49 protein-coding genes (2 of these 49 only partly in view) are annotated in these 57,194 nt (G+C 75.1%); 29 read left to right on the top strand and 20 right to left on the bottom strand.

Features of this window, described 5'->3' with window-relative positions; all coding sequences use genetic code 11:
- Together ACZ5GH_RS22290 and ACZ5GH_RS22295 are read left to right on the top strand one after the other, a co-directional pair.
- On the top strand, positions 1-181 hold the 3' end of the coding sequence (locus ACZ5GH_RS22290) for a DivIVA domain-containing protein (protein ID WP_387749892.1). It extends 254 nt beyond the left edge of the window; only the last 181 of its 435 coding nucleotides appear in the window; its start codon lies off the left edge, out of view; it ends in the stop codon at positions 179-181.
- Complete coding sequence (locus ACZ5GH_RS22295; protein ID WP_387749895.1) at positions 178-768, top strand: DNA-3-methyladenine glycosylase I; 591 nt, start codon at positions 178-180, stop codon at positions 766-768. Before ACZ5GH_RS22290 ends, ACZ5GH_RS22295 begins: the two co-directional genes overlap by 4 nt.
- A 41-nt stretch (positions 769-809) precedes the next feature.
- Here ACZ5GH_RS22295 and ACZ5GH_RS22300 read toward each other — a convergent pair whose 3' ends face one another.
- Positions 810-1,610 (bottom strand): enoyl-CoA hydratase-related protein, encoded by an 801-nt coding sequence (locus ACZ5GH_RS22300; RefSeq protein WP_387749898.1) that lies wholly within the window; start codon positions 1,608-1,610, stop codon positions 810-812.
- Between the two features lie 297 nt (positions 1,611-1,907).
- Here ACZ5GH_RS22300 and ACZ5GH_RS22305 point away from each other — a divergent pair, with 297 nt between their 5' ends.
- A complete protein-coding gene (locus ACZ5GH_RS22305) occupies positions 1,908-2,075 on the top strand; it encodes a DUF3117 domain-containing protein (RefSeq protein ID WP_014137929.1) in 168 nt (55 codons plus the stop codon).
- A 133-nt stretch (positions 2,076-2,208) separates the two neighbouring features.
- Here ACZ5GH_RS22305 and ACZ5GH_RS22310 read toward each other — a convergent pair whose 3' ends face one another.
- The gene (locus ACZ5GH_RS22310; protein ID WP_045700929.1) at positions 2,209-2,841 is read right to left on the bottom strand and encodes an O-methyltransferase; all 633 of its coding nucleotides are present in this window, start codon (positions 2,839-2,841) and stop codon (positions 2,209-2,211) included.
- 288 nt (positions 2,842-3,129) lie between these two features.
- Here ACZ5GH_RS22310 and sigE point away from each other — a divergent pair, with 288 nt between their 5' ends.
- From sigE to ACZ5GH_RS22330, 4 genes are all read left to right on the top strand, one after another.
- Positions 3,130-3,861, top strand: a complete 732-nt coding sequence (sigE, locus tag ACZ5GH_RS22315; RefSeq protein ID WP_387750584.1) for an RNA polymerase sigma factor SigE — start codon at positions 3,130-3,132, stop codon at positions 3,859-3,861.
- Complete coding sequence (locus ACZ5GH_RS22320; RefSeq protein ID WP_387749901.1) at positions 3,858-4,868, top strand: zf-HC2 domain-containing protein; 1,011 nt, start codon at positions 3,858-3,860, stop codon at positions 4,866-4,868. Before sigE ends, ACZ5GH_RS22320 begins: the two co-directional genes overlap by 4 nt.
- A gap of 158 nt (positions 4,869-5,026) precedes the next feature.
- Complete coding sequence (locus ACZ5GH_RS22325) at positions 5,027-5,461, top strand: sec-independent translocase (protein WP_387749904.1); 435 nt, start codon at positions 5,027-5,029, stop codon at positions 5,459-5,461.
- A gap of 232 nt (positions 5,462-5,693) precedes the next feature.
- On the top strand, positions 5,694-6,362 hold the full coding sequence (locus ACZ5GH_RS22330) for a hypothetical protein (RefSeq protein WP_387749907.1): 669 nt from the start codon (positions 5,694-5,696) through the stop codon (positions 6,360-6,362).
- A gap of 63 nt (positions 6,363-6,425) precedes the next feature.
- Here the strand turns inward: ACZ5GH_RS22330 and ACZ5GH_RS22335 are convergent, their stop codons facing one another.
- The 4 genes from ACZ5GH_RS22335 to ACZ5GH_RS22350 form a co-directional block, all read right to left on the bottom strand.
- On the bottom strand, positions 6,426-7,586 hold the full coding sequence (locus ACZ5GH_RS22335) for an Mrp/NBP35 family ATP-binding protein (RefSeq protein ID WP_387749910.1): 1,161 nt from the start codon (positions 7,584-7,586) through the stop codon (positions 6,426-6,428).
- A gap of 56 nt (positions 7,587-7,642) precedes the next feature.
- Positions 7,643-8,191: a DUF1003 domain-containing protein gene (locus ACZ5GH_RS22340; protein WP_387750587.1), complete on the bottom strand. Its 549-nt coding sequence runs from the start codon at positions 8,189-8,191 to the stop codon at positions 7,643-7,645.
- Positions 8,192-8,267: 76 nt separating this feature from the next.
- Positions 8,268-9,566 carry a magnesium transporter MgtE N-terminal domain-containing protein gene (locus ACZ5GH_RS22345; protein WP_464335104.1) on the bottom strand — a complete coding sequence of 433 codons (1,299 nt, stop codon included), beginning with the start codon at positions 9,564-9,566 and terminating at the stop codon, positions 8,268-8,270.
- A gap of 128 nt (positions 9,567-9,694) precedes the next feature.
- Positions 9,695-10,234 carry a pyridoxamine 5'-phosphate oxidase family protein gene (locus ACZ5GH_RS22350; RefSeq protein WP_464335105.1) on the bottom strand — a complete coding sequence of 180 codons (540 nt, stop codon included), beginning with the start codon at positions 10,232-10,234 and terminating at the stop codon, positions 9,695-9,697.
- 182 nt (positions 10,235-10,416) lie between these two features.
- Between ACZ5GH_RS22350 and ACZ5GH_RS22355 the strand changes: the two genes are divergently transcribed.
- A complete protein-coding gene (locus ACZ5GH_RS22355) occupies positions 10,417-11,358 on the top strand; it encodes a DMT family transporter (protein ID WP_464335106.1) in 942 nt (313 codons plus the stop codon).
- A 19-nt stretch (positions 11,359-11,377) separates the two neighbouring features.
- Here the strand turns inward: ACZ5GH_RS22355 and corA are convergent, their stop codons facing one another.
- Complete coding sequence (gene corA / locus ACZ5GH_RS22360) at positions 11,378-12,499, bottom strand: magnesium/cobalt transporter CorA (protein WP_387749922.1); 1,122 nt, start codon at positions 12,497-12,499, stop codon at positions 11,378-11,380.
- A 463-nt stretch (positions 12,500-12,962) separates the two neighbouring features.
- Here corA and ACZ5GH_RS22365 point away from each other — a divergent pair, with 463 nt between their 5' ends.
- Positions 12,963-13,604 carry a suppressor of fused domain protein gene (locus ACZ5GH_RS22365; protein ID WP_387749925.1) on the top strand — a complete coding sequence of 214 codons (642 nt, stop codon included), beginning with the start codon at positions 12,963-12,965 and terminating at the stop codon, positions 13,602-13,604.
- A 139-nt stretch (positions 13,605-13,743) separates the two neighbouring features.
- On the opposite strand, the gene ACZ5GH_RS22370 is transcribed toward ACZ5GH_RS22365, so the two are convergent.
- From ACZ5GH_RS22370 to ACZ5GH_RS22390, 5 genes are all read right to left on the bottom strand, one after another.
- Positions 13,744-14,604, bottom strand: a complete 861-nt coding sequence (locus ACZ5GH_RS22370; protein ID WP_387749928.1) for a PHP domain-containing protein — start codon at positions 14,602-14,604, stop codon at positions 13,744-13,746.
- 103 nt (positions 14,605-14,707) lie between these two features.
- A complete protein-coding gene (locus ACZ5GH_RS22375) occupies positions 14,708-15,346 on the bottom strand; it encodes a DUF6758 family protein (protein ID WP_387749931.1) in 639 nt (212 codons plus the stop codon).
- A gap of 306 nt (positions 15,347-15,652) precedes the next feature.
- Positions 15,653-15,811 (bottom strand): hypothetical protein, encoded by a 159-nt coding sequence (locus ACZ5GH_RS22380; protein ID WP_387750627.1) that lies wholly within the window; start codon positions 15,809-15,811, stop codon positions 15,653-15,655.
- A 423-nt stretch (positions 15,812-16,234) separates the two neighbouring features.
- Positions 16,235-17,110, bottom strand: coding sequence for an alpha/beta fold hydrolase (locus ACZ5GH_RS22385; protein WP_387749934.1), 876 nt, complete (start codon positions 17,108-17,110; stop codon positions 16,235-16,237).
- A gap of 164 nt (positions 17,111-17,274) precedes the next feature.
- On the bottom strand, positions 17,275-19,368 hold the full coding sequence (locus ACZ5GH_RS22390) for a DEAD/DEAH box helicase (protein ID WP_464335107.1): 2,094 nt from the start codon (positions 19,366-19,368) through the stop codon (positions 17,275-17,277).
- Between the two features lie 691 nt (positions 19,369-20,059).
- Here ACZ5GH_RS22390 and ACZ5GH_RS22395 point away from each other — a divergent pair.
- Complete coding sequence (locus ACZ5GH_RS22395) at positions 20,060-20,788, top strand: ferritin-like fold-containing protein (protein WP_387749940.1); 729 nt, start codon at positions 20,060-20,062, stop codon at positions 20,786-20,788.
- A gap of 42 nt (positions 20,789-20,830) precedes the next feature.
- Here the strand turns inward: ACZ5GH_RS22395 and ACZ5GH_RS22400 are convergent, their stop codons facing one another.
- From ACZ5GH_RS22400 to ACZ5GH_RS22410, 3 genes are all read right to left on the bottom strand, one after another.
- Positions 20,831-21,163: a hypothetical protein gene (locus ACZ5GH_RS22400; RefSeq protein ID WP_387749943.1), complete on the bottom strand. Its 333-nt coding sequence runs from the start codon at positions 21,161-21,163 to the stop codon at positions 20,831-20,833.
- A gap of 136 nt (positions 21,164-21,299) precedes the next feature.
- Positions 21,300-21,527 (bottom strand): DUF3107 domain-containing protein, encoded by a 228-nt coding sequence (locus ACZ5GH_RS22405; RefSeq protein WP_387749946.1) that lies wholly within the window; start codon positions 21,525-21,527, stop codon positions 21,300-21,302.
- 131 nt (positions 21,528-21,658) lie between these two features.
- On the bottom strand, positions 21,659-22,321 hold the full coding sequence (locus ACZ5GH_RS22410) for a TetR/AcrR family transcriptional regulator (RefSeq protein WP_387749949.1): 663 nt from the start codon (positions 22,319-22,321) through the stop codon (positions 21,659-21,661).
- A gap of 222 nt (positions 22,322-22,543) precedes the next feature.
- Here ACZ5GH_RS22410 and ACZ5GH_RS22415 point away from each other — a divergent pair, with 222 nt between their 5' ends.
- The 5 genes from ACZ5GH_RS22415 to moeZ all read left to right on the top strand — a co-directional run bounded on the left by ACZ5GH_RS22415 (position 22,544) and on the right by moeZ (position 29,407).
- Positions 22,544-23,446 carry an alpha/beta fold hydrolase gene (locus tag ACZ5GH_RS22415; protein WP_387749952.1) on the top strand — a complete coding sequence of 301 codons (903 nt, stop codon included), beginning with the start codon at positions 22,544-22,546 and terminating at the stop codon, positions 23,444-23,446.
- A gap of 546 nt (positions 23,447-23,992) precedes the next feature.
- A complete protein-coding gene (locus ACZ5GH_RS22420; RefSeq protein ID WP_464335108.1) occupies positions 23,993-25,765 on the top strand; it encodes a glycosyltransferase in 1,773 nt (590 codons plus the stop codon).
- Positions 25,765-26,859, top strand: a complete 1,095-nt coding sequence (locus tag ACZ5GH_RS22425; protein WP_464335109.1) for a hypothetical protein — start codon at positions 25,765-25,767, stop codon at positions 26,857-26,859. Before ACZ5GH_RS22420 ends, ACZ5GH_RS22425 begins: the two co-directional genes overlap by 1 nt.
- Before the next feature lie 151 nt (positions 26,860-27,010).
- The gene (locus ACZ5GH_RS22430) at positions 27,011-28,000 is read left to right on the top strand and encodes an NAD-dependent epimerase/dehydratase family protein (RefSeq protein ID WP_387749959.1); all 990 of its coding nucleotides are present in this window, start codon (positions 27,011-27,013) and stop codon (positions 27,998-28,000) included.
- A 228-nt stretch (positions 28,001-28,228) separates the two neighbouring features.
- A complete protein-coding gene (gene moeZ / locus ACZ5GH_RS22435; protein ID WP_387749962.1) occupies positions 28,229-29,407 on the top strand; it encodes an adenylyltransferase/sulfurtransferase MoeZ in 1,179 nt (392 codons plus the stop codon).
- 90 nt (positions 29,408-29,497) lie between these two features.
- Here the strand turns inward: moeZ and ACZ5GH_RS22440 are convergent, their stop codons facing one another.
- Positions 29,498-32,191 carry a flippase-like domain-containing protein gene (locus ACZ5GH_RS22440; protein WP_464335110.1) on the bottom strand — a complete coding sequence of 898 codons (2,694 nt, stop codon included), beginning with the start codon at positions 32,189-32,191 and terminating at the stop codon, positions 29,498-29,500.
- 135 nt (positions 32,192-32,326) lie between these two features.
- Between ACZ5GH_RS22440 and ACZ5GH_RS22445 the strand changes: the two genes are divergently transcribed.
- The 4 genes from ACZ5GH_RS22445 to ACZ5GH_RS22460 all read left to right on the top strand — a co-directional run bounded on the left by ACZ5GH_RS22445 (position 32,327) and on the right by ACZ5GH_RS22460 (position 41,026).
- A complete protein-coding gene (locus ACZ5GH_RS22445) occupies positions 32,327-32,680 on the top strand; it encodes an MGMT family protein (protein ID WP_401110570.1) in 354 nt (117 codons plus the stop codon).
- Between the two features lie 187 nt (positions 32,681-32,867).
- Positions 32,868-36,188: an ATP-dependent helicase gene (locus tag ACZ5GH_RS22450; protein WP_464335111.1), complete on the top strand. Its 3,321-nt coding sequence runs from the start codon at positions 32,868-32,870 to the stop codon at positions 36,186-36,188.
- A gap of 78 nt (positions 36,189-36,266) precedes the next feature.
- Positions 36,267-39,629 (top strand): UvrD-helicase domain-containing protein, encoded by a 3,363-nt coding sequence (locus ACZ5GH_RS22455; RefSeq protein WP_464335112.1) that lies wholly within the window; start codon positions 36,267-36,269, stop codon positions 39,627-39,629.
- Between the two features lie 191 nt (positions 39,630-39,820).
- Positions 39,821-41,026, top strand: coding sequence for a PP2C family protein-serine/threonine phosphatase (locus tag ACZ5GH_RS22460; protein WP_464335113.1), 1,206 nt, complete (start codon positions 39,821-39,823; stop codon positions 41,024-41,026).
- A 6-nt stretch (positions 41,027-41,032) separates the two neighbouring features.
- Here ACZ5GH_RS22460 and ACZ5GH_RS22465 read toward each other — a convergent pair whose 3' ends face one another.
- Positions 41,033-42,010 (bottom strand): endonuclease/exonuclease/phosphatase family protein, encoded by a 978-nt coding sequence (locus ACZ5GH_RS22465; protein WP_387749980.1) that lies wholly within the window; start codon positions 42,008-42,010, stop codon positions 41,033-41,035.
- Positions 42,011-42,117: 107 nt separating this feature from the next.
- Here ACZ5GH_RS22465 and ACZ5GH_RS22470 point away from each other — a divergent pair, with 107 nt between their 5' ends.
- The 6 genes from ACZ5GH_RS22470 (at position 42,118) to ACZ5GH_RS22495 (ending at position 50,107) form a co-directional block, all read left to right on the top strand.
- On the top strand, positions 42,118-42,744 hold the full coding sequence (locus ACZ5GH_RS22470) for a PadR family transcriptional regulator (protein ID WP_464335114.1): 627 nt from the start codon (positions 42,118-42,120) through the stop codon (positions 42,742-42,744).
- A gap of 70 nt (positions 42,745-42,814) precedes the next feature.
- Positions 42,815-43,579 carry an ABC transporter ATP-binding protein gene (locus tag ACZ5GH_RS22475; protein ID WP_464335115.1) on the top strand — a complete coding sequence of 255 codons (765 nt, stop codon included), beginning with the start codon at positions 42,815-42,817 and terminating at the stop codon, positions 43,577-43,579.
- Positions 43,576-46,443, top strand: a complete 2,868-nt coding sequence (locus tag ACZ5GH_RS22480) for an FtsX-like permease family protein (RefSeq protein ID WP_464335116.1) — start codon at positions 43,576-43,578, stop codon at positions 46,441-46,443. The genes ACZ5GH_RS22475 and ACZ5GH_RS22480 overlap by 4 nt, the downstream gene beginning before the upstream one ends.
- 132 nt (positions 46,444-46,575) lie before the next feature.
- Positions 46,576-47,979: a dipeptidase gene (locus ACZ5GH_RS22485; RefSeq protein ID WP_387749990.1), complete on the top strand. Its 1,404-nt coding sequence runs from the start codon at positions 46,576-46,578 to the stop codon at positions 47,977-47,979.
- A 70-nt stretch (positions 47,980-48,049) separates the two neighbouring features.
- Positions 48,050-48,991 carry an NAD(+) diphosphatase gene (nudC, locus tag ACZ5GH_RS22490; RefSeq protein ID WP_387749992.1) on the top strand — a complete coding sequence of 314 codons (942 nt, stop codon included), beginning with the start codon at positions 48,050-48,052 and terminating at the stop codon, positions 48,989-48,991.
- A gap of 276 nt (positions 48,992-49,267) precedes the next feature.
- Positions 49,268-50,107, top strand: a complete 840-nt coding sequence (locus ACZ5GH_RS22495) for a GntR family transcriptional regulator (protein WP_387749995.1) — start codon at positions 49,268-49,270, stop codon at positions 50,105-50,107.
- Between the two features lie 167 nt (positions 50,108-50,274).
- On the opposite strand, the gene ACZ5GH_RS22500 is transcribed toward ACZ5GH_RS22495, so the two are convergent.
- Positions 50,275-50,532: a mycoredoxin gene (locus ACZ5GH_RS22500; RefSeq protein ID WP_387749999.1), complete on the bottom strand. Its 258-nt coding sequence runs from the start codon at positions 50,530-50,532 to the stop codon at positions 50,275-50,277.
- 164 nt (positions 50,533-50,696) lie between these two features.
- On the opposite strand from ACZ5GH_RS22500, the gene ACZ5GH_RS22505 reads away from it, so the two are divergent.
- The 4 genes from ACZ5GH_RS22505 (at position 50,697) to ACZ5GH_RS22520 (ending at position 54,617) form a co-directional block, all read left to right on the top strand.
- Positions 50,697-52,964: an ATP-dependent DNA helicase UvrD2 gene (locus ACZ5GH_RS22505; protein ID WP_387750001.1), complete on the top strand. Its 2,268-nt coding sequence runs from the start codon at positions 50,697-50,699 to the stop codon at positions 52,962-52,964.
- Between the two features lie 272 nt (positions 52,965-53,236).
- A complete protein-coding gene (locus ACZ5GH_RS22510) occupies positions 53,237-53,683 on the top strand; it encodes a hypothetical protein (RefSeq protein WP_387750004.1) in 447 nt (148 codons plus the stop codon).
- Between the two features lie 170 nt (positions 53,684-53,853).
- Entirely contained in the window at positions 53,854-54,222 is a 369-nt protein-coding gene (locus ACZ5GH_RS22515) for a WhiB family transcriptional regulator (protein ID WP_374120130.1), read from the top strand.
- Positions 54,219-54,617 carry a hypothetical protein gene (locus ACZ5GH_RS22520; protein ID WP_387750007.1) on the top strand — a complete coding sequence of 133 codons (399 nt, stop codon included), beginning with the start codon at positions 54,219-54,221 and terminating at the stop codon, positions 54,615-54,617. Before ACZ5GH_RS22515 ends, ACZ5GH_RS22520 begins: the two co-directional genes overlap by 4 nt.
- Before the next feature lie 121 nt (positions 54,618-54,738).
- Here ACZ5GH_RS22520 and ACZ5GH_RS22525 read toward each other — a convergent pair whose 3' ends face one another.
- Both ACZ5GH_RS22525 and ACZ5GH_RS22530 read right to left on the bottom strand, forming a co-directional pair.
- The gene (locus tag ACZ5GH_RS22525; RefSeq protein WP_464335117.1) at positions 54,739-56,121 is read right to left on the bottom strand and encodes an ABC1 kinase family protein; all 1,383 of its coding nucleotides are present in this window, start codon (positions 56,119-56,121) and stop codon (positions 54,739-54,741) included.
- 620 nt (positions 56,122-56,741) lie between these two features.
- Positions 56,742-57,194 carry the final stretch of a ThiF family adenylyltransferase gene (locus tag ACZ5GH_RS22530; protein ID WP_387750013.1) on the bottom strand. 636 nt of this gene lie beyond the right edge of the window, so only the last 453 of its 1,089 coding nucleotides appear in the window; its start codon lies beyond the right edge, outside the window — the gene reads right to left on this strand; it ends in the stop codon at positions 56,742-56,744.

A 57,194-nucleotide genomic window follows, 5' to 3' on the forward strand; every position in this document is an offset into this window, starting at 1 on the left:
CGCCGAGCTGGAGGCCGCCGCCCACCTGCGCGGCGCGGTCGAGGCGACCAGCGCCCCCGACCCGGCGGCCGAACCGCTGCCCGGCCTGGAGCAGTTCGCCCAGGTGGTCGAGCCGGCCGCGGTGCCCGCCGCCCAGCCGGCCGCGGCCCCGGAGGACGCCAGGCCGGGGACGGAGAAGTGACGGACGCCGTCGAGGGCGCGGTGCTCGGCGCGGACGGCCTGCGCCGCTGCGGCTGGGGCGACTCCACCGACGACTACCGGGTCTACCACGACACCGAGTGGGGCCGGCCGGTGCACGGCGACGACGCGCTGTTCGAGCGGGTCTGCCTGGAGGCCTTCCAGTCCGGTCTGTCCTGGCTGACCATCCTGCGCCGCCGCGAGGGCTTCCGGGCCGCGTTCGCGGGCTTCGAGATCGCCAGGGTCGCCGAGTTCGGCGAGGCGGACCGGGAGCGCCTGCTCGCCGACACCGGCATCATCCGCAACCGGGCCAAGATCGAGGCGGCGATCGCCAACGCCCGGGTCGCCCGCGACCTGGAGGGCGGCCTGGACGCGCTGATCTGGCGCTTCGCCGCCGAGCCGGGCCGGCCGGCCCCCCGCGCGCTGAGCGAGGTGCCGGCCGTCACGCCGGAGTCGACGGCGCTGGCGAAGGCGCTGAAGAAGGCGGGCTTCCGCTTCGTCGGCCCGACCACCGCCTACGCCCTGATGCAGGCCTGCGGACTGGTCGACGACCACCTGGCGGACTGCCACGTCCGCACCGCCGGGGGCTGACCGCCCGGGGCCCGGGCGGTCGCCATGCCAGGTCAACTGGTCTAGCGGCCCAGGTACTTCGGCTTCTCCTTGGCGATGAAGGCGCGCACCGCGATCCGGTGGTCCTCGCTCTCGCCCGCCAGGGTCTGCAACTCGTCCTCCTTGTCGAGGAGTTCGTCCAGCGAGTGGGAGGCGCCGTACGCCAGCGACTCCTTGATCGCGCCGTAGGCGACGGTCGGGCCCTCCGCCAGCTCGCGGGCGAAGACCCGTGCGGTGGCGGCGAGTTCCTCGGCCGGGACCACCTTGGTGGCCAGGCCCAGCTCCATCGCCTCGGCGGCCTTCACCGTCCGGGGCAGCATCAGCAGCTCGGTCGCCTTGGCGTGCCCGACCAGCCGGGGCAGCGTCCAGGAGGCGCCCGAGTCGGCGGTCAGCCCGATCCCGGCGAAGGCGGTGTTGAAGCCGGCCCGGTCGGACAGGACGCGGAAGTCGCAGGCGAAGGCGAGCGAGGCGCCGGCGCCGGCCGCCACCCCGCCGACCGCGGCGACGGTCGGCTTGCGCATCCCGGCCAGCGCCCGCACCAGCGGGTTGTAGTGCTCGGCGACGGTCCGCAGCGCGCCCTCGCCGGTCTCCTCGGCCCGCTTCAGCATGGCCAGGTGCTCGTTCAGGTCCTGCCCGACGCAGAACGCCCGCTCGCCCGCCCCGGTCAGCAGTACGGCCCGCACCGCCGGGTCCGCGGCCGCGGCGGCGACGGTGTCGCGCAGCGCGACCTTGGTGGCCACGTCGAGGGCGTTCATCGCCTCCGGGCGGTTGATGGTGATGACGGCGAGGCCGCCGTCCAGGTCGTACAGCACGGAATCGGACATGGGTGAGGGCTCCCGGGGTCGAGGCGGTGTCGGTCGTGTGTGTCAGGATGCCGGAGCACACGGGGGGCTGGGGAGTGTGAGGTATCGCACCTTCCGGTGGCGTCCGCGCTGCCGCCACGCCGGGGCTTATCACGTGAATTGCGGCGGTTGGGGGCGGTCCGGCCGTGGTTGCACCGAGAGTGATGTTGGTCATCAGCCCGTGGCATGCGGGATAATGGCTTCCGATCAATGCGTTCGATACCGGCGGTGGACGGACTGCCGGTGCGTAGCTGAGCGGTTGCAGGAAGGGGAACGAGCATGGCGGCCATGAAGCCGCGGACGGGTGACGGCCCGCTCGAAGTCACCAAAGAGGGGCGGGGCATCATCATGCGCGTTCCGCTCGAAGGCGGCGGACGCCTTGTGGTGGAGCTCACGCCTGACGAGGCCGACGCCCTCGGCGAGGCCCTGAAGAAGGCCTGCGGCTGACCGCAGCAGGTGCTCGCCATCTCCTGGAGATGCGCTGCCGGGCCCGGGTACGACGTCATGTCGGCCCGGGTCCGCACGTTTTCCCGGCCCGGGTCCGCGGGCCGGCGGCCCGGGGCCCCGAGGGGCGCCGGGTTCAGCGCTTGACGGCGCAGAGCAGCCCGTCCGACACCGGCAGCAGCGCCGGCAGCAGGGCGTCGCTCTCCCGCACGTCCCGGACCAGGTCCCGGACCGCTCCGGTCTGCGGGTCCTGGAGCTCCGGCTCGGCCAGCCGGCCCTCCTGGAAGACCCCCTCGAAGCAGACCATCCCGCCGGGCCGCAGCAGCCGCAGCGCCTCCAGCAGGTACTCGCGGGACTCGGCCGGGTCGCCGTCGCAGAACACCAGGTCGTACTGGCCGTCGGCGAGCCGGGGCAGCACCTCCAGCGCCCGGCCCGGTATGAACCGGGAGCGGTTGGCCGCGAATCCGGCCGCCTGGTACGCCTCGCGGGCCAGCTGCTGGCGCACCGGCTCCGAGTCCACCGTGGTGAGCACGCCGTCCGGCCGCATCCCCCGCAGCAGGTAGACCCCGGACACCCCGGTGCCGGTGCCGATCTCGGCCACCGCCTTGGCGTCCAGCGCGGCCGCCAACAGGCGCAGGCAGGCCCCGCCGCTCGGCCCGATCGCCCGTATCCCGGTCCGCGCGGACTGCGCCCGGGCGTAGGTCAGCACGGCGTCCTCGCCCACGTAGGTGTCGGCGAGGGCCGCGCGTGCGGGCCCGAACTCGCTGATGGCTGCCTCTTTCGGAGCCCCGGGCGGCGGCCCGGTGCCGAGGGATGTCGATATTTCCTGGCACAGATTACTGGCCGACCGGGAACCGCGTACGGCGGCGGGCCGTTGTCATGTCGGACCGGGTACGGAAGACCTCCCGGCCACTTTTATCCGGGCTTGACGGGTGAGGTGGATATGGTGGTGGCCCTGCTGGGCAGAAGAGCCGACCGAGGAGGTGTGGCCGAGGGCGACGTCCCTGTGCGGCGGCACTTCCGCGGCACCACGTCGGCCCGTACGCCGAAGCCCGTGATGAACCAGCCTGCGCACTCCGACCTGGACCAGCCCGGGGCCGCCACGCCGGCCGCCGGTGCCACCGAGGCCCCCGCCCTCGCGACCTTCACCGAGGGTCCCGACGCGCAGACCTGGACTCCGCCCACCTGGGAGGAGATCGTCGAGGCGCACAGCGCCCGGGTCTACCGGCTCGCCTACCGCCTGACGGGCAACCAGCACGACGCCGAGGACCTCACCCAGGAGGTCTTCGTCCGGGTGTTCCGCTCGCTGTCCACCTACACCCCCGGCACGTTCGAGGGCTGGCTGCACCGGATCACCACCAACCTCTTCCTGGACATGGTCCGCCGCCGCCAGCGCATCCGCTTCGACGCGCTCGGCGAGGACGCGGCCGAGCGGCTCGCCTCCCGCGAGCCCAGCCCGGCCCAGCACTTCAGCGACACCCACTTCGACGCCGACGTGCAGCAGGCCCTGGACACCCTCGCGCCGGAGTTCCGCGCCGCCGTGGTGCTCTGCGACATCGAGGGCCTGTCCTACGAGGAGATCGCCGCCACGCTGGGCGTCAAGCTCGGCACCGTCCGCAGCCGCATCCACCGCGGCCGCTCGCACCTGCGCGCCGCGCTCAAGCACCGCGCCCCCGGCTCGGCCCCCGGCCGTGAGCGCCGCGGCGGCTCGGAGGAGCCGGTGCCGGTGGGCGTCGGCGCGGTCGAGGCCGCGGTCGCGCCCGGTGGGCGCGGACGGAGGCGACCGTGAGCGGAACCAGCCGGTCCGGCTCGGACCGGTCGGACGCGTCCGACCGGCCTCCGAGCCGACGGGGCTGGGCCCTGCCGGGCCGGCGCGGCAGCGACGAACCCGGTGAGCCCGTGCTGCCCGCGGTGGCACTGCCCGCGGACACGGCGCTCCACGCGCTTCCCGTCCGCCCCGCCGCACCCGCCGCCGAGGAGCACCACCTCGGCGAGCGCCTCTCCGCCTTCCTGGACGGCGAACTCGGCCACGACTCGCGCGACCGGGTCCAGGCGCACCTGGCGACCTGTCCGCAGTGCCTCGCCGAGGCCGACGAGGGCCGCGCCGTCAAGCACCTGCTGACCGGCACCGGTACCCCCGGCCCGTCCGCCGCGCTGATGGCCCGGCTGATGGCCGTCGGCAACCTCCCCGACGACGCCCCCGCGGGCCGCGACTGGCCGGCCGGGCGCGGGCGCCGCGATGACGACGACGACCTGCCCGGCGGCGGGGTCGCGGCCGCCGGCACGCTCGGCGGCAGCCGGCTCGACGGCGGCTCCTTCGGCCGCGGCGCCGGCGCCTCCTTCGGCGCGGGCGCGCTCGGCGCCGACGCCCCGCTGCCCGGGGTCGACCCGCGCGCCCTCGGGCGCGGCGCCGTGCTGCGGCCGCTGATGGGCCGGCGCACCGCCCGCCCGGAGCCCGCCGTCCCGGCCCGTCCGCAGCCCTCCGCGGCCGCCCTGCGCCCCGCCCCGCGCGGGCGCCGACTGGTGTTCGCCGCCGCGGGCGCCTTCTCCGTCGCCGCGGTCACGCTCGGCGGTGTCGGCGGGTTCAGCACCCAGGGCGAGGAGCGCCACGGCACCACCGTCAGCCCGCCCGGTCCCGGCACCGGCCGGGGCGGCGGCGGCCTCGTCCCGATGAACGCCCAGGTCCCGGTGGACTTCCCGGGCCGCCCGGTCGCCGCGACCCGCGAAGCGGCCCCGTCGGGCTCCCCGGAGCGCTTCCCCGGGGGCGTCGCCGCGCTGCGCCAGCAGATCCGCTAGAGCCGCCCCCGACGGCCCGGGACGCGCGGACCAGCCTCCCTCCGGACGGTTCCGGCCACCGGCAGGTCTTTACCACGGCTTCATCCCAGCGTGGACCAGGGACTCGCCGGTGGCCATTACCCTGTAGGAACCGTCGTCCGACGAGCTAGGGAGCAAAGGTGTTCAGCGACGTAGGTGGGCTGGAGCTCCTGACCCTCGTGATCATGGCGATCATCATCTTCGGTCCGGACAAGCTGCCGAAGCTGATCCAGGACACCATGGGCTTCATCAAGAAGATCCGCTCCTTCGCCGACAACGCGAAGGAGGACATCCGCAGCGAGCTGGGCCCCGAGTTCCAGGACTTCGAGTTCGAGGACCTCAACCCCAAGACCTTCGTCCGCAAGCAGCTGATGGGCGGCCAGGACGACCCGCTGGGCCTCAAGGAGATGAAGGACTCGCTGGACATCCGCTCCGTCCTGGACGACAAGCCGGCGGCACCGGTCAACGGCCGCAGCGGCAGCGTCAGCTTCGAGAAGTCCGACTCCGCCCCCGCCTCCACCGGCGCCCCGCTGGCACCCGGCGAGCGGCCCCCGTTCGACCCCGACGCCACCTGATCCGCGTCCGATCCGTACCGCGTTCGGCGCCCCGGCGCCGCGCCACCGCCCCGCCCGGCCACCCGGCTGAGCGGGGCGGTGGCGTGTGCGCCGCTATTGTGCTGATTGCTCCCGCTGAGCCGTCCGTCACTCCGCGCCCGTCGCGGACCGGGAACGGCCCCGGGGAGCGCCGCGGTACGCCACCATGGGAGCGCGCCACGGCAGGCAAACGCGTGTTTGAGGAGGCCCGGGGATGGACGCGACGAGTCAGGCGGGAGGGGCGACGGCCACGGCCGGCGGCCCGGTGGTCGGCGGACAGGCCGGCCCGGCGGACCCGCTGGTGCCCTACCTGTCCGCCGACTTCCCCTGGTACGGGCTGGACGAGGGCTGGACCGGCCGTCGCTTCCTGGTGCAGGCCGGCGCCGGCCCGCGCACCGCGGGCAGCGTCGACTACGGCTCGCTCGGCCACGGCGAGGAGCCGGCCCAGCGGTACGAGCCGCGCGACGTGCGGAAGTTCGCCGTCGTGGTCACCGTGGCCCGCCGGGACAGCCGCCGCAGCGCCGACAACACCGGCACCCTGGAGGCGACCTCCGCGTCCTCCGCCGCCTGGCTGGCCGGCTCCGGCCTGCTCGCCGGGACCTGGCCCGGTCAGCTGGACCGGTCGCTGCGCCAGGACTGGCTGGACCAGCAGAGCAGCCTCGCCTGGGACCTCGCCGACGACCTGGCCGGCCCCGGCTGGTCCACCCTCAGCCTGCCGGTCAACGGCCTGCCGCAGCCCTTCCGCTACCGCGAGTCCGAGTACGGCTGGGTGCTGGCCGGCGAGGCCCCCGGCGTCCTGCTCGGCGCCTACGGCCGCGGCGTCAGCGCCTACGGCATCGGCTTCTCCACCGTCCCGGACCTGGCCGCCTACACCCGGCCGTAGGGCCGCGGCGGTACGACGCGGGGCCGGGTTGGTCGCCCACCCGGCCCCGCGTCGGTCACGGCGTCAGAACTTGTTCCTGGGCGTCAGGCCCAGCGACATCCCGGACAGACCGCGTTGGCGGCCGCCGAGCTTGCCGGCCACCGCGCGCAGGGCGGCGCCGGCCGGGGAGTCGGGCGCGGCGAGCACGACCGGGCGGCCGTCGTCGCCGCCCTCGCGCAGCCGCACGTCGATCGGGATCGAGCCGAGCACCGGGACGGTCGCGCCGACGGTGCGGGTGAGCGCGTCCGCGACGGTCTGGCCGCCGCCGGTGCCGAAGACGTCGATCATCTCGTCGCAGTGCGGGCACGGCATGCCGGACATGTTCTCGATCACGCCGACGATCTTCTGGTGGGTCTGCACCGCGATGGTGCCCGCCCGCTCGGCCACCTCGGCGGCGGCCATCTGCGGGGTGGTGACGATCAGGATCTCCGCGTTGGGGACCAGCTGGGCCACCGAGATCGCGATGTCGCCGGTGCCGGGCGGCAGGTCCAGCAGCAGCACGTCCAGGTCGCCCCACCAGACGTCGGCGAGGAACTGCTGGAGCGCGCGGTGCAGCATCGGGCCGCGCCACACCACCGGGGCGTTGCCCGGGGTGAACATGCCGATCGAGATGACCTTCACGCCGTTCGCCTGCGGCGGCATGATCATGTCCTGGACCTGGGTCGGCCGGCCCTCGACGCCCAGCATGCGCGGCACGCTGTGGCCGTAGATGTCGGCGTCCACCACGGCGACCTTCAGGCCGTCGGCGGCCATCGCGGCCGCCAGGTTGACGGTCACCGAGGACTTGCCGACGCCGCCCTTGCCGGAGGCGACGGCGTAGACCCGGGTCAGGGTGCCCGGCTTGGCGAACGGGATCTCCCGTTCGGGGGCGCCGCCGCGCAGCAGCTGGGACAGCTCCTTGCGCTGCTCGTCGCTCATCACGTCGAGCTCGACCTCGACGCCGGTCACGCCGGGGACCTTCCCGACCGCCTCGCGCACCCGGGTGACGATGGTGTCGCGCATCGGACAGCCGGAGACCGTCAGGTAGACCGCGACGCGCACCGCGCCGCCCTCGGCGATCCCGACCGATTTCACCATGCCGATCTCGGTGATCGGGCGGTTGATCTCCGGGTCGTTGACGGTCGCCAGCGCCTGGCGTACGGACTCCTCCGTGACGCCGGCCGCGACCTCTGTCTCGTTGGCCATGCCTTGATGGTACGGCGCCGACGGATCCCCTTAACCCGTCGGTAGCGTGCCGCCGGTCACAGCGCCTCGGGGGCGTCCCGGCGCTCGTCGATCTCCTTGAGCAGTGACTGGAGTTCGGACCGGATGAAGTCACGGGTGGCGACCTCGCCGAGCCCGTGCCGCAGGGCGGCGACCTCGCGGGTCAGGTACTCGGTGTCGGCGATGTTGCGGTCGCTGCGGGCGCGGTCCTGCTCCATGTTGACCCGGTCCCGGTTGTCCTGGCGGTTCTGCGCCAGCAGGATCAGCGGGGCCGCGTACGAGGCCTGCAGGGACAGCGCCAGGGTCAGGAAGATGAACGGGTACTCGTCGAAGCGCGCGCTCGCCGGCAGCAGGGTGTTCCACGCTATCCAGACGACGACCACCACCGTCATCCAGACGATGAACCGCCCGGTGCCGAGGAAGCGGGCGATCCGCTCGGACAGGACGCCGAAGGCCTCCGGGTCGTAGGAGGGCAGCGTGAGCAGGCCGGGCCGCGCGGTGCGCGGCTGGTCGAGCCGGGCGCGGCCGGTGCCGGTGATCGGCGCGGTCTCCGTGCGCCGGTCCCGGCCGCCCTCGCGGGTGCGCAGCTCGCGCAGCTGACGCAGTTGGCGCAGTTCGCCCTGAAGGCGCCGGCGCGCGGAGTCGTCCGGCCGTCCGTTGCGGTCACCGTCCACCGGTCGCCCCTTCCCTGTCGTCGTCCTGCTCCTCGTCGTGGGCGTGCAGCGCGGCGTCGCGCCAGTCGTCCGGCAGCAGGTGGTCGAGCACGTCGTCGACGGTCACCGCGCCGAGCAGGTGGTCCGCCTCGTCCACGACCGGCGCGGCGACCAGGTTGTAGGTCGCCAGGTAGCTGGTGATCAGCGACAGCGGGGTGTCCGGCGGCAGCGGGTCCAGGTCGTCGTCCAGCAGCGAGCCGACCAGGACGTACGGGGGCTCGCGCAGCAGCCGCTGGAAGTGCACGGTGCCCAGGTAGCGGCCGGTCGGGGTCTCGTTCGGCGGGCGGCAGACGAAGACCTGCGCGGCCAGCGCGGGCTTGTGGTCGCTGATCCGGACCCGGGCCAGCGCCTCGGCGACCGTCGCGTCCGGTTCCAGCACGATCGGCTCGGTGGTCATCAGACCGCCGGCGGTGTCCTCCTCGTACGTCAGCAGGCGGCGCACCGGCGCGGCCTCCTCCGGCTCCATGAGCTGGAGCAGCCGCTCGGCCTCGTCGCCGGGCAGCTCGGAGAGCAGGTCGGCGGCGTCGTCCGGGTCCATCGCCTCCAGGACGTCGGCGGCGCGCTCCTCCTGGAGCTTGCCGATGATCTCGACCTGGTCGTCCTCGGGCAGCTCCTCCAGGACATCGGCCAGCCGCTCGTCGTCGAGGGCGGCGGCCACCTCGGCGCGGCGCTTGGCGGACAGGTGGTGCAGCACGCTGGCGAGGTCGGCGGGGCGCAGCTGCTCGAAGGTGGCGAGCAGGTTGGCCGCGCCCTGGTCCTGCTCGGGCACCGAGAAGCCGGTGACGTCCTGCCAGTCCAGGGTGAGCCGCTCGCCCTTGCCCTTGCGCAGCCGGCCGGCCCGGCCGACCTGGACGAAGACCTTGCTGATCTCCCACTCGCGCAGCCGGCTCTGCACCATGCCGACGTCCAGCACGGTGACCTCCTCACCGGTCTTGGACCAGGTGACGGTGCGGTCCAGCAGCTCGGCGAGCACCAGGGTCTCGGACGGGCGCTGTTCGAAGCGGCGCAGGTTGATCACGCCGGTGGTGAGCACCTGGCCGGACTCTAGGCTGGTCACCCGGGTCATCGGCAGGAAGATCCGGCGCCGGCCGACCACCTCGACCACCAGGCCGAGCACGCGCGGCGGGCGGCCGCCGAGCCGCAGCGAGACGACCACGTCCCGGACCCGGCCGACCTGGTCGCCGTTCGGGTCGAAGACCGCGATGGCGGACAGGTGGGAGATGAAGACCCGGGTGCCTGGCCCTGCCATAAACCCTCGACTCCCTCGACGCCGTACCGGTAGCGCGCCGGGGGCGCACTCGCGGCCAAGGCTACCCGCGCGGCGGGAGCCCGGCCCGGAGGCACGGTAACCGTCGGACGAGTCCGGGGCGTGAAGCTTCAGCGGCGCTTGAACAGCAGTCTGGGCAGCCCGGCCGGGACCGGGTGGCGGGTGGTGGCCGGGGTGGGCACCGGCTGCGCGGCGTGCGAGCCGTCCGGCATCGCCCCGGGGCGCTCGGTGAGCGGGCCGGCCGGCTCCAGTCGCAGCACCCGGCACTCGCGGGCCCAGCGGGCGGTGATGGCGTCGGTGTCGGGCGCGTTCAGCCGCTTGCCCTTGAGCTCCTCGACGGCGCCCAGCCAGGCCTCGCCGTCCGGGGCCAGCTCGACCACCCGGGCGCTCCAGCCGGTCAGCCGGCCGCCCTTGTCCTTGCTGCGGACGGTGACCACGGCCCCCGCGCCGGCCTCCAGGCCGTGCAGCGGCTGCTCGCCGCCTCCGCCGACCACCACGACCGCGCCGTCGTGCCAGGCGTGCCACAGCGGCCGGGCGTGCTCCTGGCCGTCCGCGCGCACCCAGAGCAGGCCGGACTTCTTCGCGGCCTCCTCCAGCAGGGCCTGGTCGAGGAAGTCGTCGGCGGTCGCGGCGGCGGGCGTACGGTCCATGGCGGACAGCGTACGGCCACCGGGGCCCGTCCGGTGGGGCGACCGGGGCCCGCGGGACGTCTCAGCCTCCGGGCGACAGTTCCATTGCGCCGCCACGGGCCTTACCGTATGACCGCCCCACCCCTGTATGACCGCCCCACCACCGCATGACCGCCCCACCCCCGCGACCAGCAAGGAGCGCCGTGCCCGCCGCCCGGCCCGCGACCGCCCCCTCCGCCGCCCCCGCCGCCCCCGCGACCGCCGGCCCGGCCCCGGCGCACCCGCTGCCCACCCTCGACCTGCTGCTGCTCGCCGTCTCGATCGGCGGCATCTCGCTGTCCGGCCCGCTGATCAGCGCCACCGCCGCGCCCGCGCTGGCGATCGCCTTCTGGCGCAACGTCATGTCGGTCGGCGTCCTCGGCCCGTACGCGCTGCTGCGCCACCGCGCCGAACTGCGCGGGATCGGCCGGCGGGCGCTGCTGCTCGCGGTGGCCGCCGGGGCGCTGCTCGCCGTGCACTTCGCGCTCTGGATGCCCAGCCTGCGGATGACCTCGGTGGCCTCGGCCACCGCCCTGGTCACCACCACCCCGCTGTGGACCATCCTGCTGATGCGGCTGATGGGGGTCCGGGCGCCCCGGCTGGTCTGGCTCGGCACGACCGTCGCCTTCGCCGGCGTGCTGGTGCTGACCGGGGTGGACCTCTCGCTCTCCCCGCGCGCGCTGCTCGGCGACGCGCTCGCGCTCGCCGCCGGCCTGGCCGCGGCCGGGTACATGCTGCTGGGCGCCGAGGTCCGCAGGACCGTCAGCACCACCGCGTACACCCTGGTCTGCTACGCCACCACGGCGGTGGTGCTGCTGGGGATCTGCCTGGTCGCCGGGACGCCGCTGGCCGGCTGGCCGGCCGGGGTGTGGTGGCAGATCGTGCTGCTGATGGCCGCCGCCCAGCTGCTCGGCCACTCGCTGAGCAACCGCGTGGTGCGCAGCCTCGGGCCGTCGATCACCTCCACCGCGATCCTGCTGGAGACCCCGGGCGCGACCCTGATCGCCGCCCTCTGGCTGGGCCAGTGGCCCCCGGCGGCCGCCTACCCGGCAGTGGTGCTGATCCTGCTCGGCCTGGTCCTGGTCGCCCGCGGCGGGCGCCGGTAGCCGCGGGCGGCGCCGGCGCTCAGAGCCAGCCGTTGCGGCGGAAGCCCCGGTACATCCCGAAGCAGATCACCACGATCGCGCCGAGCACCGTCGGGTAGCCGTACTCGTGGTGCAGCTCCGGCATGTAGTCGAAGTTCATGCCGTAGACGCCGGTGATCATGGTGGGCACCGCGAAGATCGCCGCCCAGGCGGTGATCTTGCGCATGTCCTCGTTCTGCGCCACCGAGACCTGCGCCAGGTTCGCCTGCAGCAGCGAGTTCAGCAGCTCGTCGAAGCCGTGCACCTGCTCGGCGACCCGGGCCAGGTGGTCGGCGACGTCCCGGAAGTACTTCTGGATGTCCGGGTCGACCAGCCGCTGGAGCGGCTCGGACAGCTGCTGCATCGGGCGCAGCAGCGGCACCACGGCGCGCTTGAACTCCAGCACCTCGCGCTTGAGTTGGTAGACCCGGCCGACGTCGGCGCTGCGCCCGCCCTTGGCCGAGAAGACGCCGTACTCGATCTCGTCCACGTCGTTCTGGAGCCGCTCGGCGACCAGCAGGTAGTTGTCCACGACGTGGTCGGCGATCGCGTGCAGCACCGCCGACGGGCCCTTGGCGAGCAGCCCGGCCTCGTCGGCGTCGGCCTCCAGCCGGTGGCGCAGCTCCTGCAGCGAACCGTGGCCGCCGTGCCGGACGGTGATCACGAAGTCCGGACCGGCGAAGACCATCAGCTCGCCGGTCTCCACCACCTCGCTGGTGGGCGTCAGTTGGTCGTGCTCGACGTAGCGGATGGTCTTGAAGACGGCGAACAGCACGTCGTCGTAGCGCTCGACCTTGGGCCGCTGGTGCGCGTGCACCGCGTCCTCGACCGCGAGCGGGTGCAGGCCGAAGCGCTGGGCGATCCCCTCGAACTCCGCCTCGGTCGGCTCGTGCAGCCCGATCCAGCTGAACGAGCCCTGCTCCTCGGGGAGTTGGTGCGCGGCCTTGACCCGGCGGGCGGCCTCGCGCGGGCTGCAGGTCTCGCCCCTGCGCCTGCCGTGCTGGTAGACGGCGCAGTCCACGACCGCCGAGGCGGCGTCCTCGGGCAGGACGTCGTAGACGCCGGCCGCGACGCGGCGGCGGTTGGTGCGGACGGCGGCGCGCAGGCTGTTGATCATCGACATGGCAGGCTCCCAGAGGCAGGAACCGTCGCGCGGCGGCGCGGAAGGAAAAACGTTCGGCCGCGGTACGACGGCGGAGAACACCGGTGAAACGGGGAATGAAAGTGCTCTCCCGGCCGGTCCGTCCGTCGTGGGGCCCATGCCCGGGGCTACCGCGGCTGAGTCAGCCGGTTGGGCCTGCGGGGCGCTGGGTACGGGGAAGGCGGGGCCGGGCAGAGCTGCCGGTACTGCATGGTCGGCCGGTATCCACCGCAACCACCTCCTTCGCGCCGCCGCCCCGGAACGAAACGGTTCCGGTGGCCAGTCGCTCACCCTAACATCTGACCGGGCGTCGACGCCGACGGGTTTCCCGGAGGTTTCCGAAGCCTTTACGGGACCGGGGGCACCGCCCGTCCCACCCCGCCCGCGGCCGCCTCCGGCCCGCCCGCACGCGGCCCGCCGATCCTCGGGGGTTACGCTCACCGGCATGGCGCACGACTTCCCGCTCTTCGGCGACCCCCACGGCGGCAACTCCCCGGAGCTCTCCCGGGAGGCGGTGCTGGCCGCCGTCGAGGCCCGGCTGATCTCCACCTTCGGCGAACCGGGCGGCCGCGCCGCGGTCACCTTCCTCGGGGCCGACCGGATCGAGGTGCTGCGCTTCGGCCCGGACGCCGAGGGCCTGGTGCGGTACGCGACCCTCGGCATGTCCGCCGCGCCGATGGCCGACCCCACCTCACCCGTCGCCGACCAGGTGCGCGGCCCGCGCGTCGAACTGGTGCTCACCGTCCGGGGCGGGCGCGACAGCGTGCTGCGCACCCTGGCCACCTTCGCCGCCACCCCGCAGGTCGAGGGCCTGGTGGTGGCCCCGGGCGGCTCGCTGGACCTCGGCTCCCCGCTCTGGGACGGCGCGCCCTTCACCTCGGTGCTCGCGGCCGAACCGGGCGGCCTGGTCGAGGACCTGGAGCTGGCCGAGCCGGCCGAGCCGGTCCGCTTCCTGCCGCTGCTGCCGATGACGCCCAACGAGGCGGGCTGGAAGCGGGTGCACGGCGCGGCCGCGCTCCAGGAGCGCTGGCTCGACCAGGGCGCCGACCTGCGCGACCCGGACCGGCGCGGCGTCCGGCTGGACTGACCGACGCCCGGTCAGGCCGGGCGCGCGGGACGGTCCGTACGCCCGCTCCGCGCTCCGGTGCGCCGGGGCACGGCAGGGGCAGCGGCACCGTCGCCGGGCCGAGGGACTCATGATCCCCTGGTCCAGGGGCCGCGTCGGCTCAGCGCTCGATCGGCTTCGCCCCGGTGGCCTGCGCCAGCAGCGCGCCGTACACCTCCGGGTCGGTGGTGTGCTCGCCGAGCCGGACGGTCTTGCGGCTGCCGTGGTAGTCGCTGGAGCCGGTGACCAGCAGGCCGAGTTCGCCGGCCAGGCCGCGCAGCCGGGCCCTGGTCTCCTCGTCGTGGTCGGTGTGGTCGACCTCCAGCGCGGCCAGCCCGGCCTCCGCGAGGTCGGCGATCACCTGGTCGGAGACCGTCCGGCCGCGCTTGACCGCGCCGGGGTGGGCGAACACCGGGACTCCGCCGGCCGCCCGGACCAGCCGGACCGCCGCGACCGGGTCGGTCTCGTGCTTGCGGACGTCCGCCCGCCCGCCGTTGGCCAGCCAGTCGGCCGTGAAGGCGTCCGAGACGGTGGCCACCACGCCCGCCTCGACCAGCGCGCTGGCGATGTGCGGCCGCCCGACCGAGCCGGTCCCGGCGATCCGCTGCACCTGCTCCCAGGTGATCTCCGCGCCGAGCTCCCGGCAGCGTTCGACGACGGCCCGCCCGCGCCGGAACCGGTCGTTGCGCACCAGGTCCCGCTCGCGCGCGAACTCCGGCTCCTCGGGGTCGAACAGGTACGCCAGCAGGTGCATGCTGATGTCGTCCACCACGCAGGACAGTTCGGCGCCCGGGACGACGGTCAGCCGGCTGCCCGCGGGCAGCGCGCGCACCGCCGCGGCGGCCTCGGCGTGGCCGGCCACGGTGTCGTGGTCGGTCAGCGCCACCACGTCGAGGTCCGCGGCGACGGCCGCCGCGACCAGCTCGGCCGGAGTGTCGGTGCCGTCGGAGGCGTTGCTGTGGGCGTGCAGGTCGATGCGCACGGATCGGGCTCCTGGGGGCTCGTGGGTGCCGCCCAGGATAGGCCAGCGGTCAGGGGCGTCCGGTGGGTCCCGGCCGACCCGGCGAAGACCCGCCGGGCGCCCCTCAGCCGAGCAGCCGGGGGGACAGCGCCCCGCAGGGCAGCAGGTCCAGTTCGGCGCCGGCCTCGCGCAGGTCGGTCAGCACCAGTTCGTCGTACATCACCAGCGCGGACTGCTCGGGCCAGGCGACCGCCCAGAGCCACAGGCCCCGGGCCTCGCCGACGAACACCGCGCGGTCGGCCGGGGCGTCCGGGACGTGGAACATCGGGGTGGGCCGCCCGGCCGCCATCAGCTTGGCGTCGGCGGGCTTGTAGAGGCCGACGGAGTCGCCCGGGTCCGGCCCGGGCATGCCGGCGTAGCGGGCGCCGAGGCCGACGCCCAGCTCCTCGGCTACCAGCACCAGTTCGCCGAAGCCGCCGAGCGGGGCCGGCCCGGAGCAGGCGACGGCGGTGGCCCGGGCGCCCGAGACGTCGTCGCCGACGTGGGCGATGCCGGTGTAGAGCCAGCCGACCGGGAGCGGCCAGGGCAGCCAGACCGGGACCTGGGAGCGGGCGACGGCGACGCCGAGGGCCTCCACGCTCGGCGGCAGCACCGGCTGCATCGGGTGCACGGCTCCGTGCCGGTCGCACTGCCAGGTGTCTGAGAACAGACCGGGGGCGCGGACCCGACCGGCGCACCTCGGGCAGCTGGGCTCGCCCCTCATAGCCGTCAACGCTCCTCCCTCCGGACCGCCGCGTCAAGGACGATCACCCGTACGGAGGGCTCGGCGGCACCTGTCGGTGGCGGGCGCCCGACCGGCGCGGGGTGGGCGCGGCGCGGGCGGTTCCCGTTGGGGGATGTCCCGTCACGGGCGGCGGCAAACGTCCCGGGCACCGCCCCGGACGCACTGACGCCCCGTCATCGGCGAATGCGGTGACGGGGCGTCAGTCGGGTATCGGAACGTCCGGATCGGACGCTCCCGGCTCATCGGCGGCGGGTGAGGACTCCGGATCGGAAGCGCCGCACCGGGTCAGACGGTCGGGCACGGACGGATGAGCAGGCGTTCGCCGGTGCGGGCGGCGGCCTGGACGGCCTCGCGCACGGTGGCGGCGTCGGCGATCTCGCGGTCGGTGGCGGAGCCGTTGGCGTCGTCCAGTCGGACGATCTCGAAGCGCATGGTCTTCGTCATGGGCGTCTCCTTTCCTGGCCCCGCGGGGCGGGGCGGTCGCGGCTGAGTGGGTATCAGCCCTTTCGGGGATCGTGCGGATCCGGCGGTGAGGCCGGACCGGGCGGTTCGTGGTCGCGCGTACGGCGGTCCGCTGCGACAGGGGGTCCCCCTGCTCGCGCGGTGCGTTCCAGGGCCTCGGGTACCACGGTGAGGCGGCGGTGCTACCGGACGGTTGCCCGCCCGTGAAGTCCGGGTTTCGGAGGATCGGCGCCGGAGCGGAGGCCGGCGATGATTCCCGGACAGAATCAAAGATTACCGTAACTAACGACTTTTGTCCTGTGTTGAAGCCGATCGAAGTCGAAGAAGTGGTACAGACCACTTTCGGTCGGCCGGTGGAACCGGACCGGTGCCGGACCGGTGCCGGCCCGTAGCGGTACGGAGCGGTCAGGCCCAGAACGCGGCCAGCGCCTCGGCCGTGGCGGCCGGCTGCTCGGCGTTGGGGGAGTGGCCGGCGTCCGCGACCACCACCCGGCGGGCGCCCAGGCGCTCGGCCATCGCGGTCTGCTCCGCGACCGGCCAGGCGTAGTCCCGCACCCCGGACAGCACCAGCAGCGGCAGCCCGGCGGTGACGGCGGCCAGCTCCGCCACCCGGTCCGGCGCGGCCACCAGGTGGGCGCCGGTGACGGACAGCGCCCGCGGCACGTTGGCCAGCCAGCGCCGGTGCAGGAACTCCGCGACGGCCGGATCCAGGCTCGGCCGCGGCCGACCGCTCTGCGCCTCCAGCTGCCGCATGACCTGCCAGATCTGCTCCAGGTCCATCCCCCGCAGGGCGTCCAGCAGCAGCCCGGTGCGGGCCGCCTCGGCCGGGTCGATCGCGCCCGGACCGGTGGACACCAGGGTCAGCGAGCGCCAGGGCAGCGGTCCCTCGGCGGCCGCGGCGAGCACCGCCTCGCGCACCACCTGACCGCCGAAGGAGTGCCCCAGCAGGTGCAGGGGAACGCCGTCGGCCGCCAGCACCCCGGTGAGCGCCCGGACGTCCGCACCGAGCGCCCCGACGCCGTACGCCGCCGGGTCGTCCGGTCCGCCGGTCTGGTACTGCCCGCGCTGGTCCACGGCCGTCACCCGGTACCCGGCGGCCGCCAGCGGCTCCAGCAGCGCGATGAAGTCCTCCTTGCTGCCGGTGAACCCCGGCACCAGCAGGGCCGAGCCGCGCACCGGCCCGGCCGGCTCCGCCCGCAGCGCCGCGAACTCCCCGCGCGCGGTCACCACGCGCTCGGCCCGCGCACATCCCGGCAGCGTCAGGAACGGCGGCGTGCTCATGGGCTGCTCTCCCTGCTGTCCTACCGGTGACCCGCGGTCCTGCCGTCGGCTCCCCGACGCCCGGCACACCCGAGCCTAGGGCCTCTCGTCGGCCGTGGAACGCCCGAGGGGGCGGGCCGGGCCGGTGCGGCCTGGCCCGCCCCCTCGGGGGAGACACCGGGAGGTCAGCTCTCCGGGGTGGCCTCCACGGGCGCGGCGACCTTGCGGGCGCGGGTGCGCTTGCGGGGGGCCGGGACCTCGGCGGCCTCGGCGGCCGGGGCCTCCGGGGCGGTCTCGGCGACGGCCTTGGGCTTGCGGGCCCGGGTGGCCTTCTTGGCCGGGGCGGGGGCCTCGGCGGTCTCGGTGGCCTCGGCCGCCTCGACGGTCCCGGCCTTCGGCTTGCGGGCCCGGGTGGCCTTCTTCGCCGGGGCCGGAGCCTCGGCAGCGGCCGCGGGGGCCTCGGCGGGGGCCTCGGCGGCCTCCGCCTTGGGCTTGCGGGTCCGGGTGCGGGTGGCCTTCTTCGCCGGAGCCGGGGCCTCGGCGACCTCCTCGGCGGCCGGGGCGACCGCCTCGGCGGGGGCCTCGACGGCAGCGGCCGCGGAGGCCTCGGCGGCCTCCGCCTTGGGCTTGCGGGTCCGGGTGCGGGTGGCCTTCTTCGCCGGAGCCGGGGCCTCGGCGACCTCCTCGGCGGCCGGGGCGACCGCCTCGACGGCGGCCTCGACGACCCTTACGGCCTCGGCCACGACGGCCTCGGCGACCGGAGCCGCCTCGACCGCCACCACGACCTCGGCAGCGGCGGCACCGCCGCGCGAGCGGCGACGGCGACGGCGCGGCGCGGCCTCGCCCTCGGCACCCTCGACGGCCGGAGCCGCCACGGCGGCCTCGGTCACGGCGGCAGCGGCCTCGCCCTCGGCGCCGACCGCCGAGCCCCGACGGGTGCGGCGGCGCTCACGGGTGCGGCGCGGCTTCTGCTCCTCGGTCTCGGCTGCCGCGGCACCGGCGCCCGGACGGCCGGAGCCGCCCTGGCCGCCCTGGCCGCCGCGCCCACCGCGACCGCCGGCGCGGCCCGAACGGGCGCCGCGTCCACCGGTCTCGCCGAGGTCCTCGACCTCCTCCGCGTTGAGCCCGGCGCGGGTCCGCTCCGAGCGCGGCAGGACGCCCTTGGTGCCCGGCGCGATCTTCAGCAGCTCGTACAGGTGCGCCGAGGTGGAGTAGGTCTCCTCCGGGTCGTTGAACGTCAGGTCCAGCGCCTTGTTGATCAGCTGCCAGCGCGGGATGTCGTCCCAGTCGACCAGGGTGACGGCGGTGCCCGAGGCGCCGGCCCGGCCGGTGCGGCCGATCCGGTGCAGGTAGGTCTTCTCGTCCTCGGGGCACTGGTAGTTGATGACGTGGGTGACGCCCTCGACGTCGATGCCGCGGGCGGCCACGTCGGTGCAGACCAGCACGTCGACCTTGCCGTTGCGGAAGGCCCGCAGGGCCTGCTCGCGGGCGCCCTGGCCGAGGTCGCCGTGGACCGCGCCGGCGGCGAAGCCGCGCTGGGTCAGCTGGTCGGAGACGTCGGCGGCGGTGCGCTTGGTGCGGCAGAAGATCATCGCCAGCCCGCGGCCGTCGGCCTGCAGGATGCGCGAGACCATCTCGACCTTGTCCAGCGAGTGCGCACGGAAGATGTGCTGCTCGGTGTTGGCGACGGTCGTGCCGGTGTCGTCCGGGGCGGTGGCCCGGATGTGGGTCGGCTGGCTCATGTACCGGCGGGCGAGGTTGATGACCTGGCCCGGCATGGTGGCCGAGAACAGCAGGGTCTGCCGCTTGGCGGGCAGCATGGTGATGATCTTCTCGACGTCGGGCAGGAAGCCCAGGTCGAGCATCTCGTCGGCCTCGTCCAGGACCAGCGCGCGGACCTTGGACAGGTTCAGCTTCTTCTGCCCGGCCAGGTCGAGCAGCCGGCCCGGGGTGCCGACCACGATGTCGACGCCCTTGGTGAGCGCCTCCACCTGCGGCTCGTACGCCCGGCCGCCGTAGACGGCGAGGACGCGCACGTCGCGGACCTTGCCGGCGGTCTGCAGGTCGTTGGTGACCTGGGTGCAGAGCTCGCGGGTCGGGACGACGATCAGCGCCTGCGGGGCCTCGGAGAGCTGCTCCTCGGTGGCCCGGCCGGCGTCCACGTCGGCGCGCACGACGACCCGCTCGATCAGCGGGAGGCCGAAGCCGAGGGTCTTGCCGGTGCCGGTCTTGGCCTGGCCGATGACGTCGTGGCCGGTCAGCGCGACCGGGAGGGTCATCTCCTGGATGGGGAAGGGGTGGACGATGCCGACGGCCTCGAGTGCCTCGGCGGTCTCCGGGAGGATCCCCAGGTCCCGGAAGGTCGTCTTGATGGGTTCAGCGGTGGTGGACAGGGTGCTGCCTCTTCCGTGTGGAGGGGCCGAGAGCGAGCGGCGGGCGGGCAACCGCGCGGCTGCCTACGGGCCTGGGCGGCCCTGATACAGCTGCGCGGACGCACAACCGCGCCGGTCCCTGCGGCCGGCCGGTGCGCGCTGCCCTGGTGCGGGGCGCGTCGCCGGCGGCGTCGGGGAGAGTTCCCGTGAGGGACCTGCGCGGGACCTCCGCCTCGGGGCGTGGTCTCGGCGGCCCTCGCTCGGCCACTGATGCGGTGCCAAGGCTTGAAGTCCAAGCCATGGTCGGAGCCGATCGGCTCTCCGACCGGGCATCCGCGTACGTGAGTACCCGTGCCTCCGGTGCGGACACGTCCGGCTGGACGGTGACGCTACGGAGGGTTCGCGCGGGGTACCGAGACGGCGGTGACACCATGCGAACACGACGGGCTCCGTACCACCATACAGTCAGGCGACGACTCGAACACGTGACGCGTCTGACATTGCCCCCGGCAACCGCCACCGGACCGCCCGGTCCGGGCGGTCACCGGGCGTGCCCGGTGCTGGGGCGCAGGGGCCGGCGGGACTAAGGTTGCGGGTCATGGAGACCCATGGTGAGACGCAGGACGGGGCGGCCGGCTCGATCGGGGACTGGGCCGCGTGCTCGGCCGACCCCGGGTACCGGGCGGCGGTGCTGGACCTGCTCGGCGCGCTCGCGTACGGCGAGCTGAGCGCCTTCGAGCGGCTCGCCGAGGACGCCAAGCTGGCGCCCGACCTCGCCGACAAGGCGGCGCTGGCCCGGATGGCGTCCGCCGAGTTCCAGCACTACCAGCGGCTGCACGACCGGCTGGCCGAGATCGGCGCCGACCCGCAGGAGGCGATGCGGCCGTTCGTCGAGCCGCTGGAGCTGTTCCACCGGATGACGGCGCCCTCGGACTGGCTGGAGGGCCTGGTCAAGGCCTACGTCGGCGACGCCATCGCGACCGACTTCTACCGCGAGGTGGCCGTCCGGCTGGACGACGACACCCGCGACCTGGTGCTGAGCGTGATGTCCGACACCGGCCACGCCGAGTTCGCCGTCGACAAGGTCCGCCAGGCCATCGAGGCCGACCCCCGGGCCGGCGGCCGGCTCGCCCTGTGGGGCCGTCGGCTGATGGGCGAGGCGCTCAGCCAGGCCCAGCGGGTGGTCGCCGAGCGCGACGCGCTGTCCAACCTGCTGGTCGGCGGCGTCCGGGTGCAGGGCTTCGACCTGGTCGAGGTCGGCAAGATGTTCAACCGGATCACCGAGGCGCACACCCGGCGGATGGCCGCCCTCGGCCTGGCCTCCTGAGCTCTCGGCCCCCGGCCCTCCGGCCCGGCTGCCGGGAGGGACTCAGGCCGCCCGGTGCCGTCGGGCGCGGCGGGCGCCCGACCGGTGCGAACGGTGCGGGTGGTGCCGGTGCGCCGGGGCGCGCCCGGCGGCGAGGTCCGGCCGGGCCAGCAGCGAGGTGAGCACGCCCGCGGCCACCGCCGCGGCCGCCACCGACACCGCCGGCTGGCGCCCCTCCACGGTGAAGTGCGCGACCACCCCGCCGACCATGGCCGCCGCCAGCGCGGTGCCCAGGACCAGGGCCCGGGCGGCCCGGAAGTACGCGGGCAGGGCCAGCAGGGCGGCACCGGCCGTGACCAGGCCGACGAGGGCGAAGGCGATCGACTCGACCAGCAAGACTGCCTCCCGGGGGACGGGCGTGCGGCACCGGCGCCGCACCCCTCGCCGTACCCCGCCCCACCCGGCCCTACACGCGACGGTGCCCCGCTCCCTCGCGGGAACGGGGCACCGGACGATCCGTGCGGCGGGCGCCTCAGACGGTGCCGAAGCCGACCTTGCGGGCGGCCGGCTCGCCGATCTCCACGTACGCCAGGCGCTCGGCCGGGACGATGATGCGGCGGCCGTGCTCGTCGGACAGCGCGAAGATCTTCTCCGAGCCCTCCAGCGCCTTGGCGACCGCGCTCTGGACCTCATCGGCAGTCTGCGAGCTCTCGATCACGATCTCGCGAGGCGCGTTCTGCACGCCGATCTTGACCTCCACGGCTTCCGTCCCTCCGGGGTTGCAGCCTCCATGCACGGGCACCGGACCGCCTGGGACAAGCGTTCGCGGCGACCGTGCCGTACGGCTTCACCATAGAGCACCGGATCCCCGGCCAGGCGAAGGTCGGCGGATCAGCCCTGGTGGGCGGCGCCCTCACCGGACTGCTCGCCCGGGTGCATCGGGAAGCCCTTCAGGCCGCGCCAGGACAGGCTGGCGACCAGCCGCACCGCCTCGTCGCGGGGGATCTCCAGGCCCTGCGAGAGCCAGTACCGGGCGGTGATCTGGGCCAGGCCGCAGACCCCGGCGGCGAGCAGCTTGGACTCCGCCTCGGGCAGGTCGGTGTCCTCCTGGATCACCTTGCTGACCAGCGTCGCGCTCGCCTCGGAGGCCCGCTCGACCCGCTCGCGCACGGCCGGCTCGTTGGTCAGGTCCGACTCGAAGACCAGTCGGAAGGCGCCGGACTCGCTGGAGACGTAGTTGAAGTACGCCTCCATGGTGTTGGCCACCCGCTGCTTGTTGTCGTTGGTGGTCGACAGCGCCTCGCGGGTCGACTCGACCAGGGCGTCGCAGTGCTTGTCCAACAGCGCCAGGTAGAGCTCCAGCTTCCCGGGGAAGTGCTGGTAGAGCACCGGCTTGCTCACCCCGGCGCGGTCGGCGATGTCGTCCATGGCGGCCGCGTGGTAGCCCTGCGCGACGAACACCTCCTGGGCGGCACCGAGCAGTTGTTCACGGCGGGCGCTTCGCGGCAGGCGGGCACCGCGCGGGCGCTCCTGCGCCTCCTGGATGGCCGTCACGGCGCTCCTCACTTCGGGGTCTGTTCGCTGCTGGCAAGAGGGCCGATTCTACTTTTCGGTAACCGCGCCCGCGTTCGGCGAAGGCGAGAAAAGACGATCGGCCTGGTTGTCAGGAGCCCACAATACGGCGCTGACCTCGGCCTCGGCAGTGGTGCGACGGAGGCGGCCGACGGCCGGACCACCCCGGGGGTCTCCGGCCGGGGCTCACTACCATCGTCCACCATGAGCAGCGCTGAGCAGCAGGTACGTACGGTCGAGGTCCCCGGGGCGGTGCTCGCGGTGCACCGCCCCGCCGCCGGCGGCGCCCCCGACGGGCGCGCGCCCGGGCTCTTCGTACACGGCCTCGGCGGCTCGGCCGCCAACTGGCAGGCCCTGATGGACCGGCTCTCCGGGCAGATCGACGGCGAGGCCGTGGACCTGCCCGGCTTCGGCCGCTCGCACCCGCCCACCGACGGCAACCTCACCGTCTCCGGCCACGTCCGCGCGGTGATCGGCTACCTGGAGGCGGCCGACCGCGGCCCGGTCCACCTGTTCGGCAACTCCCTGGGCGGCGCGGTCGCCGTCCGGCTGGCGGCCCTGCGCCCGGACCTGGTGCGCAGCCTCACGCTGGTCTCGCCGGCCCTGCCCGAGCTGCCCCCGCAGCGCTCGGCCTGGCCGACCGGCCTGCTCGCGGTGCCCGGGGTGCCCGCGGTGCTGCGCCGCCTGTCGGCGGGCGGGCGCGACGCCGAGGCGGCCACCGAGGACCTGCTGCGGCTGGTCTACGGCGACCCGGGCGCCCTGAGCCCGGCGGCCCGGGCCCAGGCGGTGGCCGACTACCGGCACCGGCTGGAGGTGCCGCACGCGATGCAGGCGCTGGTCGGCTCGGCCCGCGGCATCGTCTCCGCGTACACCGAGCGCGGCGACCAGGCGCTGTGGCGGCAGGCCGAGCAGGTCGCGGCGCCGGTGCTGCTGGTGTACGGGCTGCGCGACAGGCTGGTCTCCTACCGTTCGGCCCGCCGCGCCTGCGCGGCCTTCGCGGACGCCCGGCTGCTGGTGCTGCCGGAGTCCGGGCACGTGGCGATGATGGAGCACCCCGACCAGGTCGCCCGGGCGGTGCGGGAGCTGATCGCGCGCGCCACGGGTTGAGCACGCACCGCGGGCCGAGTGCGCGCCGTCGCCTGGAACCGGGCCGCGGGGGCGGGGGCTCAAGGCGCGCCGGGGCCGGACCGACCGCGCGCCCGGGCGGGCCGCGCGGGCGGCCGCGCATACCGCCCGGTAACGCCCCGGCCGGGGCCGAGGTCACGGCGGTTCACTCGATCAGGTGGCAGGCAGGCATGTGACCGATGGATCGGCCCGGGCCGGTCCTACCTTTCTGCTGTCGGACCGAACAGGTGTGGGGGAGTCGCGGCCGCCGGAGGAACCGGAGGGCGGCCGCGGCCGAGCGGTCCCGGCGGGTCGGGCCCGACCGCCGGAGCGGGCGGGTGCCCGGGGGAACGGAGCGCGGCGCGTCCGCGACCGGGCCGCCGGCGGGCCGCCCGCAGGCACCGCGGCGCCGGCCCGGCCGACCGGCCCCCTCCCCGACCGTCCCCGCCGCCGTGCGGGCCGCACCGGGCGACCGCCCGGGCCGCCCGGAAACCCGCCGATCCGTCCGCGATCCCGCCCAGCGAAACCGCTCTGCCCTGGAGGTCTCCCGTGCGCGTTGCCCTGCTCACCGAGGGTGCCCGTCCGCATCCCCAGCGTGGCACCGGAGGCTGGTGCGAGCGGCTGGCCGCGGGCCTGCCGGAGCACGCGTTCGAGCGGTACCTGCTGACCGGCCGGGAAGCCCCGGACGGCGCCGCGGACCGGCCGTCGCCCCTCTGGCACGGCACCCACGAGCTGGCGCTGCGGGGGCGCCGACCGGGCGGCCGGGCCCCGGGCGCGGTGCGCAGACGCCGGTACGCCGGGGCGTACGAACGACTGTTGCGGGCGCTGGTGCTGCCCGGGGAGAGAGCCGGCTTCGGACCCGCGCTGTACCGGCTGGCGGCGCTCGCCCGGGAGGACGGCGCGCTGCCCGCCTTCCTGGCCTCCGCGCACGCCCGCCGACTGCTGGAACGGACCTGGCGGCTGCCCGGCGCGGACACCTCCGCCGGGCAGCCGCTGGTTCGCGACGTGCTGGTCGCGGCGGACCTGCTGGAGCAGTGCCTGCGCCCGCTGTCCGCGCCCTGGTACGGCACCGGCCCCGGCGGCCTGGGCGCGGCCGACCTGTGCCACGTGGTCGGCGGCGGCCCGGCCGCACTGCCCGCCCTGGTGGCCCGGCAGCTGCACGGGGTGCCGTTCGTGGTCACCGAGCACGGCCCGCACCTGCGCGAGCAGTACCTCGGCCGGCCGACCGGGGCCGAAGGGCGCGCCGGTGCCGAGGGGGTGGGCCCCTCCTGCCCGGTGGCGGGAAAGGAGGGCGAGCGACACGTGAGGGACGAACGACGGAGCGGCGACCGTCGGCGCCGGGTCCGAACGCCCGGAGGCGAGGGGGCAAGTCACGGGACGCCGTACCGCTGGCCGGTGCGCGCCCTGCTGCTGTCCTTCCACCGGGCGCTCACCGCGGAGGCCTACCGGCAGGCCGCGGTCCTCACCCCCGGCAGCGCCCACGACCAGCAGTGGCAGCACCGCTGCGGCGCCGACCCCGCCCGCACCCGGGTGGTGCCCGAGGGCACGCCGGAGGTGGACCGCCCGGCCGCCGGGCCCGAGCCCGCGGCACCGACCCTGGTGTGGGCGGGCGCACTGGAGCCGGGCCGGGACCCGGAACTCGCGCTGCACGCCCTCGCCCGGGTCCGCGCCGACCTGCCCGACGCTCGGCTGGTGGTGTACGGCGAGGAGACGGCGCCCGGTTACCGGGCGCACTGCGCGGCGGTGGCCGAACGGCTGGGGGTGGCCCCGGCGGTGGAGTTCGCCGGGCGGCCCGGCTCGCTCGCCGAGGCCTGGGAGACGGGCACCGTGGCGGTCTTCTCGGGGCGCTCCCAGCGCAGCCCCCGGCTGCTCGTGGACGCCATGCTCAGCGGCCGGGCGGTGGTCTCCACCGACGTCGGGGTGGCCCGCGAGGCGGTCGGGCCGACCGGACTGCTGGTGCCCGCCCGCGATCCGCGCGCCCTGGCCGGCGCCTGCCTGGCGCTGCTGCGCGACGAGGAACGGCGGGCCCGGCTCGGGCTGGCCGGGCGGCTGCGCGCGCAGGAACGCTTCGCCGTGGAGCCGGTGATCGACGCCTTCCGGGAGATCTACCTGGAGCTGGTCGCGCGGTACCCGGCGTTCCCCGGCGCCGAGGACGGCCCCGCGCCGCGTCCGTTCGCCCGCCCCGCCGAGTACTGGCTGGCCGACGGCCCGCGCGGCGGCGGCACCCCGCGGGACGGGAACGCGGAGCACGACGACATGCGGGAGCACGACGGCGTGCGGGAGCCGGCCGCGCGGCCGGCCGAACTCGCGGAGGCCGTCTGATGTCCGGCGACACCCTGCTCGGCGCCGGCGCGGACCCGGTGCGCGAGGTGATGGCGGAGCACCGCGAGCTGTGCGAGCGCGCCGTCGACCCGCTGGAGGTCGCCGCCGGACTGGAGGAGGCCGGGCTCGGCCCGGACGCCGCCGCCCGCTGCCGGCACGCCGACCTGTTCGCGCTGGCCGAGGAGCTGTACGCCCGGGTGCCCCGCCGCCCGCCGCCGCCCGGGCCCGCGGAGCCGCCGCCGCGCGGGGCCGCCGCCCGGGCCGCCCTGACCGCCGCCGCGCTGGCCGTGCTGCCCTGCACCGGGGTGGCCGCGCTCGGCCCGCGCTGGCCGGTGCTGCTGTCCGCCGCCGTCCCGCTGGTGCTGCTGCCCGCGCTGACCGCGCCGCCTCCGCCATCGCCGTGCGCCGGGCCGGTCCGCCCGCCGGCCGCGCCGGGGCCCGCCCTGGGGCCGCCGCCCGAGCCCGCGCCGCGCCCCGGCTCCCGGCTGCGGCCGGCGGCGCTGGGACACGGGCTGGGCCTGGCCGCGCTGCTGCTGCTCCCGTCGGCCGCGCCGGGCGGGGACCGCCCGCCGGCCGTCGCGCTGGTGCTGGCGGCGGCGGTGTCGGCCGGGTCGGCCGAGCGGGCGGCCCGCTGGTACCGGCAGGTCGGCCGCGGCCACCTGGGCGTGGCCGGCACCCTGGCCGAGTTCCGGGCCCGGATGCGGCCGGTGCTCCCGGTCGCGCTGGCCCTGCACCTGGCGGTGCTCGGGGCGCTGAGCTTCGCCGCGCTGGCCGTACTGGCCGTGGTCGCGCCGCGCCCGGGGCCGGGCCACGGCGGCGGGCTGCTGCACCTGGCGGCCGAGCGGGCCGGCCCCGCCCAGTGGGCGGCGCAGGGCGTGCTGGGCCTGCTGCTGGTCCTGCCGGTGCTGCTGGCGCGGTGCGGCCGGACGGCGGCCGCCGCGGCGGGGGCGTCGGCCGGGGCCGCCGCGGTGCTCGGACCGCTCGCCCTGGGGCGCTCCGCCCCGGAGGCCTGGCTTCTCGGCGGCGGCACCGTCGCGGTGGCGCTGCTGGCGTACGCCGGGGCGGTGCTCGGCCGGGCCGGCTCGCACCGCTGAGCGCCGCCTGCCGAGCCGCCCCCGAGACGGCTCGGCCCGTCCACCCCGTCGAACCACCCCGGGATCCGCCGTGTGATCCCCGCTTTCGTCCCGTTCGTTGAACTCAGTCCGCCAGGTCGTCCCGAGCTGGCTTCGTGGAAGGACACCCCCGATGAGGGTGCTGCTGCTGGGCGCCGACGGCTTCATCGGCCGCCGGGTCACCGATCGTCTGCTGATGGACCAGGAGTTGCAGGTGACGGTGCTCGGCCGGCGCGACTCGGCCGACATCCGCTTCGACCTGACCACCGGGAGCCCGGGCGCACTGGCCCGCTTCCTGGACGCGGTCGCGCCGCAGGTGGTGATCAACTGCGCGGGCGCCACCTACGGCAGCTCGCGCACCCTGATCCGGTCGAACACGCTGGCCGTCGCGACCGTCTGCGAGGCCATCCGGCGCAGCCGGGAGCCGGCCCGGCTGGTGCACGTCGGCTCGGCCGCCGAGTACGGGCCGGTGCCCGGCGGGGTGCCGGTGTCCGAGCAGGCCGAGCCCCGGCCGGTCGGCCCGTACGGGGTGTCCAAGCTGGCCGGGACGGAGCTGGTGCTGGCCTCCGGGCTGGACGCGGCGGTGCTGCGGGTGTTCGACGTGGTGGGCCCGGGGGCGCCGACCGCCTCGCTGTTCGGGCGGCTGGCCGAGGGCCTGCGGCGGGCGCTGGAGCGGGACGAGCACCAGGTGCGGATGCCGGACCTGTCCGGATACCGGGATTTCGTGGACGTGCGGGACGTCGCGCGGGCCATCCAGGCGGCCGCGGTGTCGGCCGCCACGGGGGTGGTCAACATCGGCAGCGGGCACGCCGTCCGGGCCCGGGACGCGGCCCAGCTGCTGGTGCGGGCGTCGGGCTTCGAGGGGCAGATCGTCGAGGAGAACCGGCAGGTCCTGCTGCCCGCGCAGGCCGCCGGGGCGGGCGGCGACCACCTGCCCGGCCACCACCTGCCCGGGCACCGTCCGGAGGGGCACCGGCCGGAGGGCAGGCCGGTGCCGGGCGAGCCGGTGCCGTGGCGGCAGGCGGACGTGCGCACCGCCCGGGACCGTCTCGGATGGCGGACGCAGGTGCCGCTGGAGGAGTCGCTGGGCGACGTCTGGCTGGAGACGGCCTGCCGGGTGTGAGCGCGCCGCGCGGGGCCCCGGGCCCGTCAACCACGGGCTCGGGGCGCCTTCCCGGCCCCCGCCGCCGGTTCCACGATCCGGCGCGGGCCGTCTCGCCCATCGGACGAGCTGTCTCGGAATAGCGAGGGGACGTGACACTGTTGGCCTAGAGAGCCACCCGCGTGGCGGAGCAACAACCCCACACCGAGGTTGGCCCTGGCCATCCGAACAAGACCCATCGGAGTCCCCGTGTCGTTGCCACCCCTGGTCGAGCCGGCCGCCGAGCTCACCGTTGACGAGGTCCGCCGGTACTCCCGCCACCTGATCATCCCGGACGTGGGCATGGCGGGCCAGAAGCGGCTGAAGAACGCCAAGGTGCTGTGCGTCGGCGCCGGGGGCCTCGGCTCGCCGGCCCTGCTCTACCTGGCCGCCGCCGGTGTCGGCACGCTGGGGATCGTCGAGTTCGACGTGGTCGACGAGTCGAACCTGCAGCGCCAGGTGATCCACGGCCAGTCGGACATCGGCCGCTCCAAGGCGGAGTCGGCCCGCGACTCGGTCAAGGAGATCAACCCGTACGTGGACGTGGTGCTGCACGAGGAGCGCCTCGACAACTCCAACGTCATGGAGATCTTCTCCGGCTACGACCTGATCGTGGACGGCACCGACAACTTCGCCACCCGCTACCTGGTGAACGACGCCGCGGTGCTGCTCGGCAAGCCGTACGTGTGGGGCTCGATCTACCGCTTCGACGGCCAGGCCAGTGTGTTCTGGGCCGAGCACGGCCCCTGCTACCGCTGCCTCTACCCGGAGGCCCCGCCGCCGGGCATGGTCCCCTCCTGCGCCGAGGGCGGCGTGCTGGGCGTGCTGTGCGCGTCCATCGGCTCGATCCAGGTCAACGAGGCGATCAAGCTGCTGGCCGGCATCGGGGACCCGCTGGTCGGCCGGCTGATGATCTACGACGCCCTGGAGATGAACTACCGCCAGGTGAAGGTCCGCAAGGACCCGAACTGCGCCGTCTGCGGTGAGAACCCGACGGTCACCGAGCTGATCGACTACGAGGCCTTCTGCGGCGTCGTGTCGGAGGAGGCGCAGGCCGCCGCCGCCGGTTCGACCGTCACCTCGCAGCAGCTCAAGCAGTGGCAGGACGACAAGGAGGACATCTACCTCATCGACGTCCGCGAGCCCGGCGAGTACGAGATCGTCAACATCCCCGGCGCGGTGCTGATCCCCAAGAACGAGTTCCTGATGGGCGACGCGCTGGAGAAGCTGCCGCAGGACCGGAAGATCGTGCTGCACTGCAAGTCGGGCGTGCGCTCGGCCGAGGTGCTGGCCGTGGTGAAGGCCGCCGGCTTCAGCAACGCCGTGCACCTGGGCGGCGGCGTGCTCGGCTGGGTGAACCAGATCGAGCCGCACAAGCCGGTCTACTGACCGACGCTCCCCGTGGAAGGGCCCGCCGACCGGCGGGCCCTTCCCGTTTCCGCGGGGAGGCGCGGGAGGCTCAGCAGGACCGGGGCCGGCTCAGAGGGCGTTCCTGCGCTGGAGCACGTTGTAGGAGATCCAGCCGGGCAGCACCGGCAGCCAGAAGGTCAGCGCCCGGTAGAGGAAGACCGCCGGGGTGGCGATCGTGGGGGAGACGTCCGCGACGGTCAGGGCGCCGATCAGGGCGACCTCGACCGGGCCGATGCCGCCGGGGGTGGGGATCGCCGAGCCGGCCGCGTTGGCGGTCAGGAAGACCACCGCGACCGCCGAGAAGCTGACGTCGCCGCCGAAGGCCTGCACCGAGAAGTCCAGGCAGGCGGTGAAGGAGAGGGTCAGCAGCAGGATGCCGCCGAAGCCGGTGACCAGCTTGCTGGGCGTCTGCATCAGGTCGAGCATCCGCGGCACCACGCCGAAGAACAGCGAGCGCAGCCGGCCCAGGACGAACCGGCGCAGCGGCGCGACGGCGGCCACCACCAGGGCGAGCACGGCGGCGGTCAGTACGCCGATGATCACCGCGCGGGAGGCGGAGAGGTCCCCGTTGGTCTGGCTGCCGGTGATCAGGCCGAAGCTGAACAGCAGCAGCAGGTGCCCGGCCAGGCCCGCCAGCTGGGAGGCGCCGACCGAGGCCACCGCCTGGCCGGAACGGATGCCGGCCTTCTGCAGGTAGCGGGTGTTGAGCGCGATGCCGCCGATCGCGGCGGGGGCGACCAGCTTGACGAAGGAGCCGGCCAGCTGGGCGGCGACGGTGCGCCGGAACGGCAGCCGCTCCGGGACGAAGCCGGTCAGGCTCATCGCGGCGGCGACGTAGCTGAAGGCGGCGGCCAGCAGCGCGGCCGCGGCCCAGGCCCAGTTCATCTGGGAGAGCTTCAGCTGGGCCGGCTTGATGGTGGTCAGGGCCAGGTAGGCGGCGAAGGTGAGCGCGATCACCATGATCAGGCTCTTCGGCTTCAGCCGTTCCAGCTTGGCCGGGGCCATCGGGGCCTCGGGGGCGATCTGGAGGATCTGGCCGCGGATGCGGCTCAGCAGGTCCTCGCCGGCCGCCGCGATGTCCTCCTCGGCCTGCTGCTGGGTGCGCTCGCCGGCCGCGACCTGCTCCAGCGCCCGGGCGCGGGCGGCGGCCTTGCGCTCCTTGGTGAGCTTGGCGAGGTCGATCCGGGTGGAGCGGCTCATGCCGACCGGCTGGAGCAGCGGCAGCGCCTGGGCCACCCGCTCGGCGCCGAGCACCGCGTTGGCGGTGGCGACGGCGCGCTCCGGGCCGATCCGCAGCGCGAAGGTGGTGAGCAGCTGGGCGACGTCGATCCGCAGGGTCAGGTCGGTGGCGGCGATGTCGCCGCCGGACAGGTTGACCAGGCAGCCGGTCCGCTCGTCCACCACCAGCAGCGACTCGCCGGTGAGCCGGCGGTGGGCGATCCGGCGCTCGTGCAGGGCGGCCACCGACTGCCAGATCGAGGCCATCACCGGGTCGGTGACCTCCTCGTCGGCCAGCTCGTCCAGGGTGCGGCCCTCGACGTTCTCGTACACCAGGATCGCGGCGTCCGGGCCGAGCTCGGAGGTGGCGACCAGCTGCGGTGCGCGGGCGCCCGAGGCGGCCGCCGCGTACGCGATCAGGGCCTCCTGCTCCAGCGCCTGGCGCAGCGACTGGGGGCTGCGGCGCACCGCGACCGAGCGCAGCCGCAGCCGCCGCCAGGCCCGGTAGAAGAAGCCGGAGGCCTGCTGCTCGCGGTCGATGATGTGCACGTCCAGCGGGGGGCCGCCCTGCTGGGTGACGTGGTAGCGGCGGGTGCCGCCGGGGGCGTCGGGGGCGCGCACGGCGCCGGCCGGGGTGAAGCCGACCTTGCGCAGGCCGATCATCAGGTGCTGGCCGGTGGGCCGGATGTTGGGGGAGCCGATCGCGTACAGCGTGCCGTAGGCGACGGACCAGCCGATCAGCACGGTGAGCATCAGCGACAGCGGGGTGGTGTAGCCGCCGAGCAGCTCGGTGACCCCGCTGAAGACCACCACCACCCACAGGGCGACCCGCCAGCGCGGCCGGCTCGACATGCCGACGGCGGTCATGTAGGCGATCACCGGGGCGAGGTAGCCGTGCACCGGGTCGGTGAGGGTGCCGTTGCTGTCCATCGGCAGCCGGGTCAGCGCGTCCCGGATGTGCTCGGAGGCGCCTTCGGCCACCCACCAGTCGATGCCGAGCGAGACGCCGTACGCCAGCACCGAGGCGAGCACGCCGTCGGCGACCCGCAGGCCGTCGCGTTTGATCAGCCGCTCGACGGCGAAGGCCAGCGGCACGGCGAGCACCGCGACGCTGGAGACCAGGCCGGTGAGGGTGGAGAACACCGCGGAGAAGTGCGGTGCGTTGGAGGCGATGTCCTGCTCGATGCCGGTGGTCGTCGAGGTGGCGATGCCGGCCAGCACGAAGACGGCGACTATCCCGAGGACGCCGGCCAGGAAGCGGATCAGGTCGGACGGGCGGTGCGCGCGGGCGGCGAGCAGCGGCTCGTCGACGTCCAGGTGCGGGGCGTCGTCCAGTGCGTCGTGGTCGCCGGACGGGGCGGCGGGTGCCGCCGGCTCCGCGGCCGGGGGCGCCGGGGTCTTGATCGTCCGGTCCTTGATCAGGGAGACTTTCGGCGTCGGCCCCGGTGCGGGCCGCCCTTCGCTCCCGCTCCCGGGCGCCGACGGCACGGCCGCAGCGGACTCGTCGGAGTCCTTGTCCACGCCCACGTCAGCCGTCCCGGTCATCTGGTCTTGTCCTCGTATCACCACTCACCGCCCCGGAAGATGGTGGCATGCCCCGGCCCCCCGTGCGGGACAGGGGCCGGATCGGGCGCGGCGGATCGTTCGTACGGGGCCCCGGGCGCGCCCCCGTAGGGAAGAATGCCGCAGGTGACGGACGCAACACACGACGGTCCTCCGGGCGCCCTGCCGCCGTTCGCCGAACTGGTGCTCGACCTGACCGAGCGGATTCCACCCGGCCGGGTGATGACCTACGGCGACGTCGCCGAGTACCTCGGCCAGGGCGGCCCCCGGCAGGTCGGCCGGGTGATGGCCCTGTACGGCGGCTCGGTGCCCTGGTGGCGGGTGATCCGCGCGGACGGCCGCCTGCTGCCCGGGCACGAGCAGCGCGCCCTCGCCCACTACGGCGAGGAGGGCACCCCGCTGCGCGAACTCGCCGACCCGCCCCGGATCGACCTCAGGCGGGCCCGCTGGGACGGCGAACCGATTTCCTAGGAAACCGCCGCACGGTCGGAATTGACGGGGCAGGATCGTAGGCTCGATGCGGGCGGGCCCGACGGGCCCGCCCCCGCCGTGCCCCACCGTTCGACCCCAGGACCGTCTTAGTGAGTGAGCGAAGCGAGCGCGCCGTCGACAGACGCGCTCGGGCGAACGCCCCTGCCGAGCATGGCGAGGTGGGCGCGTGAGCTCCCCCTACCGGCTCGTGCGCAGCCCCCTCGTCCAGCCCGACCCACCCGTGCTGGACGCCTACCAGCGTGCCGTGGTCGAGCACCCCGGCGGGCCGCTGCTGGTGCTGGCCGGCCCGGGCACCGGAAAGACCACCACCCTGGTCGAGGCCGTCGCCCGGCGGATCGAGAACGGCACCGACCCCGAGCGGATCCTCGTCCTCACCTTCAGCCGCAAGGCCGCGACGGAACTGCGCGACCGGATGTCCGGCCGGCTCGGCGGCTCCGCCGCCGCCCCGCAGGCCACCACCTTCCACTCCTTCTGCTACGCCCTGCTGCGCGCCCACCAGGACCCGGAGGACTACGCCGAGCCGCTGCGGCTGCTCTCCGGCCCCGAGCAGGACGTCATGGTCCGCGAACTGCTGGCCGGCGGCGCCGAGGACGCCAGGCTCGGCCTGGGCCGGATCGCCTGGCCGCTGGACCTGCGGGCCTGCCTGACCACCCGCGGCTTCGCCGACGAGGTCCGCGCCGTCCTCGCCCGCAGCCGCGAGCTCGGCCTCGGCGAAGCCGAACTGGAACGCTTCGCCCAGGGCGTCCAGCGCCCCGACTGGGCCGCCGCCGCGCACTTCCTGGCCGACTACCTCGACGTGCTCGACCTGCGCGGCGTCCTCGACTACGCCGAACTCGTCCACCGCGCCGTGCTCCTCGCCGAACGCCCCGAGGTCGGCGAACAGCTGCGGCGGCGCTACGAGGTCGTCTTCGTCGACGAGTACCAGGACACCGACCCCTCCCAGGTCCGGCTGCTGCGCCAACTGGCCGGCGGCGGGCGCGACCTCGTCGCGGTCGGCGACCCGGACCAGTCGATCTACGCCTTCCGCGGCGCCGACATCAACGGCATCCTCGACTTCCCGCAGACCTTCCGGCAGGCCGACGGCAGCCCCGCCGAGGTCAAGGTGCTGCGGGTCTCCCGCCGCTCCGGCGCCGTCCTGCTCGCCGCCTCCCGGGAGATCGCCCGCCGGATGCCGATGGGCCGGCTGCCCGCCGACAAGCTCGCCCAGCACCGCGCCCTGCTGCCCTCCCGCGAGGGCGGCCGGGTCGAGGTCTACACCTACCCGACCCCCGGCGCCGAGCTGGACTCGATCGCCGACCTGCTGCGCCGCGCCCACCTGGAGGACGGCGTGCCCTGGGGCGAGATGGCCGTGCTCGTCCGGGCCGGCGCCCGCTCCATCCCCGGCGTGCGGCGGGCGCTCGGCGCGGCCGGCGTCCCGCTGGAGATCGACGGCGACGACCTGCCGCTGCGCGAGGAGCCGGCCGTCGCCCAGCTGCTGCTCGCCCTGCGGGTCTGCGCCGAGCAGGCCGCCCGGGACCGCAACGGCGACCCGGACGCCCCCGACCCGCTCACCACCGACCTGGCGCACGCCCTGCTCACCGGCCCGCTCGGCGGCCTCGACGGCTCCGACCTGCGCCGCCTCGGCCGCGCCCTGCGCGAGGAGGAACGCGCCGCGCTGCGCGCCGCGGGCCGCCCCGCCACCGTCCCGCGCCCGGCCGGCGAACTGATCCGCGAGGCCCTCGCCGAACCCGAGCGCCTCGTCGCCCTCGACCCCTCGTACGCCCGTCGCGCCCGCGACCTCGGCACCCTGCTGCGCAAGGTCCGCGAGCAGCTGGCCGGCGGCAGCACCGCCGAGGAGGCGCTCTGGGAGCTGTGGGACGGCAGCCGCCGCTGGCGCGAGCGCCTGGAGCGGTCCGCCCTGCGCGGCGGCGCGGCCGGCCGCAACGCCGACCGCGACCTGGACGCGCTGTGCGCCCTGTTCGAGACCGCCGCCCGCGCCGAGGAGCAGGTCACCGGCCACCGCAGCGCCCTGGACCTGCTCGCCGAACTCGAAGCCCAGGACATCGCCGCCGACACCCTCACCGTCCGGGCCGTACGCCCCGAGGCGGTGCGGCTGATGACCGCCCACCGCTCCAAGGGCCTGGAGTGGCGCCTGGTCGTGGTCGCCGGCGTCCAGGACGGCCTCTGGCCCGACCTGCGCCGCCGCGGCTCCCTGCTGGAGGCCGACCGGATCGGCCGCGACGGCCTCGCCGAACCGCTCTCCCCGGGCGCCCTGCTCGGCGAGGAGCGCCGGCTCTTCTACGTCGCCGCGACCCGCGCCAAGGAACGGCTGATCGTCACCGCCGTCAAGGCCCCCGCCGACGACGGCGACGAGCCGTCCCGCTTCCTGCGCGAGCTCTACCGCGAGGACGTCGACCCCAGGACCGGCAGGGTGGTCCGCCGCACCCCGCCGGTCACCGTCGAGGACGTCACCCACCGCCCGCGCCGCCCGCTGTCCGTCGCCGCGCTGGTCGCCGAGCTGCGCGCCGTCACCGTCGACCCCGCCCGCTCGCCCGCACTGCGGCGCGCCGCCGCCGAACGGCTCGCCACCCTCGCCGCCGCCACCGACGAGGACGGGGCCCCGCTGGTGCCCGCCGCCCGCCCCGAGCGCTGGTGGGGCCTGGACGACCCGACCTCCGCCCCCGAGCCGCTGCGCAGCGCCGACGCGCCGGTACGGCTGTCCGGCAGCGGGCTGGAGCAGCTGGAGAGCTGCTCCCTGCAGTGGTTCCTGGACAAGGAGGTCAAGGCGCGCGGCGCGGGCTCGGCCGCCCAGGGCTTCGGCAACGTGGTGCACGCCCTCGCCGACGAGGTCGGCTCCGGCCGCACCCCCGCCGACCTCGCCGTGCTCATGGAACGGCTGGACACCGTCTGGGACGCGCTGGCCTTCGACGCGCCCTGGAAGTCCCACCAGGAGAAGACCGAGGCCCGCTCCGCCCTGGAGCGCTTCCTCAACTGGCACGTCCTGGAGCGCGGGCGGGACCTCGTCGCCACCGAGCACGGCTTCGACGTCACCCTCGACGTCGGCGGCGTCTCGGTGCGCATCCGCGGCTCGATGGACCGGGTCGAGAAGGACGCGGCCGGGCGCGCCTACGTGGTCGACTTCAAGACCGGCAAGCAGATACCCACCGACAAGTCGCTGCCCGAGCACAAGCAGCTCGCCGTCTACCAGCTCGCCGTCCGGGCCGGCGCCCTCGACGAGCTGCCCGGCTTCACCGGGCACCCGCCGGACACCGGCGGCGCCGAACTGGTCCACCTGCGCGAGCCCGCCGCCAAGGCCGCCCAGGACGCCCCCAAGGTGCAGCGGCAGGAGCCGCCGGAGGGCGAGCCCTGGATCGAGAACCTGCTCGCCGAGGCGGCCGGGAAGGTCCTCGCCGAGCGCTTCGTCCCGCAGACCGGCGGAGGCTGCGACCGCTGCGCCTTCCGCCGCAGCTGCTCCGCCCAGCGCGATGGCACCCAGCTCGTCGAGTAGCCTCCCGACCCATCGGCCCGGGGAGGGCGGCCGACCCGGCGGGACGGGATTGTCCGCCGCTCCGGTTACGGTTGCGGGGTGACCGCCGTGCTCAGCCATCCCGACCAGCTCAAGGAGCTGCTGGGGATCCCGTTCAACCGGGAGCAGATGGCGGCCATCGGCGCCCCCCTGGAACCGGCCGTGATCGTGGCCGGCGCCGGCTCCGGCAAGACCACCGTGATGGCAGCCCGGGTGGTCTGGCTGGTCGGCTCCGGCGCCGTACGTCCCGAGGAGGTGCTCGGCCTCACCTTCACCAACAAGGCCGCCGGCGAGCTCTCCGAACGGGTGCGCGCCGCACTCCTCAGGGCCGGCGTGGCCGACCGGGACGCCGCCGAACCGCTCGGCGACCCGGAGATCTCCACCTACCACGCCTTCGCCGGCCGCCTGCTCAAGGAGCACGGCCTGCGGATCGGCATCGAACCGGACGTCCGGCTGCTCGCCGACGCCACCCGCTTCCAGCTCGCCGCCAAGGTGCTGCGCACCGCCCGCGGCCCGTTCCCCGCGCTCACCGGCACCTTCGCCAACCTGGTCGCCGACCTGACCGCGCTGGACGGCGAACTCGCCGAGCACCTGGTCGAGCCGCAGACCCTGCGCGAGTTCGACGAGCGGCTGCTGGACACCCTCGCCACCGTCAAGCTGACCAACGACGACCTGCGCGCCGTCCCGGCCACCGCCCGGGCCCGGCTGGAACTGCTGCGCCTCGTCGAGGACTACCGGCGCCGCAAGCGCTCCGCCGGGCTGATGGACTTCGGCGACCAGATCGCCGCCGCCGCGCGCCTGGCCCAGCAGCGCCCGGAGGTCGGCGAACTGCTGCGCGGCCAGTTCCGGGTGGTGCTGCTGGACGAGTACCAGGACACCTCGGTCGCCCAGCGGCTGATGCTCGCCGGCCTGTTCGGCGCCGGACCGGAGGCGCCCGTCCCCGGCGGCGCAGGCCCGGACGGCACCCCGGACGGCGGCGCCGGCCCGGACGGCACCCCGCACCGCGGCACCGGCGGCGGCCACCCGGTGACCGCCGTCGGCGACCCCTGCCAGGCGATCTACGGCTGGCGCGGCGCCTCGGTGGCCAACCTCGACGAGTTCCCCCGGCACTTCCCGAAGGCCGACGGCCGCCCCGCCGACCGCTACGCGCTCAGCGAGAACCGCCGCAGCGGCGGCCGGCTGCTCGCCTTCGCCAACGAACTCGCCGCCCCGCTGCGCCGGATGCACGAGGGCGTGGAGGCGCTGCGCCCGGCCCCCGGCGCCGAGCAGGACGGCTACGTGCGCGCGGCGCTGCTGCCCACCCACGCCGAGGAGATCGACTGGCTGGCCGACTCGATCGCCCACCTGGTGCGCACCGGCACCGCGCCCGGCCGGATCGCGGTGCTGTGCCGCGGCGGCGCGGCCTTCCCGGACATCCACGCCGCGCTGGTCGCCCGGGAGGTGCCGGTCGAGGTGGTGGGCCTGGGCGGGCTGCTGCAGCTGCCCGAGGTGGCCGACCTGGTGGCGGTCTGCGAGGTGCTGCAGGACCCGACGGCCAACGCCGCGCTGGTGCGCCTGCTGATCGGCCCGCGCTGGCGGATCGGCCCGCGCGACCTCGCGCTGCTCGGCCGCCGGGCCGCCGACCTGGTCCGGACCGACCGGCCCGAGGGCGTCGAGGCGCTGGCCGCGGCCGTCGCCGAGACCGACCCGACCGAGGTGGTCTCGCTGGCCGACGCGGTGGAGACCTTCCTCGACCCGGACCAGCCCGACGACCTGCCGTTCTCCGCCGAGGCGCGGGTGCGCTTCGCCCGGCTCGCCGCCGAATTGCGCGAACTGCGCCGCTCGCTCGCCGACCCGCTGATGGACGTGCTGCATCGGGTGCTGTCCGTCACCGGGCTGGAGGTCGAGCTCGCCGCCTCCCCGCAGGCCCTGGCCGCCCGCCGGCGGGAGACCCTGCACGCCTTCCTGGACGTCGCCGCCTCCTTCGCCGACCTCGACGGCGACCCGGGCCTCGCCGCCTTCCTCGGCTTCCTGCGCGCCGCCCAGGAGTACGAGCGCGGCCTGGACAGCAGCCTGCCCGGCGGCGAGGACACCGTGAAGGTGCTCACCGCGCACAAGTCCAAGGGCCTGGAGTGGGACGTGGTGGCCGTCCCCGGCCTGGTGCGGGGCGCATTCCCGTCATCGAGCCCGCGCGAACGCTGGACGAGCACCAAGCGGGCGCTTCCGCACGCCCTGCGCGGCGACGCCGGAACTCTGCCCGACGTGCGCGGCGGGTGGAACGGGAAGTCGATGACGGCGTTCAAGAAGGAGCTGGCCGAGCACTCCGGCGTCGAGGAACTGCGCCTGGGCTACGTGGCGTTCACCCGGCCCCGGTCGCTGCTGCTGGCCTCCGGGCACTGGTGGGGGCCGAGCCAGAAGACCGTCCGCGGCCCGTCCGCCTTCCTGGAAGCGCTGCGCGAGCACTGCGAGCGGCCCGGCGCGGGCGAGGTCGAGCACTGGGCCGAGCAGCCGGAGAAGGGCGCCGAGAACCCGGCGCTGGCCGCCCCCGTCGAGCGCCCGTGGCCGCTGCCGCTGGACCCGGCCGCCCAGCACGCCCGCCGCCGGGTCGCCGAGGTGGTGCGCGCGCGGCTGGCCGGGACCGTGGCCCGCCCGGCCGCCCCCGGGGCCGTCGACCGGGCGCCCGCGGACCCGCTGCCGGCGGGCCCTTCGGTCCAGGGCGGGCCCGAGGCGGACGAGCTGGCCCCCGAGGAGCGGCGCCAGGTGGCCTCCTGGGACCGTGACCTGACCGCGCTGCTGGGGGAGTTGGAGCGCTCCCGGCGCACCGCGCGGGACGTGCCGCTGCCCGCCGCGCTGTCCGCCACCCAGCTGCTGCGGCTGGCCGCCGACCCGGACGGCTTCGCGCGCGAGCTGGCCCGCCCGATGCCGCGCCCCCCGCAGCCGGCGGCCCGGCGCGGCACCCGCTTCCACGCCTGGGTGCAGTCCCGGATCGAGCCGCTGCTGCTGGTCGAGCCCGGGGCGCTGCCCGGCGCCGACGACGACGGCATCGAGGACGAGCAGGACCTGGAGCGGCTCAAGGAGGCGTTCCTGCGCACCCCGTACGCGCGGCGCGAGCCCCACCGGGTGGAGGCGCCGTTCCAACTGGTGCTGGCGGGCCGGGTGGTGCGGGGGCGGATCGACGCGGTCTACCGGGAGGATGACGCGTTGACGGAATCCGGTGGTGCGTCACGCTACGAAGTGGTGGACTGGAAGACCCACCGGGAGGAGACCGCCGACCCGTTGCAGCTCGCGGTCTACCGGCTGGCCTGGGCCGAGCACGCGGGCGTCGATCCCGAGCAGGTCACGGCTTCGTTCCTGTACGTCCGCAGCGGCCGGATCGTCCGTCCGACAGGACTTCCCGACCGAAAAGAGTTGGAACGGCTCCTGATCGGGAACAGTGACTATTGAGTCACGCAGAGCATCCAAGTCATCACGCCAGTGCCCGAAACCTGTGCGTCGTGCACGTTTCGCGCCTATTGTGGGGTCGGTAACCGGTCAACCCCCGAGCTCCGGCCGCCAGCGAGGCCCGTATTCCCTGACCCTCAGTCATCACCGCAGGTGCCCCCGGGCATCGGCGTCTTCTGCTGGAGAGACCGAAGTTGAGCGCGACCGGATGGATCAGAGAGCGGTTCACCGGGCCGACACCGGGGCCCGCGCCGCGCGCGACCGGCACCTGGCCGAGGACGGCGCTGGCGCTGCCGTTCATCGGCATGGTGCTGATCGTGGCCCTCGACTACCTCAGCGGCACCGAGGTGACGGTCGAACCGGCCCTCACCGCCGTACCCGCGCTGGCCGCCGTGGTCAGCCGCCGAACCTGGTACCCGCTCGCCATCGGTCTGGGCACCGAGGCGGCGGCCTTCCTGATGGCCTTCCGAGGCGACACCCTCGGCGAGTCCGTGCACGCCGCCAGCGTCTTCGCGATCCTGCTCGTCGCCACGATCGGCTGGGTCAGCGCCACCCTGAGGCTGCGCCAGGAACGGGCGCTGGCCGACGCCCAGCTGGTCGCCTCGATCGCCCGCCGGGTGCTGCTGCGGCCCGTCCCCGAACGGGTCGGCACCGTCCGGGCGGCCGTCCACTACGAGGCCGCCGCCGCCCACGCCCGGATCGGCGGGGACCTCTACGAGGTGGTCAACACCCGGCACGGGGTGCGGGCCGTGGTCGGGGACGTGCGCGGCAAGGGCCTCGGCGCGGTGGAGACCGCCGCCGCCGTGCTCGGCGCCTTCCGCGAGGCCGCCCACCAGGAGGCCGCCCTGGACCGGGTGGCCGGCTGGCTCGCCGTCAGCCTCGACCGCGCCCTGCACGAGAACGACCACCCGGGCGTGGAGGAGGAGTTCGTCACCCTGGTGCTGATCGGCGTGGGGCCCGACGGCGCCGCGGAGATCGTCAACTGCGGCCACCCCGCTCCGCTGCTGCTGCGCGGCGGGGAGGTCAGCGCGCTCGAACTCGCCGAGACCGTACCGCCGCTGGGCGTCCTCGACCCGGCCGACGTCCGCCCGCCGGTGCACCGGTTGCCGCTCCAGGGCGACGACCGGGTGCTGCTGTTCACCGACGGGGTGATCGAGGCCCGCGACCGCGCGGGCGTCTTCTACCCGCTCGCCGAACGCCTCCCGCACTGCGCCGACGGCCGCCCGGCCGACGTCCTGCAGCGCCTGCACGAGGACGTGGTGCGCCACGTCGGGCGCCAGCTCGGCGACGACGCGGCGATGCTGCTGCTCCAGTTCGACCACCCGGCCACGCTCGGACAGGAGGGGGCGCCCGCCGCGGCCACCATCCCCCAGCAGGCCGGGGTCCTGACGTCCCAGTAGCCGCCGCTACAGGGACACCTCGACCAGCAGCGGCCGGTGGTCCGACACCGCGGCGCGCGGCGCCGCGGCCGGGCCGACCGCCGCGCGCGGCACGCCGATCGCCAGCACGTGGTCGAACTGCACCGCGGGCCGGTGCGAGGGGTAGGTCGGCGTGCGCGCCAGGTCGTACCAGCCCTGCAGGCGGGGGCGGGGCTCGCGCACCCGGCGCCGGCGCGGCTCGGCCAGGGCCGGCCGGGCCCGCCGGGCCGCCCGCAGTTCGCGCACCCGCACCCGCGCCCGCGGCGCGGTGCGCTCCAGCGCCGTCGCCCCGCCGAGCACCGTGCGCGGCACGGCGCCGACCAGGTTGAAGTCGCCCAGCACCAGGTACGGCTGCGGCAGGTCGGCGATCCAGCGGCGGATGCCGGCCAGCTGCGCCATGTTCCAGCCGGGGACGAAGGACAGGTGCGCCGCCACCACGGTGAACGGCCCGCGCTCGCCCTCCAGGACGGCCGCCAGCGCCGCGCGCGGCTCGTCCGGCACCGGGGTCAGCCCGCGCCGCCCGGCCACCCGCAGCGGCAGCCCGAACGGCGCCGGGGCGAACCGCCGGGCCCGCCAGTGCCGCACCGGAAGCCTCGTCAGCAGCGCCGTCCCGTACGAGGGCAGCGCGCCGTCGCCCACGTCGTCCGGCCCGTACACCCGCAGCCCGTTCGGGCCGGCCGGCTCCGGGACCCAGCCCGCCACCGGCGCGGGGCGGCCGTGCAGGGCGGCGGCGAAGCGCCAGTCCTTGGCGCCCATCGCCGCGGCCGCCACCGCCGCCTGGTCGGTGCCGCCGGAGCGCGACTGGCGCCGGTCCACCTCCTGGAGCGCCAGCACGTCGGCGTCCAGCGCGGCCACCGCGTCGGCCAGCGGCGCGCCGGGGTCGGACGGGTAGGGCCGTGGGGCGCCGTCCGGGGCGAGCGGCTGGCCGTGCAGGAGGTTGAAGGTGGCGATACGCAACTGGCTCACACCGCACGACGGTACCCGCTCCCCGGAGCGGGCGGGCCCGGTCCCGACGCCGGGCGGGCCCGGTCCCGGCTTGAGGCAGTAGGGCATACCGGGTATACATACTCGGTATGTCCATCCGTCACGGTCTGCTCGCCCTGCTCGACCAGGGCCCGCGCTACGGCTACCAACTGCGCACCGAGTTCGAGGCGCGCACCGGCGCCACCTGGCCGCTCAACGTCGGACAGGTCTACACCACACTGTCCCGGTTGGAACGCGACGGCCTGGTCGAACCCGCCGGGGAGGACGACGAGGGCCACCAGTTCTACGCCGCCACCGACGCCGGCCGCGAGGAACTGCGGACCTGGTTCGACACCCCGGTGCCCCGCACCAGCCCCCCGCGCGACGAACTCGCGATCAAGCTCGCCATGGCGGTGACCGTCCCCGGCGTGGACGTCTCCGCCGTCGTCCAGGGCCAGCGCCGGCACAGCATCAAGGCGCTCCAGGACTACACCCGGCTCAAGGGCCGGGCCCTCGCGGGGGAGAAGCCCCCCGGCACGGCGCCCTCCGCCGGCAACGACCTCGCCTGGCTGCTCGTCCTCGACCAGCTCATCTTCCAGACCGAAGCGGAGATCCGCTGGCTCGACCACTGCGAGACCCGGCTCGCCCAGCAGGCCGAACTCCTGCAGAACCGAACCGCCGAAGCCGCCCGCGACGGTGCCGCGCCCGCCAAACGCGGCCGCCGCCTGCGCACCTGAGCCCCGCGGCACCCGAACCACCAGGCTCGGCCCCGACTCCGAGCGCACACCCAGCACAAGGGGGGAATTCGTGTCCCACACCCAACAGGCCCGGCAGACGCCGGTGCTCCACCTGGAGAACGTCACCCGCGTCCACGGCCACGGCGCCGCCGAGGTCCAGGCCCTGCGCGGCGTCGACCTCAAGGTCCACCCCGGCGAGTTCGTCGCCGTCATGGGCCCCTCCGGATCCGGCAAGTCGACCCTGCTCACCCTGGCCGGCGGCCTCGACACCCCGACCGGCGGCCGCGTCCTGGTCGAGGGCGTCGTCCTCGGCGAGCTCAACCGCAAGAAGCTCGCCCAGGTCCGCCGACGCTCCGTCGGCTACGTCTTCCAGGACTACAACCTGATCCCGGCGCTCACCGCCGCCGAGAACATCTCGCTGCCGCGCGAACTCGACGGACTGTCCACCCGCGCCGCCCGCCGCGAAGCCCTCACCGCCCTGGAGGAACTCGGCATCCCCGAACTCGCCGACCGCTTCCCCGACGACATGTCCGGCGGCCAGCAGCAGCGCGTCGCCATCGCCCGCGCCCTGATCGGCGACCGGCGCCTGGTCCTCGCCGACGAACCCACCGGCGCCCTCGACTCCACCACCGGCGAGGCCGTGCTCGCCGTCCTGCGCGCCCGCTGCGACGCCGGCGCCGCCGCCATGATGGTCACCCACGAGGCCCGGCACGCCGCCTGGGCCGACCGGGTCGTCTTCCTGCGCGACGGCCGGATGGTCGACGAGTCCGCCAGCCAGGACGCCGCCAGCCTGCTCGTCACCGCCGCCACCAACAGCCTGAAGGTGGACGAGTGAAGCTCAGCGCCTGGCGGGTCGCCCTGCGCATAGCCCGCCGAGACGCCCTGCGCGCCAAGGGCCGCAGCGCCCTCGTCGTCGCCATGGTCGCCCTGCCCGTCCTCGGCGTCACCGGCGCCGACGTGGTCTTCCGCAGCGCCGAACTGTCGCCCGCCGAACAGGCGGTACGGATCATGGGCCAGGCCGCGGGCGAACTCGAACTGGTCGAACGCGGCTCCTCCGTCAAGCAGGCGCCCGACCCCGAGAAGGGCTTCAGCGTCCAGAGCCCCAAGGACGACGCCAAGGACGGCCAGGCCCCCGCGTACACCGCCGCCCAGCAGCGCGCCCTCGACACCGCCCCCGCCGACCTCGCCCGCCAACTGCTCCCGGCCGGCGCCACCCTGGTGCCCGAACGCCAGGCCCCGTACACCGCGGCGAGCAGCAGGGACGGCCTGCTCACCACCCGGATCGCCGAAGCCGACCTGACCGACCCGGTCTGGCGCGGCCGGCTCGACCTGACCGCCGGCCGCGCCCCCACCGCCGACACCGAGGCCGCCGTCACCTCGGACTTCCTCAAGCGCTCCGGGCTCAGGATCGGCGACCGGACCGCCGTCCGCGGCCTGGAGGGCAGCCCCTTCACCATCACCGGCGTCTACGAGTACCCCGGCGAACTGCGCACCACCGAGATCACCGCCCGCCCCGGCACCCTGATCGACCGGCTCCCCACGCCCTCGGGCGGCGCCAAGGGCCCGGCCGCCCCCGACGGACCCACCCGCTGGCTGGTCAAGCTCCCGGCCGGAGCCGTGCTCGACTGGCACGAGGTCACCGAGGTCAACGAGTACGGCTTCCTGCTGACCTCCCGCGCCGTCCTGACCGACCCGCCGGCCCGCGCCGACGTCCCGTACTACGCCCAGGCCGGGGCCCGCGGAGGCGACGGGACCAGCTACTTCAACCGCCGCAACGTCGTCGTCCTCGCCACCGTCGTCGGCATGGCCCTGCTGGAGATCGTCCTCCTCGCGGGCCCCGCCTTCGCCGTCGGGGCCCGGCGCTCCCGGCGGCAGCTCGGACTGCTCGCCGCCGCCGGCGGTGAACGCGCCAACGTCCGCGCGGTCGTCCTCGGCGGCGGCATCGTCCTCGGTGTCACCGGCGCCCTGACCGGCCTGGCCCTCGGCATCGGCCTGGTCGCCGCGCTGCGCACCCGGGCCGAGGACTTCTCCGGCCAGCGCTTCGGCCACTTCGAGGTGCCGCCGCTCGACCTGCTCGGCATCCTCCTGGTCGGCCTCGTCACCGGGCTGCTGGCCGCCGTCGTACCCGCCGTCCAGGCCTCCCGCCAGGACGTCGTCGCCGCGCTCACCGGCCGCGACACCCTCAAGCCCCCCAGCCGCAGGCTCGCCGTCCTCGGCCTGCTGATGCTCGGCGGCGGCGCGGCCCTCGCCCTGTACGGCGCCACCAACGGCATCGGCAACAGCAGCTTCGCCGTCCTCGGCGGCTCGGCCCTCGCCGAACTCGGCATGGTCGTCCTGGTGCCCCACCTGGTCGGCCTGTTCGGCCGGCTCGGGCGCTGGCTCCCGCTCGGCCCCCGGCTCGCCCTGCGCGACTCGGTGCGCCACCGCGGCCGCACCGCGCCCGCCGTGGCCGCCGTGATGGCCGCCGTCGCCGGCTCCGTCGCGGTCAGCCTCTACATGGACAGCCTCGACGAGGAGTACCGGCGCGACTACGTCGCCTCCGGCCCGCCCGGCGCCGTCATGCTCGGCACCGGCTGGCTGGACCCCGCCGACGTCAAGCTGCTGCCGCAGATGCGCGAGGCCATCGAACACGGCATCCCCGACCTCGGCCCGCGCGCCGACGTCCAGCGCGTCCACCCCAAGAGCGACTGCTCCGAGGACGGCTACTGCGGCTACATCGGCGTCGAGGTGCCCAAGGAGGACCGCTGCCCCGCCCTCCTCCCGGGCGTCGACCTCCCCTTCGCCCAGCGCGAGCGGATCCTGGAGACCGACGAGCGCTGCCACACCAACGACCGCCGCGGCGTCGCCTTCACCCCGCTGTCCGCCGGCGACGCCACCCTGCTGCGCAACCTCTACGGCGTCACCGACCAGAAGGCCGCCCAGGCCCTCGCCGACGGCAAGGCCGTGGTCTTCGACGCGCGCTACCTCAAGGACGGCAAGGTCGCCCTCGAATACACCCTCCCGGGCGCCGAGAGCACCGGCGGCTCCTCCGGGGACAAGCCCGTGCGCGGCGAAGTCGCCGTGGACGCCGTGCTCGCCGAGCCCACGCTGCGCTCCCCCGGCCAGGCCGTGGTCAGCCCGGCCACCGCCGCCCGGCTCGGCTTCACCACCACCCCGGCCGGATCGGTCTGGCTGCCCGCCGCGGCGCCCTCCGACAGCGCCCAGCAGCGGACCGACGGCGCGCTGGCCAAGCTCAGCGAGCACGACGTGCTGAAGGTCGAACGCGGCTACGAGTCCCAGGCCGACCTGGTCAGCCTCGGCCTGAACGTCTTCGCCGCCATCGTCGCCCTCGGCGCGGCCGGCATCGCCACCGGACTGGCCGCCGCCGACTCCCAGCGCGACCTGACCACCCTCGCGGCGGTCGGCGCCGAACCCCGCATCCGGCGCACGCTGTCCGGCTTCCAGTGCGGGGTGATCGCCGCCATGGGCGCCCTGCTCGGTGTGGTCTGCGGGGTCGTGCCGGGCATGGCACTGCGCAAGGTCGACGCCGCGGCGAGCAAGTACCCCGGCATGAGCGCCGACGAGCTCGCCAACAAGGCCACCCTGGTCTTCCCGTGGCCCACCGTCGCCGCCACCGTCGTGCTGCTGCCGCTGATCGCGGCCGCCCTCGCGGCACTGCTGACCCGCTCGCGGATCACCCTGCTGCGCCGTTCCGGCTGAGGCCGGAACCGTCTGCGCCACCCCCGTCCGCGGCACCGCCGCGGCGGGGGTGACGGAGGTTACAGCCCCGACGGCGCCCGGCAGCCGGACCGCCGGGGCGGGCACCCGTACGGGCGAACTACAGTCGTCGGTATGACGAGAACCCCGGACAGCGTCGTCCGCTCCTACATCGACCGGCACCAGGCCGCCTTCCTCGCCGACCTCTCCGAGTGGCTGGCCATCCCGTCGGTCTCCGCCGACCCGGACCGGGCCGGCGACGTGCGGCGCTCGGCCGAGTGGCTGGCCGCCAAGCTGAGCGCGACCGGCTTCCCGGTGGCCGAGGTGTGGGAGACCGACGGCCTGCCGGCGGTGTTCGCCGAGTGGCCCTCCGGGGACCCGTCCGCGCCGACCGTCCTGGTCTACGGGCACCACGACGTGCAGCCCGCGGCCCGGGAGGACGGCTGGGACACCGAGCCGTTCACCCCGACCGTGGTCGACGGCCGGCTGTTCGCGCGCGGCGCCGCCGACGACAAGGGCCAGGTGTTCTTCCACACCCTGGGCGTGCGCGCCCACCTGGCCGCCACCGGCCGCACCGCGCCGGCCGTCAACCTCAAGCTGCTGATCGAGGGCGAGGAGGAGTCCGGCTCGCCGAACTTCCCCGCGCTGATCCGGCGCGAGGCCGGGCGGCTGGCCGCCGACGTGGTCGTCATCTCCGACACCGGCATGTGGTCCGCGACCACGCCGACCGTCTGCACCGGCATGCGCGGCCTGGCCGACGCCCAGATCGACCTCTACGGGCCGGACACCGACATCCACTCCGGCTCCTTCGGCGGCGCCGTCCCCAACCCGGCCCAGGTCGCGGCCGAGCTGGCCGCCGCCCTGCACGACGCCGACCGCAGGGTCGCGGTCCCGGGCTTCTACGACGGGGTCGTCGAGCTGACCGAGCGCGAGCGCGAGCTCTTCGCCGAGCTGCCCTTCGACGAGGAGCAGTGGCTGAAGGTCGCCAAGTCGTACGGCACCCGCGGCGAGGCCGGCTACTCCACCCTGGAGCGGATCTGGGCCCGCCCGACCGCCGAGGTCAACGGCATCTGGGGCGGCTACACCGGCCCCGGCGGCAAGACCATCGTCCCCACCTCGGCGCACCTCAAGCTGTCCTTCCGGCTGGTCGCCGGCCAGGAGGTGGAGAAGGTCCGCGACGCGGTCCGGGCCTGGGTGGCCGAGCGGGTGCCCGAGGGCGTCCGGTACGAGCTGGTCTTCCCGGGCGCGACCCGGCCCTGCCTGACCCCGCTGGACCACCCGGCGCTCCAGTCCACCGTCCGCGCGATGGGACGGGCCTTCGAGCAGAAGATCCTCTTCACCCGCGAGGGCGGCTCCGGCCCCGCCGCCGACCTCCAGGACGCGCTGGGCGCGCCGGTGCTGTTCCTCGGCATCTCGGTGCCCTCGGACGGCTGGCACTCGGTCAACGAGAAGGTCGAACTGGACCTGCTGGCCAAGGGCGTGGAGACCGCCGCCTACCTCTGGGGCGACCTGGCCGAGAACTTCCGGCCGGGGGAATGACCCCCGCCGTGCGCACCATGGCAGCCAGATCACTCATCCGGATGATTCACCACGTGGGGATGGAACAGACGTGAGCACCGTGCCTGAGACCGAGCGCCCGCTGCACCTGGCACTGGCCCGGTCCGGGGTGGACCGGGCGGCCGAGCACCGTTTCGACGAGCCCTGGCTGGCCGCCGCCTGGAGCCACCCGAACACCCGGGTCCTGCCGATCGCCGGCGGCGAGGCCTTCGTGGTCGACACCGCGCAGGGCACCGAACTCGTGCTGCTGCCCTCCTTCGAGGCGCCGCAGAACGGCGACCGGTACTTCCTCGGCACCGACGAGGACGGCGTCTCGTACTTCGCGCTGGCCGGCGAGAGCCTGCCCGGGCGGCTGGACGGCGACGCCCGCCCGGCCGGGCTGCGCGAGGTCGGCGGGCTGCTGTCCGACCGGGACGCCGGGCTGCTGGTGCACGCCGTGGCGCTGGAGCACTGGCACCGGCTGCACAGCTTCTGCTCGCGCTGCGGGCACCCGACCGAGAAGGCCGGCGCCGGGCACGTGCGGCGCTGCACCTCCTGCGCGGCCGAGCACTACCCGCGCACCGACCCTGCGGTGATCATGGTGATCACCGACGAGCAGGACCGCTGCCTGCTCGGCCGCCAGGCGCTGTGGCCGGAGGGCCGCTGGTCGACGCTGGCCGGCTTCGTCGAGCCGGGGGAGTCGATCGAGCAGGCGGTGGCCCGCGAGGTGCAGGAGGAGGCGGGCGTGCGGGTCGGCGAGGTGCACTACGTCGCCAGCCAGCCGTGGCCGTTCCCGTCCAGCCTGATGCTCGGCTTCACGGGCCGGGCGCTGCCCGGCGGCACCGAGATCACCGTGGACGGCGAGGAGCTGGCCGAGGCGCGCTGGTTCTCCCGCGAGGAGCTGCGGGCCGGGATGGCGGCGGGCGAGATCCTGCCGCCGTCCGGCATCTCGATCGCCCGGCACCTGGTCGAGCTCTGGTACGGGGAGCCGCTGCCCTCGGCGGCGCGCTGGTAGTCCCGGGTGGCGGGGCCGGTGGCCCCGGAGGCGCGCTGGTAGTCCTGGAGGCGGACCGGTGGCCCCGAGGCAGGAAAAGGGGGGCGCGTGGCAAATTCCATGCGCCCCCCTTTTCCTCTCCAATACCTTCCCGAATTCACCACGACCAGCTGTTCGTATCCGGACGGGCCAGTTCTGCTACCAGGAGGGGCCGGTAAGGGCGCGAAGTCAACCCGCTCGGACGATATTGCCGGAAACGGCTGAAACCGGCTCACCCCGCTCGCTACATTCACGAGGGTGACAATCCCCCGGGGCACCGCCCAATCCCCCAAATACCAGCGCCTCGCCGCGGACCTGCGCCGCCGGATCGCCGAGGGCGAGTTCACCGCCGACGCCGCCCTGCCGGTCGAGAGCGAACTGGAGCGCCAGTACGGCGTCGCCCGCAACACCGTCCGGCTCGCCGTCGACGTCCTGGTCAACGAGGGCCGACTGGTCCGCCTCCAGGGCAAGGGCACGTACCTGCGCGAGCACCCCGTCCTGGACCACCGCGCCTACGGGCCCGGCCTGACCCCCGCCCCGCGCGACTGCCTCGCCACGCCCTCCGCCGTCTACCTCGGCGAAGCCGCCGAGGCCGGGCGGGAACTCGGCACCGACTTCGAGATGATGATCGTCCGGGCCCGGGTGGACATCGCCGAACGGCTCGGACTGCGCCCCGGCGAGGCCATCGTGGTCCGCCGCCAGCTGCGGCTGCTCGACCGCGAGCCGTACTCCATCGAGGAGAGCCACTACCGGGCCGGCCTCGCCGCCGGCACCCCGCTGATGGAGCCCGACCCGGTCGAGGGCGGCGACGAGGCGGTGCTCGCCACCCTCGGGCGCACCGAGATCGGCGCGGTGGACCACCTGGTCGCGCGGATGCCGGGCCCCGAGGAGGCCCAGTGGTTCCAGGGCGGGCCCGGCGTCCCGCTGATGGTGCAGACCCGCGTCACCTACGACCGGCGCGGGCCCGTACGGGTCATCGAGACCCGCTACTCGGCCGACCGCAGCCGGCTCGTCTACGGCGTCGGCGACCTCGGCGCGCGCACCACCCTGCCCGCGCCCGCCACGCCCGTCGACCCGGCCCGGGCCGACGCGCCGTGACGCGCGCCGGCCCCGGCGGCCCGGGCCCGGCGGGGACGGGCCGGTGCCCGCGCCCCGCGGGCCCGGGTCCTACGGGCTCAGCCCGGTTCGGCGCGGGCCCGATCGACCCGGGGCTGTTCGACCCGGGGCTGTTCGGCTCGGGTCCTGCGGGCCCGGCCCTGACCGGCTCAGGCCGCCAGGGCCTTCTTGACCTGCAGCAGGCTCGGGTTCGTCATCACGACCTGCTCGCCCCCGCCGGCCGGCGTCACCAGCACCGTCGGAACGGTCTGGTTGCCGTTGTTCACCGACTCGACGAAGGACGCCGACGCCGGGTCCTCCTCGATGTTGATCTCGGTGTAGCCGATGCCTTCACGGTCCAGCTGGCTCTTGAGCCGGTTGCAGTACCCACACCAGGTCGTGCTGTACATCGTCACGCTGCCGGACATCGAGGGGGCTCCTTCGGAAGAGGGGTGCGTACGGTCTCCGGAGGGAACGTCCACCGGGCGGCGGGCATTCCGGCCCGCCGTCGACCGTCGTGCGGAGCGATCATCCTGCGATCGGACCGGGCCTGTGGACAACTCCGTCCGCGTTGTCCCACCGGGCTGAGAGGATGGAACGCATGCAGGAAGACCTCTTGAGCGGCAGCCCGTACGACGGCCCCCAGGGCTCCCCCTGGGCCGACCCCGGCGCCGCCACGGGCCCGGACGCCGTGCTCGCCGGGCTCGACCCCGAGCAGCGCGCCGTCGCCACCGCCCTGCAGGGCCCCGTCTGCGTCCTGGCCGGCGCCGGCACCGGCAAGACCCGCGCCATCACCCACCGGATCGCCTACGGCGTGCGCAGCGGCGTCTACCACCCCCAACAGGTCCTCGCCGTCACCTTCACCGCCCGCGCCGCCGGCGAGATGCGCGGCCGGCTGCGCCAGCTCGGCGCCGACGGCGTCCAGGCCCGCACCTTCCACGCCGCCGCCCTGCGCCAGCTCCAGTACTTCTGGCCCCGCGCCGTCGGCGGCCCCGTCCCCCAGCTCCTCGAACGCAAGGTCCAACTCGTCGCCGAGGCGGCCGGCCGCTGCGGCCTGCGCGTCCAGCGCACCGAACTGCGCGACCTCACCGCCGAGATCGAATGGGCCAAGGTCACCCAGATCGCCCCCGAGGACTACCCCGTCGCCGTCGCCAAGTCCGGCCGGGAGGCCCCCCGCGACCCGGCCGAGACCGCCCAGGTCTACCGCGTCTACGAGGAGGCCAAGAGCCGCCGCGGCAGCATCGACTTCGAGGACGTCCTGCTGCTCACCGCCGCCATCCTGGAGGACCGCCCGGACATCGCCGACCAGGTCCGCTCCCAGTACCGGCACTTCACCGTCGACGAGTACCAGGACGTCTCCCCGCTCCAGCAGCGCCTGCTCGACCAGTGGACCGGCCCCGACGGCGGCGCCAGCCTCTGCGTCGTCGGCGACGCCAGCCAGACCATCTACTCCTTCACCGGCGCCACCCCCGACTACCTGCTCAACTTCCGCAACCGGCACCCCGGGGCGACGGTGGTCAAGCTGGTCCGCGACTACCGCTCCACCCCCCAGGTCGTCCACCTCGCCAACGGACTGCTCGCCCAGGCCCGCGGCGAGGCCGCCCGGCACCGCCTGGAACTCGTCTCCCAGCGCGAGGCCGGCCCCGACCCCGTCTACACCGAGTACGAGGACGAGCCCACCGAGGCCGAGACCACCGGCCGCCGGATCAAGGAACTGCTCGCCGCCGGGGTGCGCGCCAGCGAGATCGCCGTGCTGTTCCGCACCAACGGCCAGTCCGAGGTCTACGAACAGGCCCTCGCCGACCTCGGCGTCCCCTACCAGCTCAAGGGCGCGGAACGGTTCTTCGAACGCCCCGAGGTCCGCGACGCCGGCGTACTGCTGCGCGGCGCCGCCCGGGCCGCCTCCGACCCGCTCACCGACGGCGCCCCCGACCTGGCCGGCCAGGTCCGCGCCGTGCTGGCCACCCGCGGCTTCACCGCCGAACCCCCGGCCGGCTCCGGCGCCGTCCGGGACCGCTGGGAGTCGCTCGCCGCCCTCGTCCGGCTGGCCGAGGAGTTCGAACGCACCCGCACCGAGGCCGGCCAGGCCACCGACCTCGCGGCCTACGTCGCCGAACTGGACGCCCGCGCCGCCGCCCAGCACGCCCCCGCCGTCGAAGGCGTCACGCTCGCCTCGCTGCACGCCGCCAAGGGCCTCGAATGGGACGCCGTCTTCCTGGTCGGCCTCACCGAGGGCACCCTGCCGATCATCTACGCCAAGACCGACGAACAGGTCGAGGAGGAGCGCCGCCTCCTCTACGTCGGGGTCACCCGCGCCCGCAAGCACCTCACCCTCTCCTGGGCGCTCTCCCGCTCCCCGGGCGGCCGGGCCAGCCGCAAGCCCAGCCGCTTCCTGGACGGGCTGCGCCCCGGCTCCGCCGCCCCGGGCGCGCGCACCGGCGCACGCGGCGGGCGAGGGGGCGTCGAGCCCGGCGAACGCTCCGCCGCGCGGCGGGTCCGCGGACCGGTCAAGTGCCGGGTCTGCGACAAGGTGCTCACCGAGGCCGTCGAACGCAAGCTGCGCCGCTGCGAGAGCTGCCCGTCCACGATGGACGAGGGGCTGTACGAGCGGCTGCGCGAGTGGCGGGCCCGGCAGGCGAAGAAGCAGGGCGCGCCGGCCTACGTGGTGTTCACCGACGCCACGCTGATGGCGATCGCCGAGGACGTGCCCGCCGGGCGCGGTGAGCTGGCCGCCATCTCCGGGGTCGGGGCCATGAAGCTGGACAAGTACGGGGCGGCCGTGCTCTCGTTGTGTGCGGGGGAGGAGCCCGAGGAGGATCCGGACGACGTCGAGGACGGCGGTCCGGTCGATCCGGCGTGAGCCGGTCCGGGCGCGGTCCAGGGGGCCGCTTTCGAAGGCTGCGCAACCCGATGTGTGACGTGCCGAAGAACTCGCGTGAAAAATAGTTTGCGCCGCGTACCGGGAGCGCAATAGCCTGCCGGAGCGGTCAAGGGGACGCGGTCGCACGGGGTGAAACCTGTGCCCACGCCCCTCGCCCGAGAGCTTCACCGAGACAGACATCCGAACATTCGGAGCCAGGGAGACCAGGCTCCGCGAGACGCCGAGAGGAGGCGAAGACAGTGGGAAACATCATGATCACCAAAATGACTGGCCAGACCGTTGTCGCTGCCTCCCTGCGTGCCGCCCGTCTGCGGGCGCTCGCCGAGCTCGGTGGAACCGGTCTGGGTCTCGACACCACCGGTGTCTCCGTCGCCCCCGTTGTCAGTGGTCTTGGACACACTGATCTGTGCTTCACGGGCAGCAGGAGCGTCGACGGCACCTTTGTCGAGACCGGTCTGTCCCGTGACTGGGCGTCGTTCGGCACGTCGTGCTCCCCGCGCGATGAGCGACCGATCCAGGCACCGAAGGCGGCCGTAGCCGCCGCCACGCATGGCGGCTATGCGCAGGTCATCGGTGCCGAAAACGCCCAGAAGCAGAACGAGCAGCAGATCAACCAGGCCAAGGCCGCCTTCATCGGCGCCATGGCCATCCGGATGCAGGCCTTCCGCGGCCCTGAACCCTGGAGAGAACGAACCTGAGCCAGCCTCAGGTCGGCACCTCCAGGGCCGCGGAACCCGTCACACCGGGATCCGCGGCCCTTCTGTTTTGTCCGGTACGCAAGACCACCCAGGCCCTCCGGGGCCTCCGGCCCAGCACCACCAGTCCCCTGGGCCGGAACCACTGAGAAAAGACGAGGAAGACGCCCACAGTGTCCACGGTCATCACACCGCCCACCCCGTCCGTACCGCCGACAAGCCAGATCACCAAGGCCGACCAGGCCGACCCCCCGGAGGTTCCTTCCATGCAGCTCAGCTCGATCGAGCAGGCCGAGTCCCTCGGTCTCCCCATCCCCTGCCGCGCCTTCGACCCCGAGGTCTTCTTCGCCGAGACGCCGGCCGACGTCGAGTACGCGAAGTCCCTCTGCGGCACCTGCCCGGTGAAGGACGCCTGTCTGGCCGGCGCCCTGGAGCGGCGTGAGCCGTGGGGCGTCTGGGGTGGCGAGCTGTTCGTCCAGGGCGTCGTGGTGGCCCGCAAGCGTCCCCGTGGCCGTCCGCGCAAGACCGAGGTCATGGCGTGAACCCCGCCGACGAGCCCAGGGCCGTCCGCAGGGGAGAGCAGCCCCCGCTGGACAGCGCCCTCCGCCGATCCGTGCGGATCGCCGCCGCCAAGGCCGACGCCGCAGCCCGCATCCCGTTCCCGAGCAAGCACCACGAGCAGGACCACGACATGAACCCCGCCGCCGTCGATCCCACCGCCCGCGCCGAGCAGGCCACCGAACTCCAGACCCAGAACAGGATCCTCGAGATGCAACTCCTCCACGAATCCCTGGCCCGTGCCCATATGCAAGACAGGCTGCACGAGGCCGAGAACCAACGGCTCGTCACCCGGGTCATCCGGGCCCGCAGGCTCAGGCAGCGGGCCGAGCGGGCCTCGATGCGGGCCCGCAAGGCGCTCGCCGTCGCGCTGATGTAGGGCGCCCCCCGTGGGCCCGTCCTTCGCGGGCCCTCGCCGGACTCCGGTCCACCCCCGTCGTGCCGCAGGCCGCTCCCCTTGGTGGGGGAGCGGCCTGCGGCCGTCGTCGCGGCGCCGGGGGTCAGTCCTTGCGGACCCGGGCGGGCTCGTCGGCCTCGGTGGACTTCGCCGTCCGGTGGTCGGCGAACTCCGGCAGCCACTCCAGCATCTCCGCGCGGAACGGCGCCTTGGCACCCAGCTGGCAGAGCACCCCGATGGTGCTCAGCGTCACCCGGTGGATCAGCAGGTACGCCGGGGGCAGGTTCAGCTGCTTGCCCAGGTTGTAGGCGGGCGAGCGCGGGTCGGCGATCCGGGCCGCCTGGGCGCGCATCCAGGTCCGGGTGAAGTGGAAGCTCTCCACCGCGGCCGGCTCGATGATCGGCAGCAGATAGTCCAGCACCGCGTCCGGGTCCAGCCGGACCGAGGGCTTCACGAAGCCCTCCTCGCGCAGCATCCGGAGCACGCCCGCCGCGTCCCCGGCCAGCGCCATCCGCAGCGAGGCCCCGATCGGCGCGGGCAGCCCGCCGGGCAGCCGGTCCACGGTGCCGAAGTCCAGCACGCCCAGCCGCCAGCCCGACACCGGGCCGTCGTCCTTCAGCAGCCGGAAGTTGCCCGGGTGCGGGTCGGCGTGCAGCAGACCGGTCCGGGACGGGCCGGCGAACAGGAAGCGGGCCAGCAGCTGCCCGGCGCGGTCGCGCTCCTCCTGGGTGCCGCCCGCGATCACCTCGGCCAGCGGGGTGCCGGCCATCCACTCGGTGACCAGCACCTGGTCCGCCTGGGCGACCACGCCCGGCACCACGATGTCCGGGTCGTCCGTGAACTCCTCGGCGTGCCGGCGCTGGGCCTGTGCCTCCAGCTCGTAGTCCAGCTCCTCGGAGACGCGCTCGCGCAGCTCGGCGATCAGCGGCTTGATGTCCAGCCCCGGGATCAGCGGGCCCAGCAGCCAGGCCACCCGGCTCAGCTGCGAGAGGTCCGCGAGCAGCGCGTCGCCCGCGCCCGGGTACTGCACCTTGACGGCGACCGTGCGGCCGTCGTGCCAGACCGCCCTGTGCACCTGGCCGATCGAGGCGGCGGCCGCGGGCCGGTCGTCGAACTCCCGGAACAGCTCGCGCCAGTCGTCACCGAGCCGCTGGGCGAGCGCGGTGTGCACCTTGGCGGCCGGCATCGGGGGAGCGGCGTCCTGGAGCTTGGTGAGCGCCGCCCGGTACGGCCCGGCGACCTCCTCGGGCAGCGCGGCCTCGAAGACGGACAGCACCTGCCCGAACTTCATGGCCCCGCCCTTGAGTTCACCGAGGACCTTGAACAGCTGGTCGGCGGTGGCCTGTTGGAGCTCGGCGGTGACCACCTCGGCGGAGCGGCCGCCGATCCGCCTGCCCAGGCCGAGCGTGGCGCGGCCGGCTATCCCCAGCGGCAGGGCGGCGAGCCGTGCCGTGCGGGTCACTGCCTTGCGCGGAAGATCGCTCACCCCGGGCCTCCATTCCCATGGCCCCCCGGTGCCGGGCGGCCGACCATCTCTACGCCATTGTGCCCGCTCCCCGCTACGTGCCCGCCGGAATTCCGCGGGGCGGGGCGGGAGCGGCCTCCCTTTGCGGGGAGTTGGGGGGCTTGGTCCGGGCGGGGCGGGGGTGGGTGCTGGGGGTTGTGCGCAGGAAGTCGGCTCGGCCGACTTCCTGCGCGGAGGAGAGTTGTGACGTTGCTTGCTTCCCGGGGCCCCCTCCCCCCTCCCCCCACCCGCCCGCCCTCACCACCCACCACCCGCCGCACCCGCCGCCCACCCACCGCCCTGCCCACCCACCCACCCACCCGGCTCGTGCCCCGAGTGGTGGCTTCCCCGTTCCCGTGTGCAGGCCCGCGCCCTGCCCGGGGCAGGGCGCGGGCCTCGGAAGGCCTCGCGTGCCCGCCCCCGTGGGGCGTCGACCCCGGTCCGGGGTTGGTCGGGACCGCGGGCTCACCTGGCCGTCGGCTCGTCCGGCCGGGTGGGTGCCCGCGGTGCCGTGGGGAGGCCGGTGGCTGCCGAGCCGTGCAGCCGCCGGGCCTGCTCCCGTCAGTTCGGTCCTGCTCCTCCTACTCCTCCGTCCCCGCTCCTCACGCCGGCGGCAGCGGCTGCCACAGGCAGCCGCAGTCCGGATGCCCGCGCAGCCGCAGGCGCCGTGGCATGCCGTCCCCGGCCGAGACCTCGCACCAGCCGTCCACGCTCGGTGGCCGACCGCCGTCCAGGAACACCTGGACGTGCAGTGCCGCCAAGCCGGCGACCGCCGTCGCCAGCGCCGTGTCGCACGCCGGGGTACGGGCCCGGCCGGGGCCTGCGTCGGCCAGCTGGGCCAGCACTCGTGGCCAGGCGGCGTCCTCGTCCTCCCGCCGCAGCACCAGGCAGTGCCCACAGGCCGACATCCCCGGGATCACCAGCGGCCCGATGATGCCGAACTCCTCGACCACGCCCACGTAGAGGTGCGGCACCCCGGCCCGCAGCAGCAGCCGGGCCTCGTACGTCCCGCCCGCGAAGGCGGCGCTGCCGTCCCGGGGCGCGAGGACCACGAA

This window comes from Kitasatospora sp. Xyl93, assembly GCF_055383135.1.

What these genes read in the sequence shown, in the direction of transcription:
- ACZ5GH_RS22395 (WP_387749940.1), top strand. Translation starts at nt 20,060, where the DNA reads ATGGAGACCCATGGTGAGACGCAGGACGGGGCGGCCGGCTCGATCGGG.
- ACZ5GH_RS22375 (WP_387749931.1), bottom strand. Translation starts at nt 15,346, where the DNA reads ATGAGGGGCGAGCCCAGCTGCCCGAGGTGCGCCGGTCGGGTCCGCGCC.
- ACZ5GH_RS22335 (WP_387749910.1), bottom strand. Translation starts at nt 7,586, where the DNA reads ATGGCCAACGAGACAGAGGTCGCGGCCGGCGTCACGGAGGAGTCCGTA.
- ACZ5GH_RS22330 (WP_387749907.1), top strand. Translation starts at nt 5,694, where the DNA reads ATGGACGCGACGAGTCAGGCGGGAGGGGCGACGGCCACGGCCGGCGGC.
- sigE (WP_387750584.1), top strand. Translation starts at nt 3,130, where the DNA reads ATGAACCAGCCTGCGCACTCCGACCTGGACCAGCCCGGGGCCGCCACG.
- ACZ5GH_RS22425 (WP_464335109.1), top strand. Translation starts at nt 25,765, where the DNA reads ATGTCCGGCGACACCCTGCTCGGCGCCGGCGCGGACCCGGTGCGCGAG.
- ACZ5GH_RS22470 (WP_464335114.1), top strand. Translation starts at nt 42,118, where the DNA reads ATGTCCATCCGTCACGGTCTGCTCGCCCTGCTCGACCAGGGCCCGCGC.
- ACZ5GH_RS22365 (WP_387749925.1), top strand. Translation starts at nt 12,963, where the DNA reads ATGGCGCACGACTTCCCGCTCTTCGGCGACCCCCACGGCGGCAACTCC.
- ACZ5GH_RS22380 (WP_387750627.1), bottom strand. Translation starts at nt 15,811, where the DNA reads ATGACGAAGACCATGCGCTTCGAGATCGTCCGACTGGACGACGCCAAC.
- ACZ5GH_RS22345 (WP_464335104.1), bottom strand. Translation starts at nt 9,566, where the DNA reads ATGGCAGGGCCAGGCACCCGGGTCTTCATCTCCCACCTGTCCGCCATC.
- ACZ5GH_RS22445 (WP_401110570.1), top strand. Translation starts at nt 32,327, where the DNA reads ATGCCGCAGGTGACGGACGCAACACACGACGGTCCTCCGGGCGCCCTG.
- ACZ5GH_RS22385 (WP_387749934.1), bottom strand. Translation starts at nt 17,110, where the DNA reads ATGAGCACGCCGCCGTTCCTGACGCTGCCGGGATGTGCGCGGGCCGAG.
- ACZ5GH_RS22505 (WP_387750001.1), top strand. Translation starts at nt 50,697, where the DNA reads ATGGAACGCATGCAGGAAGACCTCTTGAGCGGCAGCCCGTACGACGGC.
- ACZ5GH_RS22415 (WP_387749952.1), top strand. Translation starts at nt 22,544, where the DNA reads ATGAGCAGCGCTGAGCAGCAGGTACGTACGGTCGAGGTCCCCGGGGCG.
- corA (WP_387749922.1), bottom strand. Translation starts at nt 12,499, where the DNA reads ATGTCGATGATCAACAGCCTGCGCGCCGCCGTCCGCACCAACCGCCGC.
- ACZ5GH_RS22305 (WP_014137929.1), top strand. Translation starts at nt 1,908, where the DNA reads ATGGCGGCCATGAAGCCGCGGACGGGTGACGGCCCGCTCGAAGTCACC.
- ACZ5GH_RS22485 (WP_387749990.1), top strand. Translation starts at nt 46,576, where the DNA reads ATGACGAGAACCCCGGACAGCGTCGTCCGCTCCTACATCGACCGGCAC.
- ACZ5GH_RS22430 (WP_387749959.1), top strand. Translation starts at nt 27,011, where the DNA reads ATGAGGGTGCTGCTGCTGGGCGCCGACGGCTTCATCGGCCGCCGGGTC.
- ACZ5GH_RS22390 (WP_464335107.1), bottom strand. Translation starts at nt 19,368, where the DNA reads ATGACCCTCCCGGTCGCGCTGACCGGCCACGACGTCATCGGCCAGGCC.
- ACZ5GH_RS22300 (WP_387749898.1), bottom strand. Translation starts at nt 1,610, where the DNA reads ATGTCCGATTCCGTGCTGTACGACCTGGACGGCGGCCTCGCCGTCATC.
- ACZ5GH_RS22510 (WP_387750004.1), top strand. Translation starts at nt 53,237, where the DNA reads ATGATCACCAAAATGACTGGCCAGACCGTTGTCGCTGCCTCCCTGCGT.
- ACZ5GH_RS22440 (WP_464335110.1), bottom strand. Translation starts at nt 32,191, where the DNA reads ATGACCGGGACGGCTGACGTGGGCGTGGACAAGGACTCCGACGAGTCC.
- ACZ5GH_RS22350 (WP_464335105.1), bottom strand. Translation starts at nt 10,234, where the DNA reads ATGGACCGTACGCCCGCCGCCGCGACCGCCGACGACTTCCTCGACCAG.
- ACZ5GH_RS22500 (WP_387749999.1), bottom strand. Translation starts at nt 50,532, where the DNA reads ATGTCCGGCAGCGTGACGATGTACAGCACGACCTGGTGTGGGTACTGC.